We start from the raw sequence: 57,488 nt of genomic DNA, 5'->3' as shown, positions 1-57,488 counted from the left end.
TGAATGTGCCCTACCGCAATGAGCCGGGCGGCACCATCATGGTCCCGGCCAGCCAGGTGTATGACCTGCGCATGAAGCTGGCGTCGCAAGGGCTGCCCAAGGGCGGCATCGTCGGTTTCGAGCTGATGGACAAGCAGTCCATCGGCCAGACCCAGTTCAATGAACGGCTGAACTTCCAGCGCGGCCTGGAGGGCGAGCTCACCCGCACCATCACCGCCATGGCCGACGTGGCCGATGCCCGCGTGCATCTGGCCATTCCGCAGCAGAACGGCTTCTTCCGTGAACAGCAAAAGCCCAGCGCTTCGGTGATGCTCACCCTGCGCGGCGGCCGCAGCCTGGACCGCAACCAGATCGCCGGCATCGTGCACCTGGTGTCCTCGTCGGTGCCGGAGCTCAACCCGAAGGCGGTCAGCGTGCTGGACAGCACCGGCACCCTGCTCTCCAACAACACCGACAACAACGGCACTGGCCTGGACAGCCAGCAACTGCTCTACAAGCAGCAGGTCGAGAACAACCTCAACAAGCGCATCGCCGAGCTGCTGGAGCCGGTGGTAGGCCGCGACAACCTGCGCTCCACCGTCACCGCCGACGTGGACTTCAACCAGGTCGAATCCACCGCCGAGGAATTCAAGCCCAACCAGGGCCCGAACACCCAGAGCTCGGTGCGCCGCATGAATTCCGAGGAGCAGATCGGCAGCACGCCGCCCGTGCCCACCGGCGTGCCGGGTGCCACCACCAACCAGGTGCCGCCGCAAGCCACCGCCCCGATCAACGGCCAGGCCCAGCAACTGCAGCCGGCCGGCACCTCCGGTGGCAGCCAGAACACCCGCCGGGTCAATGGCACCGAATTCGAAGTCGATCGCACCGTGCGGGTCACCCGCAATGCCATCGGCCAGGTGCGTCGCCTGAATGCCGCGGTGGTCGTCAACCAGAAGACGGTGACCGATGCCAAGGGCAAGACGACCAGCCAACCGCTGTCGGACGCCGAACTGCAGAAGCTCGACGGCCTGGTCAAGGAAGCGCTGGGCTTCTCGCAGGACCGCGGCGATTCGGTCAAGGTCATCAGCGCGCCGTTTGTCACCGACAAGAACGAGCCGGCCGACCTGCCGCTGTGGCGCCAGCCCTGGCTGCGCGACGTGGCCCGTGACGCCGCCATTCCCGCCGCCCTGGTGCTGGTGGCCCTGATCGCGGTGTTCGGCCTGGTCCGTCCGGCGCTGAAGGCGGCCTTCCCGCCGCCGCCGGCGAAGGATGACGCTGCAGCCGCTGCGGCCACCGACCTGAACGTCGTCGAGAATGAACAACTGGCCCTGGCGGTCGGCCCTGGCGGCCTGCCGGCCCTGGAAGCCCCCATCTCTAACGACAAACTCGAACGCGCCCGCCAGTTGGCGAGAGAGAATCCGGTGGCAGTGGCCAACATCATGCGTGCCTGGGTGAATGGCGAAGAGCTGGAAACGGCCAAGCGCTGATCCGGCGCCCGTTCCTCTGCACAGCACAGCCCCCCAATCCGGCAAGAATTCAGGCAACCAGCCAGCCAGGAAAAGAGACCCGACATGGACGACAAAGGCGTAGAAGACGCAGCCATCCTGCTCATGTCCCTGGGCGAGGAAGAGGCCTCCGAGGTGTTCAAGCATCTGGCTCCCAAGGAAGTCCAGAAGCTGGGTGAGACCATCGCCAAGATGAAGGTGGTGCCGCGCGACCGCGTGGAATCGGTGCTGGACCGTTTCGACAAGGTCGCCGAGACCCAGAGCACCCTGGTGTCCGACACCGACGAATATGTGCGCTCCGTGCTGCGCAAGGCACTGGGCGAGGACAAGGCCAACCTGCTGCTGGACCGCATCCTGCAGGGCTCGGACGTGTCGTCCATCGAAAGCCTGAAGTGGATGGACCCGGGCTCGGTGGCCGAGCTGCTGCGCAACGAGCACCCACAGATCGTGGCGGCCATCCTGTCCCACCTGGACTTCGACCAGAGCAGCTCGGTGCTGCGGGTCTTCACCGAACGTCAGCGCAATGAAGTGCTGATCCGCATCGCCACGCTGGACGGCATCCAGCCGATGGCCTTGAAGGACCTCAACGAGGTCATGGGCCAGATCCTGGCCGGCGGCGAGCGGATGAAGAAATCCAACCTGGGCGGTGTGAAGACGGCGGCGGAAATCATCAACATGATGGGCTCCAGCGTCGAGGCCTCGGTGCTGGACTACATCCGCGAGGCCGATTCCGACCTGGCCCAGAAGATCATGGACAACATGTTCACCTTCGACGATCTGGACAAGATCGACGACCGGGGCATCCAGGCCGTGCTCAAGGAAGTGCAGTCCGAATCGCTCATCGTCGCCCTCAAGGGGGCTGGCCCGGAGCTGCGCGAGAAGATCTTCCGGAACATGTCCAGCCGCGCGGCCGAGACGCTGCGCGAAGACCTGGAGTCCCGCGGTCCGGTGCGCCTGTCCGAAGTGGAAGCCGAGCAGAAGGAAATCCTCAAGGTCGTACGGCGTCTGGTGGACGAAGGACAAATCGTGCTGGCCGGCGGCGGCGACGACCAATTCCTGTAATAGTCTTGCAGGTCGTCTGGACAGCTTCTACCCATGGTCAACCGCCCGCCCCGTCAAGTGCCCCCGCCCACCCGCCCGGAGGGCGAGCAGCCGCGTGGCAACAGCTACAGCCGCATCATTCCGCGGGAAGAGCTGTCGGGCTTTGCCGCGTGGAATCCGGGCTCGCTGGACGGTGGCCAGGCCCCGCGACGGCCCCCGGTCAGCGCACCGCCGCCGGTGGAGCCGCCCGCCCCACCGCCGCCCCCGCCACCCAGCATCGACGAATTGCTGCACAGCGCCCGGCAGTCGGGCTACCAGGACGGTTATCGCGACGGCATGGCCGCGCTGGACGCCTTCAAGCAGAGCTTTGCCAAGCAGATCAGCGCCCAGGTGGGTGCCTTGGTGACCAGCTTCGATGCGGACCTTCAAAGCATCGAACGGGACATGGCGGAATCGCTGGCCCGCACGGCCGTGGAGCTGGCCCGGCAGGTCGTGCGCAATGAGCTCACCACGCATCCGGAGCTGATCGCCAAGGTGGCGCACGATGCGGTGGAGGCGCTGCTCATCAGTGCCCGCCATGTGCGCATGCGGGTGCATCCGGACGACCTTCCCCTGGTGCTGGAAGGCGCTGGCGAGGAACTTCGGGCCCGCGAAACCCAGGTCATTCCGGACTTCAGCATTGCCCGCGGCGGCTGCAAGGTGGATGCGGACATCTGCAGCGTGGACGCCACGCTGCCGGCGCGCTGGCAGGCGGCGGTGTCCACCATCGGGCAGGCCTCGGTGTGGGAAGACCGGCGCACGGGATCGGAGAGCGACACCATGCGGCCGCGCCAGCCGGACGGCGGCCGGGACGCGCGCCCCGAGGGGCGTACGGACGGTCGTGCCGATTATCGTCCGGAGGGTCGTCCGGAGGGTCGTCCAGAGGCTCGTGCGGAGGAGCCCCGCTTCGAGCCCAGCCGTTTTGACCACAGCCGCTTCGGCGACGACACCCCGGCCTGAGCAGGCGCGCCATGAGCACCCGCACCGATCGCTGGCAGCAGTATTTCCGCGACCTGCAGAATTTCTCCAGCAACGCGCCCACCCTGGAGCCGCAAGGCAAGCTGGTGCGTGTGGCCGGTCTCGTGCTGGAGGCCACTGGCGTGAAAGTGCCGGTGGGCTCGGTGTGCGAGATCCACATGCCCTCCTCGGCCGCCCAGCCGCGCCGCGGCCAGCGGCCGGTGCAGGCGGAGGTCGTCGGCTTTTCCGGCGACCGGGCCTACCTGATGCCCACCGACGAGATCCACGGACTGGCCAGCGGCGCCATGGTGCTGCCGCGGCCGGCTGCCCTTCACGGGCCGGTGCTGGGCGAGGAACGCCACCCCTGGCGGCGAGACGAGGACCGCGGCCTGCACCTGCCCATGGGCGACGGCCTGCTGGGCCGGGTGGTCGATCCGCAGGGCCATCCGCTGGACCGGGGCGGCCCGCTGCAGCAGGTGCGGGACGAACCGATGGTCCGCCGCGCCATCAATGCCATGGACCGCGACCCGGTGCGCCGCCCGCTGGATACCGGCGTGCGCGCCATCAATTCCCTGCTCACCGTGGGCCGGGGCCAGCGTCTGGGCCTGTTTGCCGGCACGGGCGTGGGCAAGTCGGTGCTGCTGGGCATGATGGCCCGCTACACGCAGGCGGACGTGATCGTGGTGGGGCTCATCGGCGAGCGCGGCCGGGAAGTGAAGGAATTCATCGAGGACATCCTGGGCGAGGAAGGGCTGCGCCGCTCGGTGGTGGTGGCCGCACCGGCCGATGCACCGCCGCTGCTGCGCATGCAGGGCGCCAGCTATGCGACGGCGATTGCCGAGCATTTCCGGGACCGCGGTCAACATGTGCTGCTGCTGATGGACTCGCTCACCCGCTACGCCATGGCGCAGCGGGAGATTGCCTTAGCCATTGGCGAACCGCCGGCCACCAAGGGCTATCCGCCTTCGTGTTTTGCCAAGCTTCCGCAGCTGGTGGAGCGCAGCGGCAACGGTTTGGCGGGTGAAGGCTCGATCACCGCCTTCTACACCGTCCTCTCGGAAGGGGATGACCAGCAGGACCCGATCGCCGATGCTGCACGCGGGATTTTGGACGGCCACATCGTGCTGAGCCGGGAGCTGGCCGAGAGCGGGCATTACCCCGCCATCGACGTGGAGAAATCGATCTCCCGGGTGATGACCAGCGTGGCGGACCGCCGTCATGTGGAACTCGCCCGGCGATTCCGGCAATTGCTCGCGAAATTCAACAAAGCGCGCGATCTGATTCAGCTCGGCGCCTATCAGGCAGGGCACGATCCGGAACTGGATGCCGCCGTTCGCTTGCATGCCGACATGGTCCGATTGCTTCAACAAGACATGCATTCACCCGCTTCTTTGGCGGATTGCCTGAACCAATTGGCGGCCACACTTCATTCCACGTGACAGACGTGGAAATCCGTGGACGAGGTATGCCAATGAGTAGTTCCAACCTGCAAGCGCTGACCGTGCTGCTGGAGCGCGCGGAAGCCGAGCGCGACGAAGCCCTTCGCTTCCTCCAGGATGCGGAGCGACGGGCCCAGGCGGCCCGGCTGCAGCATGACCAGCTCAGCCAGTACCGCAGCGACTACCAGTCCCGCTGGAAACAGGAATTTGCCCAGCGCACCACCATCCAGATTCTGGGTTGCTACCAGAACTTCGGCGGGCGGCTGGACCAGGCCATCGGCCAGCAGGCCGGTGTGGCCGATTTTGCGGATCAACGTCTGGACGCGGCTCGCCGGGTGCTGCAGGAGCGTGAGCTCCGTGTGGCGTCCGTGCGCAAGCTGATCGAACGCCGCCGTGCCGAGGCCCTGCGCACCGAGATGCGCCAGGAGCAGCGGGCCACTGACGAGCAGGCGGCCCGTGCCGCTGCACGGGGCGGCAATCCTTTGAACCGTCTGGTTGCCTGAGGTCCGTCCATGTCCCAGATCCCCCTGCATCACTCCGGCTCCACCGCCAGCAGCGCCCTCACCGGCCTGGGCGGGCCGTCCGCGGGCACCCGCAAGGACAGCGGCCGTGCCCAGCCCCTGCCCTCCACCAACGCGCCGGCGGCCGCCCCGTCGTTCTCGCAGTTGCTGAACCAGAGCGCGCAGCATCTGCAGACCCGAGCACCGCAGGCGCAGCCGTTTGCCGCGAATGCAGCGCCCTCGGCGACGCAGACGCAAAGCGCAGCCCCGCAGACGGCGGCTGCCCAGCGCTCGGCGCAGAACCGTCCGGCCAACGGTGCTGGAAACGGCAATGGCGCGCGCAATGCCAACGGCACCAGCAGCACGGCGCAGGAAGAAAACAAGCTCAACGCCCGCAATGCCCTGAACCGCAACGCTGCCAACAAGCAGGCGGACGCGCCCAAGGCACCGGCCCCGTCCGCCCAGGCCCAGGCCCAGGCCCAGGCGCAGGCCAGGGCGGATGCGTCGGACGCATCGGCCAAAGGCACGGGGGCGAAGAACAGCGCCACTGATGCATCGACGAAGTCCGATGCATCGACCTCGGCCGACAAGACCGACAAGGCCGCTTCGGAGGACGATGCCGGCGCAGCCGACAAGACGGCCACGACCGATCCCACCGCTGCGGCCCAGCAGATGCTGGCGATGCTGCGCGGCGATGCGCCGGCCGAGACGCGGCCGCAGGCCAAGGGTGAGGCGCTGACTGAAGGCGCCGGCGACGATCAGGCGCCGCTGACCGGCCACGCCAAGGGCGGCCATGCGGCCGGCGGCGCGTCCGCGCGCGACGCCTTGCAACAGGAGCTGCAACAGGACCTGCAACGCGCCGGCCTGTCGGCCGATGGCAAGGGTCACGCGGGTGAAGCGGTCGATGGTCTTCAGGCCCTGGCCGGTGGCGCCAAGGAGATCGCGCTGGGCGACAAGGCTGCCGCAGGTGGCCCGGGCCAGAGCTTTGAAGCGCTGCTGGCTGCGGCGCAGCAGGCGGACGGTACCGGGGCAGCCGGGGGCCCGGAGGCGCCACGCGCCGCCGACGTGCCCTCGGTCCCGCTGTCGCAACCGCTGGACAGCCCGGACTTCGCGCCGGAGCTGTCGGCCAGCGTCAGCCTGCTGATCCAGGACGGCGTGCACGAAGCGCAGCTGCAGCTCAACCCGGCGGACATGGGACCGGTGGCCATCCAGATCCAGCTGGACGGCCAGCAGGCGCAGGTCAACTTCCATGCGGCGCAGGCGGACACCCGTGAGGTGCTGATGCGCAGCATGCCGGAGCTGGCGGCGGCGCTGCAGAACCAGGGCATCACGCTCAGCGGCGGCGGTGTCTTTGCACAGACGCAGTCCGGCAACGGCCAGGGCGGGCGCGACGCGGACGGTGACGGCCGCGGCGACGGTCGCCGGGGCGGCACCCGTGGCGGCGCTGGCGATGACGGCCTGACTTCCGTCGCTCGCAGCGAACGCCGCACGGCGCCGCGCGGCCTGGTGGACCTGTACGCCTGACGCAAGGGCCTCTGGCAGAGGCTCGGCGCAGGGGACTGCACCGACGGCGTCTTTCGGCGGGTGGTCTTCTTGCTAAATCCCGTTTTTCCTGTCTTTTCCAGTTTTGGCGCTGACGCCGTCGCCGCACAATGGATGGTGTAGAGGGCTTCTTGCGAGCCCGCGTGTCCGACTGATTACAGGAGCCCACCCATGGCCACTGCAGCTGCAGGGAATGAGGTCGCCGCCAAGGGCGGCGGCAAGAAGAAGCTGATCATCATCATCGCCATTGTTCTGGTGCTGGTGCTGGCTGGCGTGGGCGCCCTGCTGATGATGAAGAAGAAGGCTGCCAACGCGGACGAGGAAGGCGGCGCGGCGGAGGAGACTCACGCGCCGGCGGCCCATGCCAAGCCTGGCACGCCGCCGACGTTTGTCCCGCTGGATCCCTTCACCGTCAACCTGGCGGACAAGGAAGTGGACCGGTTTGCCCAGGTGGGTGTCACGCTCGAGGTGGCGGACCCGAAGTTTGCCGACCAGCTCAAGGCCTACATGCCGGCCATCCGCAACAACGTGCTGCTGGTGCTCTCGCACAAGACCTCGGCTGAATTGCTGACGGTGGAAGGCAAGGAGAAGCTGGCGAGGGAGATCCGGCGCGAGGCGGTGCGTCCGATGGGCATCGAGCTGGACGACGAAGAGGAAGAAGACAGCGACGCGCCGAAAAAGAAGAAGCGCAAGAAGAAGCAAGTGGAAAGCCCGGTCACGCAAGTGCTGTTTTCCACCTTCATCGTGCAATAAGCGCGAGCCCGTGCAAAGGTTGATGCCATGAATCAGCAGATCCTCTCCCAGGACGAAGTGGATGCCCTGTTGCAGGGCATCACGGGCGAGAGCCAGAAGCTGGAGGCCGAAGAGGTCCAGAGCGGCGGCATTCGCGAATACAACCTGGCCAGCCAGGAGCGGATTGTTCGTGGGCGCATGCCCACGATGGAAATCATCAACGAGCGTTTTGCGCGCAATATCCGCATTGGGCTGTTCAACTTCATTCGCAAGAGCCCGGAAGTGGCCATTGGCGGCATCAAGGTGCAGAAGTACAGCGCCTTCCTGCGAGAGATCGTGGTGCCGACCAACTTCAACATTGTGTCGGTCAAGCCGCTGCGGGGGTCGGGGCTGATCGTCTGCGACCCGACGCTGGTGTTTGCGGTCATTGATTCGCTCTTTGGCGGCATCGGGAAGTTTCACACCCGCATCGAGGGCCGGGACTTCTCTGCCACGGAGCAGCGGGTGATTCTGCGCTTGGTGGAAGTCATCACGCAGGAATACCAGAAGGCCTGGAAGGGCATCTATCCGCTGGAGCTGGAATATCAGCGTTCCGAGATGCAGCCGCAGTTTGCCAACATTGCCACGCCGAGCGAGATCATTGTCTCGACCAGCTTCACGCTGGAGATTGGCGAGACGAGTGGCACGGTGTACTTCTGCATTCCGTATTCCACGCTGGAGCCCATTCGGGACGTGCTCTACAGCACGACGCAGGGGGATTCCAGCGAGCCGGACCGGCGCTGGGTGAATTTGCTCAAGCACCAGATCCAGTCGGCGGAAGTGGAGCTGGTGGCGGAGCTGGCGAAGGCGCCGGCGACGGTGGAGCAGTTGCTGGCGTTCAAGCCGGGCGACTTCATTGAGCTGGACCTGGAGCAGATCATCCAGGCCAAGGTGGACGGTGTGCCGGTCTTTGATTGCCATTACGGCACCTCGAACGGCAAATACTCGATCAAGATTGAAAAACTGCTGACTGGCCCGGATGCGGGCTGGCTGGGAGCCCGCAATGGCTGACACTCCGAACCCGATGGACGAACAGGACGCAATGGCCGCTGAATGGGCGGCGGCGCTGGCCGAGGCTGGCGGCGGTGGTGGTGGTGGCCAGGCGGTGGAGGAAGTGCAGTCGGTGGCCGAGCAGGTCGCGCCGGCCACTTTCACGAATTTCACGCCGACGCCGGGCAACATGCCGGGCAGCGACATCAACATGATTCTGGACATTCCGGTCCAGTTGACTGTTGAGCTGGGCCGCACCCGCATCCCGATCAAGAACATTCTGCAACTGGCCCAAGGCTCCGTTGTGGAACTGGATGCTTTGGCGGGTGAGCCGATGGATGTGCTGGTGAATGGCTACCTGATTGCGCAAGGTGAAGTCGTGGTGGTGAACGACAAATTCGGTATCCGCCTGACTGACATCGTGACGCCTTCGGAGCGCATGCGCCGCCTGAGCAAGGCCTGACGCCAAGCGTTCACCACTCCCATCCCATCCGCACAAAGGCTCCCCTCGGTCCTGACTGCCCCGCCCCCGCCTCACCCGCCGCACCGCTCCCTCCTTTCTCCCTAAGTCCTGGGTGGGAGAAACAACCGGGCCGGGGCTGTTTGCGGAAGTCAAGGAAGGAATGGCCCGCGAAGCGGGACAGGAGGGACATGGAGCAAACAGCCCCGGCCCGGTTGTTTCGATCGAAGGACCGCTCCCCCCCCCCGGCTTGGTTGTTTCGATCGAAGGACCGCTCCCCCAATCCCCGGGGTCATAATCTGACCGCATGAACACCTCCCTCGCACCTTTCCTGTGGTTTCTGGCGATTCTGGCGCTCATTCCTGTGGTGCTGTGGTTGCTCAAGCGAACGCCTTTAGGCGGTGCTGCGCTGGGGGGTCATTTGCGCACGGTGGCGCAACTGGTGATTGCGCCGAGCCAGCGGATTGTGATTGTGGAGGTGGGCCAGGGCGAGGACCGTCGGTGGTTGGTGCTGGGCATTACGGGCCAGCAGATTCGGACCTTGCATGAGATGCCGCCGCAGCCGGATGTGGGGGTGGCATTGCAGGCGGCGCAGCCGAGCTTTGCGAATCTTCTCAAGCGCAGTTTGGGGGGTCGCAATGCAGACGGAACGGGTGTCTGAGGTGCGCGGAATCACATCGCGCCGCGTGGCCAAAACGCTGAGCCTGCTGGGCGTGCTCGCCTTGGGTGGGCTCAGCATGACCGCTTTCGCCCAGCAAACCGGCACCTCCCCCGCGTCTGTGCCGCTGATCATCAGCCAGGGCGCTGGCGGCAACAGCTATTCGGTGCCCATCCAGACCCTGCTGTTTTTCACCGCACTGGGTTTCCTGCCCGCGGTGCTGCTGATGATGACGGGCTTCACCCGCATTGTCATCGTGCTCTCGCTCATGCGTCAGGCGCTGGGCACCCAGGCGGCGCCGCCCAACCAGGTCATCGTGGGTCTCTCGCTCTTCCTGACCTTCTTTGTCATGAGCCCGACCCTGGACCGTGTCTACGCGGACGCCTACCAGCCTTACTCGACCGGCCAGATCAGCTTTGAGGTGGCGCTGGAGCGGGCGCAGGTGCCGATGCGCGCCTTCATGCTCAAGCAGACCCGGCAGTCCGACGTGGCGCTCTTCTCGCGCCTGGCCAAGCTCGATGCGGCCACGACGCCGGAGAACGTTCCCTTCCGCGTTCTCGTGCCGGCCTTCGTGACCAGCGAACTGAAGTCGGCCTTCCAGATTGCCTTCCTTATTTTTATCCCCTTCCTGGTCATCGACATGATCGTGTCCAGCGTACTCATGAGCCTGGGCATGATGATGCTGTCGCCGGTGCTGGTGTCGCTGCCCTTCAAGCTGATGCTGTTCGTGCTGGCCGATGGCTGGAACCTGCTGCTGGGGTCGCTGGCGGCGTCCTTCGCCCAGTAGCGGCGCCACGCTGGCCCCCACACTCTTCCGCCTCCTCTGTCTTCCATCAAGATCGACACACCATGGACGCCCAACAAGTCTTCACCATCGGCCAGCAAGGCCTGTATGTGCTGCTGATGGTCGCGGCGCCGCTGCTGCTGACGGTGCTGGCGGTCGGGGTGCTGGTGTCTGTCTTCCAGGCGGCTACCCAGATCAACGAATCCACCCTATCCTTCGTCCCCAAGATTTTGGCGGCCGTGCTGGTGCTGGCCATCGCCGGCCCGTGGATGATCACCACCTTGGTGGAGTACATCCAGCGCACCTTGCAGAGCATTCCGCAGGCGCTGGGCTGACCGACGCACGCGCATGACGATGCCGGGCCGAAGCTGATCCCATGCTGACCCCATGCTGACCTTCAGCGAAGCCCAGGTCATGGCCTGGCTCAACCCCATCCTGTGGCCGTTCATCCGCACGCTGGCGCTGTTCGCCGGCATGCCGGTGTTCAGCCAGCGGGCAGTGCCGCAGCGGGTCAAGATCGGCCTGGCGCTGTTCATTGCAGTGGCCGCGCAGCCCTCGCTCCCCGCCATGCCGGTGGTGCCGCTGGACTCCCTGCCGCAACTGCTGGTGGTGGTGGCACAGCAACTGCTCATCGGCCTGTCCATGGGCTTCGCTGTGCGGCTGGTCTTTGCCTCACTGGAGTTTGCCGGTGAGCTCATCGGCCTGCAGATGGGGCTGAACTTCGCCGGCTTCTTCGATCCTTCCACCGGTTCGCAAGGCACTTCGTCCTCGCGGTTCCTTGGGTCGATGGTGGCATTCCTGTTCATCGCCATCAACGGACATCTGATGCTCATCCAGTCCCTGGTGGCGAGCTTCCAGGCTTTCCCGGTGGGCGAAGAGCCGTTCCGCTTCCTGCGGGTGGCGCAGCCGCAGGTGTGGGGGGCGGAAGTCTTCCGCATGGGCCTGTGGATCGCCCTGCCCCTGGTGACGATGCTGCTGTTCGTGAACCTGGTGCTGGGCATCATCTCGCGGGTGGCGCCGCAGCTCAATGTCTTCTCGGTCGGTTTCCCGCTGACGGTCAGCATCGGGCTGGTCGGCCTGGTGGCCACGCTGCCGCTCATGCATCAGCCCTTCATGATTGCGCTGGAGCGGCTGCTGGCGGCCTTCACCTAACGTCAGAGGTTCACAAGCGAGCGGAAGTCTCGTGGGATGGTTTGACGGAATCGGGGTGGAACGACTTGAACGAGTCGTTGGCAAGCGGCCGGCAAATTCCCAGAATGGACTCATCACAGCCCATTCCCGAGGACTGCCGTCTCATGCCACTGACCGCCCGATCCACCCCCACCCAGCAACGCCCAGGCCACCATGCCGTGGCGACTACCGTGCCCAACGCCGCAGTCCCGTCCCTGGACATCGGCACCCTGCGCCATATCCGACGACTTCAGCGCCGGTTCGAAATTGGCTTTTGCGCACACGGCCGAGAGGACCAGCCGCCTCGCGTGGAGGTCCTCACCGGCACGCGGGATTACCACCGGCTGGCCCAATGGTTCCTTCGCCGCAAGCCCTTTTTCGATCCTGAGGTGCTGAACACCTATCACCGACTGCTGCGCCAGCACATGGGCCACAAGATCATCACGGCTTTCCTGAGCGTGGATCCCGAAGACGGATGGATCTCCATGGAGTTCTCGGTCTATGGGTGCCGTCCCCTGCGCAAGGGCCAATACATCCATCCCATGCATGCGCAATTTCTGGCGGCGGTCTACCACGAGGGCCTTCAGTACCGCCAGATGGACGACCACATCGGCCTGCGCTTGTTGGATCACCACTACCGCCCTGCCCTTGCAGTTTCAGGAGGTCGCGATGTCCCGGTTCCACCCCAAACAGTTCGTCCACCTCGCAGAAAAGCTGGTCGCGCAACGCGATGAAGCCTGCTTGCGGTCAGCGGTGTCCAGGGCTTACTACGGCGTGTTCCTGCAGACTCGCGAGCTGCTGCAGGTCACGCTGACGTCGGCAACGGTGCATGCGGAAACGCAGCGGCTGCTCAAGCGGCGCGGGCTGCCTCGCCTGGCGCAGGACATGGAGAGGCTCCGCAAGCTGCGCAATCAGTCGGACTATCAGCTGGACGATTCGCTCGACCTGCGCATGATTCGAGAGAGCGCCCAGCGGGCAGTCCAGACCGCCCGCCTCATCGCGAGAGAGCTTGAGGCCCCCGCTTTGCTGCACCTGTTCAAAGCTCGCGCAGCGCCGTCGTCACCGGCACACTCGCGGCCCGGACCGCCGGGAAGAGGCCGCCGATGAAGACTGCTGCTGGCGGCCTTTGCCTAGCGTCAGAGGTTCACAAGCGAGCGGAAGTCTCGTGGCATGGTTTGACGGAATCGGGGTGGAACGACTTGAACGAGTCGTTGGCAAGCCGGTGGCGCATTCTCACAATGGAGACATCCCATTCCATTCGCCACCGCGCCTACGCCATGGCGCGGCTCACTGCTTCAGCCGACTCCACCATGCCGACACCTCTCCATGCCCCCACACCTCGGCCACGGCCGACACGACATCCCGCTGGCGGCCCTGCCCTTTCAGCGTCTCCAGACCCCTGGAAGTTCCGCCAACTCCGTCGAATTCAGCAGCGGCTGGAATCCGGCTTCTGGCGAGGGACTCACGACGACCAGTGGGTTCAGGACACAGAGGTTCTACTGAAGAGCCCGGAGTTCCAGACACTCAGCCGTTGGTACCTCAAGCGCAAACCGTTTCTGCACCCTAAGGCACTTGCTGACTATTGCCGGCTGCTCAGTCACCATATGAAAGGCTGCACGCTGACAGCCCATGTGAGCATCGACCCGGAAGACGGCTGGCTCTGCCTGTGGTTCACGGTGTACGGGCTCCCCGCCCTGAAACGGCGCGGCGCCATCCATGAGGAGCACCGGGCCTTCCTGGATGCGCTTTTCGCTGAAGGGCTGCATGTGCGCCATACCTCAGGGCACATCGGCCTGATGGTGGCCCGAGGCCCCTACCGACCCAGGCACTGAAGGGGCAGGTTCACATGGCACGCTTCCTACCCAGCGCCTTCGCCAAACTGGCCGAGAGACTCTCCCGAGAGCCCGACGAGGCCAGTCATCGAAGCGCCATGTCCCGCGCCTACTACGCAACCTTCCTGGTCACACGGGAGCTTCTGGACATCCAGGACAGCACGGCTGACGTCCATGGGCGTGCCTGTCAGGAGCTCAAGGCTGTGGGCCTGGAAGACCTTGCCGAAGACCTGGAAGGACTGCGCCGGCTGCGCAACACGGCGGACTACAACACCACCCTGCGCTTCCGGCAACGCGAGGCTTGCCAGGGCGTGCGCACTGCCGCGCAGCTCCTCGAAGCGCTGCGCGTGCCAGCCACACTGCGAAGAATCCGGCTGCACGTCCGCCGGCGAAACGTCAAAGCTCGCGCAGCGCCGTCGTCACCGGCACGCTCGCGGCCCGGACCGCCGGGAAGAGGCCGCCGATGAAGCCAATGGCCAGCGCCCACTTCAGCCCTTCCCACAGCAATTGGCCCGACACCTTCAGCTCAAAGCTCAGCTTGCCGACCGACCCCGCCGCCATCGTCGAGGCCGCGTGCCCATTGAACAGCAGGTAGGCCACCACCCCGCCGATCAGCCCGCCCAGCGCCGCCAGCAGCATCGTCTCCAGCATCACCGCCACCACCACCGGCAAGCCCGGGAAGCCGATGGCGCGTAAGGTGGCGATCTCCCGCGCACGGGTCGCCACCGCGGCAAACATCGTGTTGAGCGCCCCGAACACCGCGCCCACCGCCATGATGGCGCCCACCACCGTCCCGATGATGCGCAGCGTCTTGCTGGTGGCCTCCGACTGCTTGGCGAAAAAGTCCAGCGTGGTGCTCGCATCCACCTTGAGCTGAGGATTGCTGGTCAGGCTCTCCTTGAAAGCCGCCATGGCCTCCGGCCCGGTCAGCCGCACCGTCACCGAATTGCGGCTGCTGCCCCGCCTGAATGCATCGGCCAGCACGGTGGCATCCGCCCACAGCTCCGATTCCATCGCATCGCCGGAGGCAAAGATGCCCACCACCGTCCACACCTGGTTGCCCAGGCGGATGTCCTTGCCCACCACCAGGCCGTCAAACTGACGTGCGGCGCCCTTGCCCACCATCAGTTCCCGCAGCCCCGGCTGGAACCGTCGGCCCTCGATCACCTTCACCTGGGGTCGCACCAGGAAGGCTTCATCGCCCACACCGCGGAACTGCACGCTGCCCTCCTCGTCCTTGCCCCCGCCCTTGACCGGCAGGTTGGCCGCCACCACCGTCTCGGCCGAGACCAGCGGCTCGCCCTTGTCCGTGCGGGCCACGCCCGGTGCCTGGCTGATCAGCGTGATGTCATTGCGGCTGAGCTGCGAGGAGACCTCCGCCGCCGATGCGCCGCGCAGCACGATGGCCGTGTCCAGGCTGCCTGACCGGGTGAGCGTCTCGGCATACCCTTCCGCCATCGCCAGCAAGGCCACCAGCACCCCCACCACCCCGGCAATGCCCACCACGATGACGGCGGAGGAGCCCAGCCGCTGCGGCAGCGTGCTGATGCCGACGCCTGCCACCGAACGGGCCTGTCCACCGCGGCGGCTCAGCAGCAACCACAAGGTGATCAGCACGGCAAGACCCAGCGCGCCGGTCCAGGGCAGAAAGACCCAGCCCACCACCGCCAGGATCAGGAAGATCACCAGTCCGAATCGTTTCAGAAACGTCATCATCCGCTCCTCAGCGCAGCGCATCCACGATCTTCAGCCGCATCGCATTCCAGGCCGGCAAGGCCCCGACGATGGCACCGAAGGCCAGCGCCAGGCCGACGCCCGTCGCCCAGCTTCCCAGACCTGCGGCCGGCAGCCGCAGCGCCCCTCCACTGCCGGCGCTCACCGCCGGCCCCACCACGCTGGCCAGCCCCAGTCCGATGACCCCGCCGATCAGCAGCAGCAACATCGACTCGGCCAGCACCATGGCCATGACGCTGCGGCTTGAAAAACCAATGGTCTTGAGCACCGCGATCTCGTTGGTGCGCTCCCGCACCGCCTGCATCATGGTGTTGCCCGCCAGCAGCAGCAGGGTGAAGAACACCGCCCCCATGATGGAACTGACGATCAGCCCAATGTCCGCCAGTTGCTTCACCCAGGACGACATCGCGGCCTGCTCGGTCTGCGTGCGGGTTTCATGGTCGGAATTGGCCGACAGGGCGTCGATGGCCTTGGCCACCTGGTCCGCGCGGTTCACGTCCGTCACCTTGGTCACGTACCAGCCCACCGTGCCCTGGTTCAGCGGCGTCGTGTCGTCGAAGTACTTCCAGTTCAGCAGGAAGATCGAGTCGTACCAGCCCCCGGTCTTCTTGTCGGTGGCCTGGATCAGGCCGACGACCTCGAATTCCCAGTTCTTGTTGCCATTGCGGTCCGGGAAGATGGTGGACTGCAGCGGAATGCGGTCCCCCACCTTCCAGTTGAATCGCTGGGCCAGCCGCTCCCCGACCAAGGCGCCGGTGCGGGTGCTGGCGAAGGCCTTGCGCGCCTCGTCGGTCACCCGCATCTCGGGGTACATGTCCACATAGTTGGGCGCCACCGCGAAGCTGAACACCGCATTGCGAGGGTCCTGGTAGGCGCCGCCAAACCAGTTGGCGTACGTCACCTTCTGAACGCCATCGACCTGACCGATGCGGGCCTCCAGCGCCTTGGGCAAGGTCTGGATGAAAGACAGCCGGGCCCCCGTCTGAAGCCGGGACGCTCCGTTGGCGCTCTGCCCCGCCTGGTTGAACGAGATCCGCACGGCATCCAGCAGCCCGAACAGCAGGAAGGCGGTGATGATGGACACCAGGGTGAGAATGGTCCGGAGCTTGCGCCGGAACAGCGCCGCCCAGACCAGATGAAGGTATTTCATGGCTGGCTCCTCAGGCGCTGACCTGCTCGACCAGGCTGCCCTTGTCCAGATGCAGCACCTGCCCGGCCCGCTCGGCGGCGCGCGGGTCGTGGGTGACCATGACGATGGTCTTGCCATGATCCCGGTTCAGCGCCTGCAGCAGGCTCAGCACGTCTTCGGCGGATTGACGGTCCAGGTCACCGGTGGGTTCGTCGCAGACCAGCAGCGTCGGGTCCGAGACGATGGCCCGCGCGATCGACACCCGCTGCTGCTGGCCGCCGGACAGCTCGGTCGGCTTGTGGCTGGCACGGTCCGACAGGCCCACCAGCGCCAGCGCGATCGAGGCCCGCTTGCGCCGCTCCGCCGCCGACAGCTTGGTCAGCAGCAGCGGCAATTCCACATTGCGCTGCGCCGACAGCATCGGCATGAGGTTGTAGAACTGGAACACGAAGCCCACCTTGGCCGCCCGCCAGCGCGACAGCGCCGCCGAGCTGAGCTGGTCGATGCGCTCCCCGCCGATGGTGATGCTGCCGGAGGTCGGCCGGTCCAGGCCCCCGATCAGGTTGAGCAGGGTGGTCTTGCCGGAGCCCGACGGGCCCATCAGCGCCAGGAAGTCGCCCTGTTGGACCTCCAGGTCGATGCGGTGAAGCACCTCGACCTGCTGCTTGCCTCGCACATAGACCTTGGACAGGTTCTGGATCTCGATCAGTTTGCTCACGGTAACTCCTCGCCTGGGGTCGGATGGGTGACCCGATGAATCGACTGCTTTGAAAGGACGTCCGGCGGTGCCGGGGGTCAACGCGCCGCCGCTGGCGTCACGCGCACTTCATCGCCGCTCTTGAGGGTGTCGGGCGGGCTCAGCACGACGGTCTCTCCGGCCTTCAGGCCCTCCAGCACCACCGCCTGCTCCCCGACCGGCGTGCCGGCGCGCAGCCGACGCTGCTCCACCCGCTGGCCGTTCAGCACAAAGGCCACCGAGGCCTCCCCCCGGCTGACCACCGCCACACGGGGCACCAGCACCCCAGGCGGCGGCGCGGAGGCGGTGTCCGTCCGGGCGGCGAGGAAGGACACCCGCACGCCCATGTCCGGCACCAGCCGCTGGTCCTTCTGCTCCAGGGCCACCCGCACCTTGACCGTGGCCTTGCCGCGGTCCGCCGCCGGCACCACCGCAATCACATGGGACGGAATGCGCCAGTCCGGGTAGGCATCCAGCACCGCTTCGGCCGGCATGTCCGCCTTGACCTGGCCGATGTAGGCCTCGTTCACATCGACATCGACTTCCAGCGACTCCATGTCCACGATGGTGCCGACGCCGGTCCGGGTGAAGCCCCCACCCGCCGACAGCGGCGAGACGATTTCGCCGACCTGCGCCGCCTTGGCGGTGATGACGCCGGAGAACGGCGCACGCACCACCGTGTAGTCGAAGTTCACCTGGGTCTGGGCGGCCTGGGCCGCGGCGGTTTCCACTTCTCGGCGGCGAGCTTCCAACTGGGCGGCATAGCTGTTGACGGCGGTGCGGGCCTGCTCGGCGGCCTGGCGGGTGGTCATGCCACTGGCGGCCAGTTCCTCCTGCCGGCGCAGGTCGGACTGGGCTTGCAGCCACTGGGCCTGCACCGCGCCCACATTGGCCTGCGCGCTCTTGACCGACGCCCGCGCGGCATCGAGGGCGGCGCGCAGGGCATGGTCCTCCAGCCGCGCCAGCACCTGACCCTTGGTGACCCGGTCGCCTTCTTCAAACAGGACCTCGGTCAGCGTACCGGTGATCTGGGTGGAGACGGTGGCGGACCGGCGGGCGGTCACATAGCCGGTGGCCTGCAGGACGGCGTTGCCGGTAGCAAAGGTGCGGGCCTGCACCGTGCCGGTCTGGACCTCCGGAACCTGGGCACTGCGCCACCACCACCACGCCCCGGCCGCCCCCAGCCCCAGCACCAGCAGCACCACGGCGCTGATCCAGGCCCAGGCCGGCAGGCCGGTGCGGACGTCCTCTCGCTGCCCTCCGTCGATGCGCAGCTCTTTCAACAATGCGGTATCGATGACAACCCCCTCGTGCGTTGGCGTGTTTGCCGGGCATTCTGCGAAGGCCCGGGTCGATCCGGCTACGGCATGCGACGAACGGAGGCCAGGCGTCGCGAAACGACGCCTGCGGGGGGTGACCAGCCAGGCTGATCCACGAACACTACTTCAAGGACATCACTCCATGATCCATGAGGACCCGTGGGCCCGCGGACCGCTCAGCTTTCCACCAGCCCATTCCGTATGGCGTACACCGTCAGTTCCGAATTGTTGGACAGGCCCAGCTTTTCCAGCACCCGTGCGCGGTACACGCTGACGGTCTTGGGGCTGAGCATCAGCTCTTCTGCAATATCCGACAGCCGCTTGCCCGATGCAATCATCACCAGGGTCTGCAATTCGCGATCGGACAATTTCTGGTGGGCTTGTTCCGGCGCCGGTGCGGTCAGGCTTTCGACCAGCATCTGCGCAATCTCGGGCGTGACGTACTTGCGTCCCTGGGCCACCGTGCGCACCGCCTGCACCAGCAGTTGCGGGTCACCGCCCTTGTTGACGTAGCCGTAGGCCCCGGCGCGCAGGGCGCGGATGGCGTACTGGTCCTCCGGATACATGGACACGATCAGCACCCGCGTCGCCGTGCCTTCATCCTTGAGCACATGCAGCACATCCAGGCCGCTGCGGCCCGGCATGTTGATGTCCAGCACCAGCACGTCGCACTGCTTGTCCACCGGCAGTGCGCGCATGAGGCTGCGCAGCTCGCCGTAGTCGCCCGCCTCGCCCACCACCTCGATGTCCGGCGCATCGGCCAGGGTGTCGCGGATGCCCCGGCGGATCAGGGCATGGTCGTCGCACAGAATCACTTTGATCATAGTTGGCCCCATGCGGACGGGTCGTGCTCCGACTGGGAGCCGGCGCCGGAAGCGCCGTGCCCGTCCTCATCCGCAAAATCATCCTCAAAGGGATGGATCACGCCCCGCAGCGGCACCGTCAGAATCAGACTGGTGCCATGCACGCCGGAACTCATATCCACCCAGCCCCCCACCGTCGCCGCCCGTTCGCGCAGCCCGCGGATGCCGAAGCTGCGCGCCTTGCTCAGGTCGCCGGGGGCCAGTCCCTGGCCGTTGTCCTTGACCTCCAGGGTCAGGACCCCGCCGTCCATGCTGAGCTCCACGTCCACCCGGGTGGCATTGGCATGCTTGGACACATTGGTCAGCGCCTCCTGGGCCGTCCGGTAGGCCACCAGCGGAACCCCGGCGGGCAAGGGCGTGCGGTCTTCCCCGCTGCGCACCGCGGTGGGAATGCCCGTGCGCCGCTCAAATCGGGCGGCCAGCCATTGAACGGCGGCCAGCAAACCCTGTTCCAGGATGGCCGGACGCAGGTTGTGCATGATCCGCTGGCTGGATTCAATCGCGCTGCTCACGGTTTCCAGGGCCGATTGCACCCGCTGCTGGACCGCGGCATCATTGGTATGTCGAGCAATCCAGGCCAGGTCGAATTTGATGGCGGTCAACGAGCCGCCCACATCGTCATGGATTTCCCGGGCAATGGCAGCACGTTCCATTTCCACGCTGGTCTGCAGATGGCCCGCCAGCTCGTGCAATTGCTGCTTGGATTTGATCAGCTCCCGGTCCGATTCATGCCGGGCGCGCTGGGCTTCGCAGGATTCAATCGCATGCAGCAGCGCCGGCGCCAGACGGGCCAGGTTGTTCTTGAGCAGGTAGTCCGACGCCCCATTTCGCATGGCCGCCACGGCCGTGTCTTCCCCGATTTCCCCCGAAACCAGGATGAAGGGCATGATCAGCTGGCGCTGTTTGATGAGGTCCAGCACCACCAGCCCCGAAAACCCGGGCAGGTTGTAGTCGGAAATGATGGCGTCCCAGCTCTGGGACAGGGCCGCTTCCACGGCCGGCAGGCTGTCCAGCCGGCTGATCTCGAAGGACAGGCCGGCCCGTTGCAACTGGGCCAGGATGAGTTGATGGTCCAGGTCGGAGTCTTCGATGTGCAGCAAACGCAGGCGACGTTCGCCCTGAGGCAAGGCAGGCATGCCGCGAGTATGCCAAGTTTGTCGCGACTCCCCGGGATGCGCGCATCCAACTCGCCGTCATTCACATCTGGAAACCTTAGAGTTCTGGGCTTACCCTGGAGAGGAACTTCACGGCCCCCGCAGTTCTCGTGGTGTGCAAAGTTGGACGAAGCAAGATATTGGACCCACTTTGGCCAATTACTTCCGTCGACAGATGCCTGCTAAAAGCCGAAGATTCCTGTAGCCAAGAAGAGTCTCGCCGCACACCGAGTTGGGTCGGTGTGAGCACGAAGTGTGGACATCGCATGTGGAGCCAAGATGCAAATCGATGAGACAGCGGTCGAGCAGGACAGTGGCCTGATGCCGTTGCTGGCCGCCGCCGAGCTGCAGGACCATCTCATGACGGTCAACAATGACCTCGAGCGCCTGCAGCGGCTGCTGGACGACACGGGAGAGACCCTGTCCAGCCACTTTTTCGGGGCGTCGGGCCTGATCGACCAGTTGCTGACACGCGCCAGCAGCGAGCAGGACCGGGACGCGCTCCAGCAGGTGATGCTGCACCTGGCCGGCGCGGTCACGGCGCTGCAGTTTCACGACATGTCCACGCAGCTGATCAACCATACCAGCCAGCGTTTGCGCAATTGTTCCGATCAACTCGCCCGAGATGCCTTCGGGGACGACGAAGATGGGGCTGCTGTAGTGGAAACTGCCCCTCTGAGACCGAATCCGGTCACCCAGGACGAAATGGATGCTGGCTCGATTGAGCTGTTCTGACATTCGTCAGCAACCACGAGTCCTCAAGAAATACAACCGCTGCTGTAGCCTAAAGAATCTCAAGCTGCAACCGAAAACCGCTTGTCATCCGGAGAACCAAAAATGCCCTCGATCCTCGCCGTAGACGATTCGGCCTCCATGCGCCAGATGGTCTCGTTCACCCTCAAGAATGCGGGTTTCAATGTCGTGGAGGCGGTGGACGGGCAGGATGCCTGGGAGAAATCCACCCAGCGCGACTTTGATCTGGTGCTGACCGACCAGAACATGCCCCGGATGGACGGCATCAGCCTGACCAAGAAGCTGCGGGACAACCCGAAGTTCAAAACCACCCCCATCCTGATCCTGACCACCGAGTCCAGCGACCAGATGAAGCAGGCCGGCCGCGCCGCCGGTGCCACCGGCTGGCTGGTCAAGCCTTTTGACCCGGCCAAGCTGATCGAAGTGATCGGCAAGGTGATCCGCTGAACCCGCGCGGGAGACACAGATGGGAGATATGACCTCCGAAGGCGCCAACCTTGGCGCCGGCATCGACCTGAGTCAGTTCTACCAGGTCTTCTTTGAAGAAGCCGGGGAGAACCTCGACAACATGGAGCAGCTGCTGCTCAACCTGGATATCGAGAATCCGGACGATGAGCAGATGAATGCGATTTTCCGCTGCGCCCACTCGATCAAGGGTGGCGCGGCGACGTTCGGTTTCAACGACGTGGCCGAGCTGACCCACCAGATGGAGACGCTGCTGGACAAGCTGCGGCGTCACGAACTGGCCCCGACCTCGCCGATGGTGGACGTGCTGCTGCAGTCTGGCGACGCGCTGCGCGCGCAACTGGCCCGCCACCAAGGCTCCGGCGCCGACGCCGTGGACACCAGCGCGCTGCTGGTGGACATCCGCACCCTGGTGGAAGGCGGCACGCTGGATGGCAACCGCCCTGCCCCGGCGCCCGTGGCTGCGCCCGCGCCAGCCCCCGCCGCCGCCGCGGCGGCTTCGCCGTCTCCGCTGACCTCCTCGGTGCGACAGCTGGAGCTGCTGGTCGGCCCGCTGAGCAATCCGGCGCAGGCCGACAACCTGGTCGACCTGTTCAAGGAAATCACCGACCTGGGCACCATCGAGCCGCTGGACGGTGGCATCTCCGCCGACGGCATGCGCCGCTTCAAGGTGCTCACCAGCAGCAGCGACAACGACCTGCTGGACCTGTTCACCTTCCACGTCTCCCGCGAGCAGGTCAAGATCCTGCCGATCGGCCCGGGCTTTGGGTTCCATGAAGGCGCTCCGGGCGCCCCCAAGGAAGAAGCCAAGAAGGACGAAGACCCCGGCTACGGCTTCTTCGAGGATTCGCCCGGCCTGCCGGCTGCGACCAACTCGGAGCAGAAGGCCGCCGCCGAGGCGCCCAAGTCCGCCGTGCCGGTGCCGGTCAAGCCGGCCGTGCCGGCCAAGGCCGAGGCGCCTGCCCGTGCCGCCGGTGCCAACATGGACCAGTCCACCCTGCGCGTCTCGGTGGAAAAGGTGGACCAGCTGATCAACCTGGTGGGCGAGCTCGTCATCACCCAGGCCATGCTGGCCCAGAACAGCCGCAATCTCGACCCAGCGCTTTATCAGCAGCTGGCCTCGGGCCTGGCCGACCTGGAACGCAACACCCGGGACCTGCAGGAATCGGTGATGTCGATCCGCATGATTCCCATGTCGGTCGTGTTCAACCGCTTCCCGCGCATGCTGCGCGACCTGGCCGCCAAGCTGGGCAAGAAGGTCGAGCTGGTCACCCAGGGTGAAGCCACCGAACTGGACAAGGGCCTGGTCGAGAAGATCACCGACCCGCTGACCCACCTGGTGCGCAACAGCTGCGACCACGGCATCGAGACCCCGGCCGAGCGCGTGGCCAAGGGCAAGCCGGAACAGGGCACGATCACGCTGGTGGCCTCGCACCAGGGCGGCTCCATCGTCATCGAAGTGCGCGACGACGGCCGCGGCCTGAACCGCGAGAAGCTGATCCGCAAGGCCCGTGAAAAGGGCATCGATGCGCCGGACTCGATGAGCGACCAGGAAGTCTGGGGCCTGATCTTCGCGCCGGGCTTCTCCACCGCCGACCAGGTCACCGACGTGTCCGGACGCGGCGTGGGCATGGACGTGGTGAAGAAGAACATCACCTCGCTGGGCGGTACGGTGGAGATCGACTCTGCCGAAGGCTACGGCATGAAGGTCTCGGTGCGGCTGCCGCTGACGCTGGCCATCATGGACGGCATGAGCGTGGGCGTGGGCGAAGAGGTCTACATCCTGCCGCTGTCGTCGGTGGTGGAGTCCTTCCAGGTCCAGTCCGACACCATCAAGACCGTCGGCGGCTCCGGCCGCGTGGTCGAAGTGCGTGACGAGTTCATGCCGGTGGTGGAGCTGGAACAGGTCTTCAATGTGCCGCGCTTCGATTTCGAGCATGTCAGCTCCATCATGGTGGTCGTGGAAGCCGAAGGCGGACGCGTGGCCATGCTGGTGGACGAGTTGCTCGGACAGCAGCAGGTGGTGGTGAAGAACCTCGAGGCCAATTACCGCAAGGTGCCAGATGTCTCCGGCGCCACCATCATGGGCGACGGGCGTGTGGCCCTGATCCTGGATGTGGGCAGCCTCGTTCGCCGGTCGCGTCATTGAAACGACACGCCGCTATCTACGTTGAGGTAGAGCTATGAATTTCAGTGCACTGCTTCGGCAGTTCAGCATCAGGACCCGCATGATCGGCGCCATCGCCATCGTGCTGGTGCTGCTGCTGGTGGTCGGAAGCGTCGGTCTGTTCGGCATGCAATCCATGCGCGGACAGACGCAGGAGTTTCTGGATAAATCCTCGGAGCGCGGGCGCCTGGTCAGCAATCTGGTCGGCGCGATGGGGCTGGTGCGTGTCCATGAAAAGGACATGATCATCAACTACGAGAAGCCCGACGTGGTGAAGGAGCGGCATGCCAAGTGGGATGCCGCCCGCAGCCAGGCTGCGGGCTTCGTGGCCGATCTGGCCAAGCTCAGCGACGATGAGGACAAGGCGCTGCTGGACAAGGTCAAGACCGCCCTGGACACCTACGCCAGCAAGGCGTCCAACGTCGTGAACCAGCTCGAAGCCGGTGCCTACGACCACGCGGCCGTGGCCGACCGCCTGCTGCAGCCGGCCAAGGACCAGGTGAAGGAAGCGGAAGGCCAGATCGCCGAATATTCCAAGCGGCTGGAAGCCGAGTCGCTCACCATGCGGGCCGGCATGGAAAGCACGCAGTCCAAGGTGTTGTGGACCTTCGTGCTGGTGCTGGTGTTTGCCGCCGTCGTGGTGGTGCCGCTGACGCTGCTGAACATGCACAGCATCTGCGGTCCCCTGGTGGAAGCCGAAGCCCTGGCGGGCGCCATCGCCGAGGGCGACCTCTCCCGCGTCATGACCCGCGTGGAAGGCAAGGACGAAGCGTCCAAGCTGATGCAGTCGCTGCACCGCATGCAGGAGGCCCTGCAGACCATGGTGGGTCAGCTGCGCACGGCGGCGGATTCCATCCGCACCGCCTCGGTGGAGATCGCCACCGGCAACCAGGACCTGTCCAGCCGGACCGAACAGACCGCGTCCAACCTGCAGGAAGCCGCTTCCTCGCTGGTGCAACTGACCGGTACCGTCAAGCAGACCGCCGATTCGGCCCGCACTGCCAACCAGTTGGCCTCCTCCGCCTCCGGCGCAGCGGCCAAGGGCGGCGAGGTGGTGAGCCAGGTGGTCTCGACGATGGACGAGATCAACACCAGCTCCAAGCGCATCAGCGACATCATCGGCACCATCGATGGCATCGCCTTCCAGACCAACATCCTGGCCCTGAATGCGGCGGTGGAAGCCGCACGGGCCGGTGAACAGGGCCGCGGCTTTGCGGTGGTCGCGGGTGAAGTCCGCTCGCTGGCACAGCGCAGCGCGGAAGCAGCGCGTGAGATCAAGACGCTGATCGGCGCCAGCGTCGAGCGCGTGGAAACCGGTGCCCGCCTGGTGCAGGAAGCCGGCACCACGATGAGCGACATCGTCTCCAGCGTGCAGCGCGTCACCGACATCATCGGCGAGATCACCGCAGCCTCCAGCGAGCAGAGCGACGGCATCAGCCAGGTCAACCAGGGCGTGAGCCAGCTGGACCAGATGACCCAGCAGAACGCCGCGCTGGTCGAGCAAAGCGCCGCAGCAGCGGAAAGCCTCAAGGACCAGGCTGAACGCCTGGGTTCGGTGGTGGACCGCTTCCGCGTCAATGCGAATGCGGCCACGTCGAGCTCGTCGCTCTTCAGCCCGGTGAGCAAGCCGGTGGCCAAGGCGCCGGTGGAGCCCAGCTTCAAGCCGTCCGCCTCATCGAGCCACGCACCGAGCCACTCGTCAAGCCACGCATCGCACAAGCCGGCCTCGCCGACCCCGGTGTCCGCATCGACGTCGACGGCCAAGGTCTCCGCGCCCGCCAGTCGCCCGACCGCTGCCAAGCCTGCGGTCACGTCGGCTGCCAAGCCTGCGGTGAAGGCCCCTGCAAAGGCCACGTCCACCGCGACGGCCAAGACGCCCGTCAAGGTCGCTGCCAAGGCCAGCGCCGCTCCCAAACCCAAGGCGACCGCCCCCAAGGCAGCCGCAGCACCGTTCACTCCCGCACCGGCCCAGCCGGTCACCACCGCCGCCGATGACGGCGACTGGGAAACCTTTTAATCAGCCGCACGAGGTCAACTCATGGAAATCGTCCAACAAACCGGCACGCAAGTCGTGCAAGCAGGCTCCGGCGCGCTGGCTCTCCAGTCCGGCTCGGGCAACGTCGCACCGTCCAACGGTGAGTACCTGACCTTCCGGCTCGGCCAGGAAGAGTACGGCATCGACATCCTGAAGGTGCAGGAAATCCGCTCCTACGAGCAGCCGACCCGCATCGCCAACGCCCCCGACTTCATCAAGGGCGTGGTCAACCTGCGCGGCGTGATCGTCCCCATCGTGGACCTGCGCCTGAAGCTGGGATGCGCCACCGCTGAATACAACAGCTTCACCGTGGTCATCGTGCTGAACGTGAAGAACCGCGTGGTGGGTGCGGTGGTGGACTCGGTGTCCGACGTGCTGGAACTGAGCCGCGAGGCCATCCGTCCAGCGCCGGAACTCAGCGCCAGCGCGGTAAACACCAGCTTCATCATGGGCATCGGCGCGGTCAGCGAGCGCATGCTGATCCTGATCGACATCGAAGGCCTGATGAGCAGCGCCGACATGGGCCTGATGGATTCCATCACCGCCTGAGTGTCTGAGTGCCCGGGCGGGACTCGCGTCCTGCCCTGCCAGCGCCCCGGAGCCTTGCGGCTTGCGGGGCGTTTTATCTGTCGGCGGACGGCGATCATCCTAGCCGCCCAGCCTCCCCTGCACCATGCAACGACTTGCTGCCGCTTCCCTCCTATTGGCACCAAAGGCACCAAAGGCACTAACGGCACTAATGTCGCTGACAGCCCTGGCAGTCCTGACGGCGCTGAGCCCTTTGGCACAAGCGGGTACTGCACAGACCGATGCCCGGACGGGCGCCCGCACCGCTGTCGCTCCCGTGCCCCAGACCGCTCTCTCTTCAGGCGCGCCTTCCAACGCCCATACCGAAGACCACGCCGACATCCGCCCGGCGGCATCGCTCAAGTTCGAGAGCGGCTTCGCAGGCCCACCGGCCAGCACCTGGCCGGCCGATGCGCCGCCGGTGCGTTTCTATTTCGCGCCCGGCGCCTCGGCGCCTTCCTGCGGGCTGCTGGTCGCATCTAACCGGCAGGTGCTCCCGCTCTTGGAGCCGGACGAGGGCAGCTCCTTCCCGCAGTGCGTGGGGGTACCGGCCGCGATGGTGCTGCAACAAGGCAGCGAGCGCTTCCTGCTGCTTCGGATCCAGCAGCAGGACACGCGCGAGGACCGCAGCCTGAACGACCTGCTCTTGCTGGAGCGCGGCGGGGTGCCGCAACTGCGAGACGACCTCGCAACGACGTCCGCGCCGGACAGCAGCAAGCCCCTCACCCAGGTCGCGGCCTGGCTGCGCGCGCGATGGGCGCTGCAGACAGATGCGGACCAGGGTGCGCGCCCGTTGCCGGAACATACAGTGACCACTCCAAGCGCTTACTTGGCGGTGTCGCAGAAGCCCGGCGGGTCGTGCCAGTTTTCGGCAGGGACGCCGGACCGGCCGGCACCGTTGCTGCAGGTGACCCATCCCTGTGAACGGGTGGCGGCCACGTCGGGGTTCCAGCAAGGCGCGGAGTCGTGGTTCGTGGTGCTGCTCGGAGGCGGCACCGGCGTCGGGAGCGTTGGGAGGGGTCAGGCCCTGGTGTTTGTGGTCGATGCCAAAGGCGGCCGTGAGCAGCCCGAACTCGCCGCGGAACTACAGCCGAAAGCGGCCGAGGGAAAAATTCTGCCGCTGCGGCAGGCGCTGCAGAAGCGGGTGACCAAACCCAAAAGCTGATGGCGGCTGTGTCCGCCGGACTGCGGATGGCGATCCACGCTTGCAAGGTGTTGGAACGCCCCTTGGCCGCGATGGCCGCTGTTGGGGTTGTGTCGCCTCTGTGTGCCGGCCACATCGACGCTGCTTGGCAGCCGACGGGATCGCGGCCACCTCACATCCGTATCACAGCCGTCCAGGAACCACCCAGCATCCGGCTGCTGCGCAAAACGGTCTCAGTCCTGCGCGTCGCGCAGCGTCTGCACCACCGGTCGCTGCAGCACCCCGCGCAGGGCCCACCAGCCCGCCAGTTGAGCCAGCAGCGCCCCACCCACCGTCGTGCCCAGCAGCACCCAGGGTTTGAACTGCCATTCGAAGTCGAAGGCATACCGGGTCAGCGCCCAGCCCATGGCCTGGGCCGCCAGCCCCGCCAGCAGCCCAGCCAGCGCCCCCAGCCCCAGCAGCTCGGCCCGCTGCACGGCCGCCATCAGCGCACTGGAAGCCCCCATGGCGCGCATCAGCGCAAATTCGCGGGTACGCGCCTCACGCGACCCCACGGCCGCCACCAGCAGCACCACCACACCCAGCGCCAGCGCCACAGCAAACAGCAGTTGCACCGCCATGCTCACCTGCTCCAGCACCGACTGGATCTGCTTGAGCTCTGCCGACACGTCCACCAGCGTCAGGTTGGGGAAGGCGCGCACCAGGGTGCGATCCAGCGCCTGGGCCTGACCGGCGGGCGCATGGAACGCAGAGATGTAGCTCATCGGCAGGTCCGGCATGTCGGCCTGCGGGAACAGCACGAAGAAGTTGACCCGCATCGAGCCCCAGTCCACCTTGCGCAGGCTGGAGATGCGGGACTCCACCGTCGTGCCGGCAATGTCGAAGGCCAGGCGGTCGCCGAGCTTGAGGCCCAGTTGATCGGCCAGGCCCTGCTCCACGCTCACGCCGCCCTTCTCATCCGGCGTCCAGCGCCCCTGCGACAGCTGGTTGTGGCTGGGCAGTTCCGCGCTGTGGCTCAGGTTGAATTCCCGCTCCACCAGACGCTGCGCCCGCTCCTCCTGGAACTGGCCGGCCCGCACCGGCTGGCCGTTGATGCTGACCAGCCGGCCGCGGATCATCGGGTACCAGTCGTAGTCCTTGACGCCCGCCTTGTCCAGTTCCGACCGAAAGGCCGCCCCTTGATCCGGCTGGATGTTGATGATGAAGCGGTCCGGCGCGTTGGCCGGTGTGGCGGCTCGCCAGCTGTCGATCAGGTCGGTGCGCAGCAGCACCAGCAGTGCCAGTGCCAGCAGGCCCAGCGACAAGGCGCCCACCTGCAGCACCGCAAAGGCCGGACGCGCCGCCACCTGACGGGTGGCCAGCAGCAGCCAGCGCGGCGCCCCCGCCTGCGGCACCAGCCGGCGCAGCGCCAGCACCGCCAGCCAGGCCAGCAAGGCAAACAGCGCCAGCGCCACCACGAAGCCCCCGGTGGCGATCAAGCCCAGGCGCCAGTCGGCCGACAAGGCGGTGAGCACCGCCACGAAGCCCAGCACGCCAGCGCCCAGCACCAGCACGGAGGTGGCCTTGGGCCGCCCCACATCACGGCGAATGACCCGCAGCGGGGGCACCGAGGCCAGTTGCAGCACCGGCGGCAAGCCGAAGCCCAGCAGCAGGCTCATGCCCATGCCCAGGCCCAGCAACACCGGCCAGACGCCGGCGGCGGGCAGGTCCACCGCAATCAGGCCGGCCAGCAGACCGATGAAGACGTAATGCAGCAGGAAGCCCAGCAGGATGCCGACCGCACTGCCCACCCCGCCCACCAGGGCGAACTCCAGGGTGAACACCCAGGACAGACGCCGCTGCGGCTGGCCCAGCACCCGCAGCATGGCGCAGTCGTTCAGATGGCGGTTGGCGAATTCACGCGCGGCCAAAGCCACCGCGATGGCCGCCAGCAGCGCCGCCAGCAAGGCGACCAGGTTGAGGAACTTGGTGGCGCGGTCCAGCGTCTGGCGCATCTCCGGACGGCCCGACTCCAGCGATTCGAGCCGGATGCCGCGCCAGTTGTTGCTGCGCACAGCCTGCTGCGTGTCCGCGGTGAAAGTGCGCACCGCCGCTTCGTTGCCCACCACGCCGTAGCGGTAGGTCACGCGGCTGGCGGGCTGGATCAGGCCCGTGGCTGGCAGGTCCGCCTGCGCCACCATGACCCGCGGCATCAGGTTCATGAAGCCGGCGCCGCGGTCCGGCTCATTGCCGATCTGGCCGGCGATGCGCAGGGAAGCGTCGCCCAGCAGCACCGTGTCCCCCACCTTCACGTTCAGTGCGGTGAGCACCCCTGGATCGACCCACACGCTGCCGGGTGCCGGTGCGCCCGCCTTGCGGCCGTCCGACAGGGTGAGCGCGCCGCGCAGCGGATAACTGGGGCTGACCGCCTTGACCGACACCAGCCGGCTGCCGCCGCCCAGCGTGTCCGGCGCGCGGGCCATGCTGGGGAAGCTCAGCGTCTCCACCGTCTGCATGCCCAGGCGCTTGGCCAGTTCCCGTACGCCGGCGGGCGTGGGCTGGTCGCTGGCCAGGACCACGTCGCCGCCCAGCAACTGGGCCGCATCCCGGCGCAGGCCACGGTCCAGGCGGTCGGACAGGAAAGCCACGGCGCACACCGCCGCCACCGCCAGGATCAGGGCCAGCACCAGCAGGTACAGCTCCCCGGCCCGGGCATCGCGCCAGGTCTGCAGGGCGGTCTGGCGCCACAGCGAGGGAGGACGTCGAGTGGAGGAGGCTGAACCGGTGGCCGGCCAGGCACCGGTGGGCGGAACGGACTGGGACGGAGATTGCGCGCTCATGGCCGCACTGTAGCGAATGACGCGCCTGCCCGTGCTCGGACGTGCAAGCGGATTGAACAGAGCATGCAAGGGGTTTTGATCCTCGACGCCTGGGCGCGCGCTGCAATGAGGGCATGAACATGCACTTCCCTGCCCTCTTTGTGTCGCACGGCTCCCCGATGATCGCGCTGGAACCCGGTGCGACGGGGGCATTCCTGTGCCGTCTGGGCCAGACCCTGGACCGAGACTGGGGCCGGCCCCGGGCGATCCTGGCGATCTCCGCCCACACCACGGCGCGCACACCGGTGCTGCTGGGAGGGGCCCGTCATGAGGCGATTTACGATTTCGGGGGCTTTCCGCAGCCGCTCTATGAACTGCGTTATGACGCGCCGGGGGCGCCCGAGCTGGCGGCCACCGTGGCCCAACAGCTGCAAGCGCCGGTGCTGGACCGCGGCGGCCTGGACCACGGCATCTGGACCGCCCTGCGCTACCTGTATCCGGACGCGGACGTCCCGGTGCTGCCGCTGGCCCTGACGCCGATGGCCACCCCCGCTGAACTGTTTCAGCTGGGCGACCGTCTGCAGGCGCTGTCGCAAGATGGCGTGCTGGTGCTGGCCACGGGCAGCATCACCCACAATCTCCGGCTGTTGATGGCGCAGCGTCCCTGGGGCGGCACACCCTCTGAAGACGATCCGGAAATGCCGGAATCCGGCGCTTTTCGGTCCTGGTTCGCGGATCGGAGTGGGGACAGGGACTGGGAGGCGCTGATGGATTACCGCGTCCAGGCCCCGAATGCAGTGATGATGCATCCCACCGACGAACATCTGTTGCCGTGGTTCGTGGCGGCCGGCGCTGGCGGTCGGGACGTCGCGCCTCGGAGGATCTTCGAGGCGGTGACCTTCGGCTGCCTGGGGATGGATGCTTATGCCTTCGGGCCGCAGGCCGCCGCGCTGGCGGATGCGGTGAAGTGAGGCCCGAATCCACGACGCTGCGCAGCGCATGAATCCGCGCGTGGCATGAGCCTGCGCAGCGCATGGAGCGTCAACGCATGACGCTCCGCCTCTCCAGCATCAAATGAAGATCGCGGCGAGGATGCCCAGGATCAGCGCCCACTTGACGATGTAGTAGCCCAGCCGCGTGCGCTGCTTGAAGGCCTTGAAGAAGATCCGCACCTTGTAGGCGTGGAAGAAGAACTTGTTGAGTCCGCCGATCGGTTCGGACTCCAGGTTCTGTGTGGCCGCGGCGGTCATCACCACCTTGCCGAACCAGCGGTTGAGCCAGCGCATCGGCGCGAAGTGCAGCGGACGCTCCACGTCGCAGAACAAAATCACGCGCTGATGCTGGGTGCTGTTCTCGGCGTAGTGGATGAAGGTCTCGTCGAACATCACCGCTTCGCCGTCCCGCCAGTGGTAACGCTCACCATCGACCTCGATGAAGCAGTCCGGGTGGTTGGGCGTGGTCAGGCCCAGGTGGTAGCGCAGCGAGCCGGCGTACGGGTCGCGGTGACGCACCAGGCGCGCGCCCGGCGGCAGCGACGCAAACATGGCGGCCTTGATGGTGGGAATGCGCTTGAGCAGTTCCACCGTCTTGGGGCACAGCGCCTGGGCGGACTCCATGTCGCGGTCATACCACTTCAGGTAGAACCGCTTCCAGCCGGTGCGGAAGAAGGAGTTGAAGCCGATGTCGTTGTAGCCGGACGCAGCCTTGATATAGCCCTCGTCGTTCAGCCGCAGGGCTTCATCGCGGATCAGCTGCCAGTTGTCGCGCAGCAGGTCCAGTTCCTTGAAGTCGTCGGTCTTGAGATAGGGCGTCGCGGGCGGCCGCGAAAACAGGTACATGGCCGCATTGATGGGCGCCAGCAGCACCGTGAAGTCGGTCAGGGCGCGGGCCAGCTTGAAGCGCACACGGCCGCGGAAATGGGCATACAGCGCGGAGGCGATGAAGATCGCCAGCACCCAATAGCGCAAGGGCGGCAGCCATTCAGCCATGTGGACAGGCATGGAATTTCTCTCTAGCTTTGAATTGGTGGCTCAGGGTCCGGCGCCCAGCGGCACGGGCCAGCGGCGCAAGCGCCCTTTTGCATGCGGATCCGCCCCCCGCGGGGAGCCGTCCGGTTGCGGGGCGGGACCGCTCAGCAAGGCTGGGATTATCGCTGGTCCTGCTGGATGTCGCGTGGGGGCGCGGCCACGGGACGCGCATCGTGCGCCTCGTCGTTTGATCAAAGTCCAGTGCTTTCGCTCCGCGGATGTCGTTCCCCGGCGTTACGGACCCAGCATGGCGCACGGGCATTCCGCGACGGGTGTCAGCCCCGGGCCGGTGCGGCGCCTGCCGCCCCGCGAGCGCGAGAGGTGCGGCGATCATCCGCCAGGGACAGCAGCCACACCAGCAGCCCGCCCAGGGCCAGCGCCAGGCCGACCCAGCCGGTGGACGTCCAGCCGTATCCGGCCGCAATCGCCATGCCCCCCAGCCACGGCCCCAGCGCATTGGCGGCGTTGAAGGCCGAATGGTTGAGCGCGGCTGCCAGTGTCTGCGCCTCGCCGGCCACGTCCATCAAGCGGGTCTGCAGAACGGCGCCCAGGCCGCCGCCACAGCCGATCATGAACACCACCGGCAGCAGTGTCCAGAGATGTCCGGCAGCGAACGGGAACAGCGCCAGCGACACCGCGCTCCAGAGCAGGATGCCGCCCACGGTGGGCATGAGCGCGCGGTCGGCCGCCCAGGCGCAGGCCAGCGTGCCGACCGTCATGCCCAGGCCAAAGACGCTGAAGACCACCGGCAGCAGCGACGGGCTGGCGCCGGTCACCTCCAGCAGGGTGGACGCCAGGTAGGTGTAGACGGCAAACATGCCACCAAAGCCGATGGCGCCGATGCCCAGGGTGAGCCAGACCTGCCGCTTGGCCAGGGCGCCCAGTTCCCGCATGGCGCTGGCGCCGGGCTGGACCTTGTCCCGGGGCACATGGGCGGCCACCAGGGCCGCCGTGGCGAGGGACAGCAGCGCCACGATGCCAAAGCCCCAGCGCCAGCCCACCCACTGGCCCAAGGCGTTGGCCAGGGGCACGCCGATGATGGTGGCCACGGTCAGGCCCAGCATCATCATGCTGACGGCCTGGGCCCTGCGCTCGGGCGCGACCAGCGACGCCGCCACCAGCGCGCCAACGCCGAAATAGGCGCCATGCGGCAACCCACTCAGGAAGCGGAACAGCAGCATCGAGTGGTAGCCGGGCGCGACCGCGCTCAGGCCGTTGCCAACGGCGAAGGCCATCATCAGCAGGATGAGCAGTGTGCGACGCGGCAGCCGTGCGCCGAGCGTGGCCAGCACCGGGGCGCCGACCACCACCCCCAGCGCATAGGCACTGATCACCCGCCCGGCTGTGGGGACGTCGATGCCCAGGTCCGGGGAGAAAAACGGAACCAGCGTCATCGCCGCGAACTCGGTCGTGCCGATCGAGAAGCCGCCCAGCGCCAGGGCCAGCAGGGCCCAGAGCAGGTGCGGGTTTCGGGAGTCCGCAGCAGCGGCGGTGGCGGAGGTCGGGACGGCCGGAGAGTTCATGGGCAAGGCAAGCTGACATTCAGGATTCGTTCAGCATTGCAACACGAATGGGCCGAACTGCGTCGGTGTGGGGTCGAAGCCGATGGGAGGCGGGCGAGGGAAGATCGTTCGGGACCGCATTCTCCTCAGCTACAATGGCCAGCAATGCGGGTGTAGTTCAATGGTAGAACGCTAGCTTCCCAAGCTCGATACGTGGGTTCGATTCCCATCACCCGCTCCAGTCGCCTGGTGCCCTTTCCAGCGCGCACTTCTCCAGCGCATCTCCTAAGCGCATCTCCTAAGCGCATCTCCTACGCGCACCTCCTGCACCCCTCCCTGGCGCAGCTCTCCCCTCGTTACCCGACCGCTCGGCTCCAGCGTTCCTTGTCGCGTTGCCGCGCCTGAGCGCCTCGCGCGCTCGCGCCCCAGCCCTCTCACGCTTTCAAAAAAAATTTCTCAACCGGTGTAACCCAATCCGGCAACGGCACGAACTACCCCTCGTGTCCGCTGGGGACGCATTCCCTCTCAACGATTGGAGATCACCATGAGCACCAAGGTCACTGTCACTTCCGCCCTGCTTGCCACCGCTGTCGCCGGTGTGCTGTCCACCGTCGCCCACGCCGGTCCGCTGACCAAGGCCGAGGCCGAAGCCGCCGTCGCCGCCAAGAAGGAGAAGTGCTACGGCGTCGCCCTCAAGGGCCAGAACGACTGCGCTGGCGGCGCCGGCACCAGTTGCCAGGGCAGCTCCACCGAAGACTTCCAGGGCAACGCCTGGAAGTTCGTCCAAGGCGGCACCTGCACCTCCATCAAGGTGCCGGGCGGCGGCCAGGGCTCGCTGACCCCGATCACCAAGCGCTGAGTCCTCCCCCGCTGATCACGCGCTCGTCGGTCCCTGGGCCCGCCTGTCCGCAGGCCCTCCGCTGACGAGTGCGTCGATCTCATGCCCTCCTCCCGCAGGACCCGGAGATCCCGATGGCAGATTCCCTCCAGGCCGGTGCCGGTTTCAAGCCAGCCTTCCTCGACACCCTGCTCCACGACCGCGATCTGCAGCCGGGCACCTTCTTCGAAGTCCACGCCGAAAACTACATGGGGGCCGGTGGGCCGCCGCACCGCGCACTGTCTGCGCTGCGGTCCGCATTCCCGCTGTCCGTGCACGGCGTGGGCATGTCCATCGGCGCACCTGCGCCCCTGGATGCCGCGCACCTTGCCCGTTTCGTCGCAGTCGTGCGGCGCTATGAGCCTGCGCTGGTGTCCGAGCATCTGGCCTGGTCCTCCCACGGCGGGACCTACTTCAATGACCTGCTGCCGCTGCCCTACAACCGCCAGACCCTCGATCAGGTCTGCGCCCATGTGGATCAGGTGCAGACCGCATTGGGCCGGCCCTTGCTGCTGGAGAACCCGTCCACCTATCTGCAGTTCAGCACGTCCGACATGAGCGAGCCGCAATTCCTCCGCGAGGTGATTCGCCGCACCGGCTGTGGGCTGCTGCTCGATGTGAACAACGTGGTGGTCAGTGCCACGAATCATGGCTTCGATGCGCAGGCTTGCCTGCTCGAACTTCCGCTGCAAGCCGTCGGTCAGATCCATCTGGCCGGGCACTCGGAACAGCAGGATGAGCAGGGTCAGCGGCTGTTGATCGACAGCCACGACCGCTGCGTCGCCCCGGAAGTCTGGGCCTTGTATGAGACGTTGGTGTCCCTCACCGGCCCGCTGCCAACCCTCATTGAATGGGACAGCGACCTCCCGGCCTGGGCGGTCTTGAAGGATCAGATGCAACAGGCACGGTCGCGCATGGAAGCCGTCGCGCACGGCGATCGGCAGCCTCGCGCGCATGCAGCTGGATATGCAGCCGGATATGCAGGCTTAGCGCCCTCATCGGAGAGCGCCCATGTCGCCTGACTACGCCGCGCAGTTTGCGCCGGGTCTGCTCCAGCCGGAGCGCACGACCCCTGCCCTCGCGAGGACGGCCAATGGCGCTTCGCTCGTCAAGCGCTACAACGTCTATCGCAACAACGTCACCGTCAGCCTGATCGAGGCACTCGCCGCGACCTTTCCGGCGGTGCAACGCATCACCGGCACCGACTTCTTCCGGGCGATGGCGCGCTTTCACATCCGTGCCACGCCGCCGACCTCGCCGATGCTGTTCGACTATGGACGGGACTTTCCCGCCTTCATCGAGGCCTATCCCTACGCCCAGGAGATGCCGTGGCTGGCCGATGTGGCGCGGATCGAGCGGGCCTGGCTGGACGCCTATCACGCCGCAGATGCCCCCGCGCTCACCGCGCAGGCGCTCGCCGCCCTGCCCGAATCCGCCTTGCCGGATCTGGTGCTGCAGGCCCACCCGGCCACGCGCATGGTGCGCTCGCCCTACCCGGCGGTGTCGATCTTCGCGATGAATCGGCAGCCCGGTCCGGTCACACCGCTGATCCGCAGCGACGCGCAGAACGCCCTGGTGACACGGCCCGACATGGACGTGGAAGTGGCCCATCTGCCGGACGATGCGGCCCACTTCCTCGACCTGTTGCTGCAGGGGCAGCCCCTGGGCAGCGCCGCCGCCGACACCTTCGCCCCCTTTCCCGACTTCGACCTGTCCGCCCATCTGGCCGCGCTGATCAGCGCAGGCACGTTTGCAGCCCTTCCGATGGAGACCCAGCCATGACTTCGCTGAACTCACCCGCCTCGCCCCCCCGCGCATCGATCACCCCCACCTCGACCGGGCCCGGTTCGGGCGTGCTGGCGGCGCTGCCGCGCCTGCTGGACCGGATCGCCCCCACCGGACTGGCAGCACTGCTGCTGCGTCTGGCGGTGGCGGTTCCCTTTCTCAAGTCCGGCCTGCTGAAGTGGGACGGGTTCCTGCATCTGAGCGATGTGGCGGTGACCTTGTTCACCGACGAGTTCCAGCTTCACCTGCCCGGCGGTCCGTATCCCTTCCCGGCCCCGACCGTCATGGCGCTACTGTCGGCCTGCGGCGAGGTGCTGCTGCCGCTGCTGCTGATCGCGGGCCTGGGCTCGCGACTGGCCGCCTGGGCGTTGATGGGCATGATCGTCATCATCCAGCTCACCGTCCCGGACGGGTGGCCGGTGCACCTGACGTGGTTGGCCATGGCGTTCGGCATTGCAGCGTTCGGGCCTGGGCCGGTGTCGGCGGATCATCTGATCCAGCGGCGCTGGTTCCCGGCAGCGGGACACACGCCGAAGCGGGCTTGACCCCCGGGAGCCCCCCATGGACTCGGTCGCACCTTTTGCTGCGTGGCCCCTTGGGATGAACGATGTTGCCTCCATGCCAGCGGCGCCGCCTGCCGCTCCCCCGACGCGCCGCCGCACGGTGGAGAATGCGCCGATGAACGACCGCACGGCCCCCCTCGCCACCGAACAGCATCTGAGGACGCTGTTCCTGGCGGGCATGGACGGCGACGCCCAGGCCTACCGGTCCTTCCTGCAAGCCCTGGGCGGCGTGCTGCGCGCCTTCCTGCGAAAGCGCCTGCACGACAAGCCGCATGACGTGGAGGACCTGGTGCAGGAGATCCTGATCGCGGTGCACAACGGTCGCCACACCTACCTGCCGGAGCAGCCGCTCACGGCCTGGATGTATGCGATTGCCCGCTACAAGATGGCCGACTTCCTGCGCAGCCGCTACCGTCATGAAGCCTGGACCGAGCCGCTGGATGAAGACGCCCACGATCTCTTTGCAGCCTCCGACGACGAGGCCTCCCACGCCCGCCGGGATGTGGACCAATTGCTGGCCCAATTGCCGGACCGGCACCGGCTGCCCATCCTGCATGTGAAACTGCAGGGGCTGTCGGTGGCGGAAACCGCCCAGCTCACCGGTCTGTCGGAATCGGCGATCAAGGTGGGCATCCACCGCGGGCTCAAGGCCCTGGCCCTGATGATTCGAGGAATGACATGAAGACCGATGACCTGGTCGCGATGCTGGCCGCTCAGGCCGGTCCGACCGACCGTTCCGAGCCGCCCCGGCGGTACGCCGCAGCGCTGCTGGTCAGTCTGCTGGGCGCCACCGTGCTGATGCTGATCCTGCTGGGGCTGCGATCCGACCTGGGCGCAGTGGCCGCCACGCCGATCTTCTGGCTGAAGGTGGCCTTCCCGGCCCTGCTGGCGCTGGGCGCGGGTCAGATGATGCTGCGGCTGGCGCGCCCCGGGCTGCCGCTGGGACGCGGCTGGCTGCTGATCGTGTTGCCCCTGGCCGCGTTGTGGCTGGGGGCCCTGGGGTCGCTGGCTGTCGCGCCCTCCACCGAGTGGAAGGCGCTGGTGCTGGGCATGTCCTGGCGCAGTTGCCCGATCAACATCGCGGTGCTGTCGGTGCCCGGTTTCCTGGCGCTGTTTTGGGCGGTGCGTGCGATGGCCCCGACCCGCCTGCGCCTAACCGGCGCCGTGATCGGATTGCTGTCGGGCGCCTGCGCCACCACGGTGTATTGCCTGCACTGCCCGGAGATGCAGCTGGCGTTCTGGTCCGTCTGGTATGTGGCCGGCCTGCTGATTCCCACCGTCCTCGGTGCCCTGCTGGGCCCGCGGTGGCTGCGCTGGTGAGGCGCAGTCAGCAGACGGCGCCAGCGGTCGGCGCCAGCGGTCGGCACCAGTAGCCGCCATCACCATCCGCCAGCGGCCTTCCGCAGATCTCAGCGTTGCAGGTCCCCCAGGCAGAGGTACTTGGTCTCCACGTATTCGTCGATGCCTTGATGCCCGCCCTCGCGGCCGAGACCCGACTGCTTGACCCCGCCGAACGGCACCTCCGCCGTCGAGATCAAGCCGGTGTTGACGCCCACCATGCCCGACTCCAGCGCCTCCCCCACCCGGAAGATCCGGCCGATGTCGCGGCTGTAGAAGTAGCTGGCCAGGCCGAACTCGGTGGCATTGGCCATCTGGATGGCCTCGGCTTCGGTCTGGAAGCGGAAGACCGGCGCCACCGGCCCGAAGGTTTCCTCGCGGGCGCAGAGCATGTCGTCGGTGACGTCGGCCAGCACCGTGGGCTGGAAGAATCGGTCGTGCAACCGGCTGCCGCCGGTGATGACACGGGCGCCCTTGCTGGTGGCATCGGCCACGTGGCGCTCCACCTTGTCGATGGCGGCATCGTCGATCAACGGGCCCTGCGTGACCCCGGCTTCGAAGCCGTTGCCCACTTTCAGCGCCTCGACCTTGGCGGCCAGCTTGGCCACGAAGCTGTCGTAGACGCTGTCCTGCACATACAGGCGATTGGCGCAGACGCAGGTCTGGCCGGCGTTGCGGTATTTGCTGGCAATGGCGCCTTCCACCGCGCTGTCCAGGTCTGCATCATCGAACACCAGGAAGGGGGCGTTGCCGCCCAGCTCCAGCGACAGCTTCTTGATGCTGGGTGCGCACTGCGCCATCAGGATGCGCCCCACTTCGGTGGAGCCGGTGAAGGACAGGTGCCGCACGGCGTCCCGCTCGCACAGCACCTTGCCGATGGCCACCGAATGCTCGCCGTCGCCAGTCACCACATTGAGCACACCGGCCGGCATGCCAGCCCGCTGGGCCAGCTCCGCGGCCGCCAGGGCGGTCAGCGGGGTCTGCTCGGCCGGCTTGATGACCACCGGGCAGCCGGCCGCCAGGGCGGGCGCCACCTTGCGGGTGATCATCGCCAGCGGGAAATTCCAGGGCGTGATGGCGGCGCACACCCCCACCGGCTGGCGCAGCACCAGGTAGCGCTTGGTCGGGTCGGTGGTGGGAATGCTTTCCCCATAGACCCGCTTGGCCTCCTCCGCGAACCATTCGAGGAAGCTGGCGCCATAAACGATCTCGCCCCGCGCCTCGGCCAGCGGCTTGCCCTGCTCGGCGGTAAGAATGCGGGACAGGTCGTCCGCATGCTGGATCAAGAGGTGGTACCAACGCATCAGGATGGCAGCCCGCTCCTTGGCGGTCTTGGCCCGCCAGGCCGGCCAGGCGGCCTGCGCGGCGGTCACGGCGGCGTCCGCCTCGGAAGCGCCCAGGTTCGCGACATGGGTGAGGAGTTCGCCGGTGGCGGGGTCCTCCACATCAAAGCGGCCGGCGCCGCCGACCCATTCGCCATTGATCAGGGCATCGGTCTTGAGAAGGCTGGGGTCCTTGAGCTGGGCCAGCGGGGAAACGGGGGTGTCCATCGTCGTTGCTCCGGCGGAAGTGTTCGAGAGTGGCTCTCTGTGTGCGGCTGATCCTATCGGGTTTGGCATGGGCGCCACGTCACAGAGATGCCAGGCCGGCGACAGAGCAAGGCCCGCTCCTATAATGGAAAGCTTCGCGAAAACGACGCTGAATCAAGCATTTGAAGGGCGCGCGGGTGGGTGAACCGCTTGTGACGTGCTGCAGACAATTGCTTGCAAAGCCGCTTCGCCGAGAATTCTTGACCGTCTGTGCCGTCGCCCGCCGAGGCCCGGATCGCACGCATTGCGCGCAGTCCGGCCCCCACGCGGCGGCAAAGATGCAAACCGCTGGGTGCAACAGCAAAAGGACTGGCATGAAAGCCGCTGAGATCCGCAATACGTTTTTGAAGTTCTTCGAATCCAAGGGCCACCAGATCGTCGCCTCCAGCCCGGTGGTGCCCGGTGACGACCCCACGCTGCTGTTCACCAACGCGGGCATGAACCAGTTCAAGGACGTGTTCCTGGGCTTTGACAAGCGCGCCTACACCCGCGCCACCACCGCCCAGAAGTGCATCCGCGCCGGCGGCAAGCACAACGACCTGGACAACGTCGGCTACACCGCCCGCCATCACACCTTCTTCGAGATGCTGGGCAACTTCAGCTTCGGCGACTACTTCAAGAAGGACGCCATCAGCTACGCCTGGGAACTTCTGACCGAGCATTTCAAGCTGCCCAAGGACAAGCTCTGGGTCACCGTCTACCAGGAAGACGACGAGGCCTACGAGATCTGGAACCAGGTGGTCGGCGTGCCCGCCGAGCGCATCGTGCGCATCGGTGACAACAAGGGCGGCCGCTACATGTCCGACAACTTCTGGATGATGGGCGACACCGGCCCCTGCGGCCCGTGCACCGAGATCTTCTACGACCACGGTCCGGACGTGGCCGGCGGCCCTCCCGGCAGCCCGAATGAAGACGGCGACCGCTACATCGAGATCTGGAACAACGTCTTCATGCAGTTCAACCGGACTGAAGACGGCGTGATGCACAAGCTGCCCAAGCCCAGCGTCGACACCGGCATGGGCCTGGAGCGCCTGGCGGCCGTGCTGCAGCATGTGCACAGCAACTACGAGATCGACCTGTTCGTGAACCTGCTGGCCGCGGCCAAGCGCGAGGTGGACGCCGCCACGCCCGGCGGCGGCGACTGCGACAAGGCATCGCCGTCCCTCAAGGTCATCGCCGACCACATCCGCGCCTGCTCGTTCACCGTCGTGGACGGCGTCATCCCCGGCAACGCCGGCCGTGGCTACGTGCTGCGCCGCATTGCCCGCCGCGCCATCCGTCACGGCTACAAGCTGGGCGCCCGCACGCCCTTCTTCCACAAGCTGGTGGCCGCGCTGGCCAAGGAAATGGGCGACGCCTATCCGGAACTGCGCCGCGACGAGGCCCGCGTCACCGAAGTCCTGAAGCAGGAAGAAGAGCGCTTCTTCAAGACCATCGCCACCGGCATGGAACTGCTGGAATCGGCCCTGGCCGGCGGCGCCACGCAGGTGGACGGCGAGACCGCCTTCAAGCTGCACGACACCTACGGTTTCCCGGTGGACCTGACCGCCGACGTCTGCCGCGAGCGCGGCGTGACGGTGGACGAAGCCGGCTTCAACCGCCTGCTGGAAGAGCAGAAGCAGCGGGGCCGCCAGGCCGGCAAGTTCAAGATGGCGCAGGGGCTGGAGTACACCGGCTCGGCGACCACCTTCCACGGCTACGACCTGCTGTCCCGCGAGGACGTGAAGGTGGTGGCGCTGTATGTGGATGGCAGCGCCGTCCAGACCGCTGACGCCGGCGACGACGTCGTGGTGGTGCTGGACCACACGCCCTTCTACGCCGAAAGCGGCGGCCAGGTCGGCGATGCCGGTGAACTGCGCAATGCCACCACCCGTCTGGTGGTGGACGACACGCTGAAGATCCAGGCAGACGTGTTCGGCCACCATGCGCAAGTGGTGGAAGGCTCGATCAAGGTCGGTGACGCCTTCATCGCCCGCGTCGACGCCGAGCGCCGCGGCCGCACCGTGCGCAACCACAGCGCCACCCACCTGATGCACAAGGCCCTGCGCGAAGTGCTGGGCGCACATGTGCAGCAGAAGGGCTCGCTGGTCAATGCCGAGCGCACCCGCTTCGACTTCGCCCACACCGCCCCGATGACGCAGGACGAGATCCGCCGCGTCGAGGCCATCGTGAACGCGGAAATCCTGGCCAATGAAGACACCAATGCCCAGGTGATGGCCCTGGACGACGCGCAGAAGAGCGGCGCCATGATGCTGTTCGGTGAGAAGTACGGCGACACCGTCCGCGTGCTGAGCATCGGCACCTCCAAGGAACTGTGCGGCGGCACGCACGTGCATCGCACCGGGGACATCGGCCTGTTCAAGATCGTCTCCGAAAGCGGCGTGGCCGCGGGCATCCGCCGCGTGGAAGCCGTGACCGGCGACAACGCCCTGCACTACCTGCAGTCGCTGGAATCGACCGTCGCTGCCGTGGCCGGCACCCTCAAGGCCGCCCCGGCCGAGCTGGAGCCGCGTGTGCAGGCCGTGCTGGACCAGGTCCGCGCGCTGGAGAAGGAACTGGCGGCCGCCAAGAGCAAGCTGGCGTCCGCCCAGGGCGATGAGCTGCTGGGCCAGGCCGTGGACGTGAAGGGCATCAAGGTGCTGGCCGCGACGCTGGCCGGCGCCGATGCCAAGACCCTGCGCGAAACCATGGACAAGCTCAAGGACAAGCTCAAGACCGCCGCCATCGTGCTGGCCGCGGTGGACGGCGACAAGGTCCAGATCGCAGCCGGCGTGACCGCCGACAGCATCGGCAAGGTCAAGGCCGGTGAGCTGGTGAACTTCGTGGCCCAGCAGGTGGGCGGCAAGGGCGGCGGCAAGCCGGACATGGCCATGGCCGGCGGCACCGACGCCAAGGGCCTGCCGGCGGCGCTGGCCAGCGTCCAGGGCTGGGTGGGCGAACGGGTCTGAGGATTGCCCCTGAACCTGCCACCACCCCGTCACACCGCTTGATGCATGATGACCGGTTGCTGCCCTGGCGGCACCGGTCGATTCTCTCGAAGGGCCCGGTCCGGGCCCTTTGTTTTTTCCAGACTTTTCCAGACGTTTCCAGTCTCTTCCAGTCATCCGGCTTGTGGCAGCGACTGCCACGGCCCTCACGGAGTCTCTTCATGACCGACCACGACGATCAACCCATCGACATCGAAAACGCCCAGCAACTCGGCGAATTCATCGCCCAGCTGGCCGGCGCGGCCGACCCGGATGCCCCGGCCATCACGCTGGACACCCTGGACGGCTACATGACGGCCCTGCTGGTGGGCCCGCCGCCCGCTGCCCCCATCCAGGCGATGGACGCCCTGTTCGGGGACGACTGGCCGGCGACCTTCGAATCGCAGGAGCAGACCGACGCCTTCATGGACGTGCTGCACCTGCGCTGGAACGAAATCGCCGACAGCCTGGACCCGCAGGCGCTGGTCGAGTCGCCGGAGCAGATGCAACTGGTGCCGCTGATCTCCGAATTCGACGACGAGACCAAGGCCCGTCTGATGGCCGACGGCTCGCTGTCGGAAGATCTGCTGGACCGGCTGCCCGCCGCTGGCGCGCTGTGGGCCCAGGGCTTCCTGCAGGCCGTTGAAGATGCCGGCACCTGGGAGCTGCCGGAGGGTGACGCCGCGCGTGACCTGTCCCTGATGCTGGAAGCCATCGAGGCCGTGACGCTGGCCACCGATTCCAGCGAACGCGACAGCTACATCCAGGAAGCGTATGAAGAGCCGGAAGGCGTGGACCAGGACGCGCTGATCGACGACATGCTGTTCACCGTGCAGGACATGCGCCTGTTCTGGCTGCAGCAGGCCGCCTTGAAGGCTGCCTTCAGCGAAGTCGGCGAGTCCTCTTCGGAGCACTGAGTCCGGATGACCCGGGAAGGGCGCCTCTTACAGGCGCCCTTTGCAATTGGGCGCCCCACAGCGGCAGCGCAGCCGTCCTTCGTGGTGGCTCTCACCGTAATCACAGCAGAGCTCTTCGCCGGGTTCGATGTCGCGGATGGCGTAGAACTCGGCGCGGCCCTGCCGGATGCGCAGCACCGCATTCGGTGCGCAGCTGTGGTTGATGTGGCGCATGACGCCTTTGTCGTGCGTGGCATCGATGGCGGTGCGGTCCGAGACCTCCACCACATGGATGCGTCGCTTTCCCTCGATGCGGCGCCGCGCTTCCCGCACCGACACCACCTCGCCGCGCATCTCGCCAATCTTGCGGCGCGCCGGGATCGGCTCGTCGGCAAACACCCCCAGCCCATCGATGCTGCTGGGCCCGACCCGCAGCGCAAACTTCTCCGCCGGCAGGGGCTCACCGCGCACGCCAGCGGCGCGCACCTGGGCCTCCGGGAGGGGGGCGGGAGCGGGAGGCAGGGAACTCAGGCGCGGCATGGCAGAGACATCGGCGAATGGGAAGGGAAGCCGTCATTGTCGCCTGAGCTTTCCCGGGCTGTGAGGCGAGCGCGACACCCAAGCGTGCCCACTGACGGGTGGTTGACGAAGCCCCCCAGGCACCAACATACTGGTTCGCATGAAGACCCTCATCGCCCTCACGATCCGTACGCGCGCCACTGTCGCCGCTGGGCGCGTGCAGTGCGTTCAGTGCGTGCAGCGCGTGCAACCTGTGAGCGGCGTCTTCCATCAGGGCCTAGTCCAGATGCTGGGGGGCGTCGTCGCCCCTCCCTCAGCGCTGGAAGGTCGAACGCGGTAGCCCTTCCTCCGCAGCCGCCGGTCTCAGACCCCGGCCCCATCCCGAGCAGTTTCCTCACAAGGCCCGCGAATCGCGGGCCTTGTTGTTTCCGGCACTCCATCCACACACACAGGGAGAACTTGATGGATTTGATCCTGCGACGCCCCACCCCCGATGACGGCCCCGCTCATGCGGCCCTGATGAGCCATCCGGAGGTGCAACCCTGGCTGTTGGGGCTGCCGTATGTCTCGCCCGAGTCCTGGCGGCAGCGCTTCAGTGCGACACCGGAGGTGCAGTCGACGGAGCTGGTGCTGTTGGCAATGGTCGATGGGCAACTGGTGGGGTCCGCGGGGCTTCACCCTGTGGGACCGCAAGCGCGTCGTCGGCATGCGATGTCGCTGGGCATCAGCGTGCTGCCGCAGGTGCAGGGTCAGGGGGTGGCCAGCGCCTTGATGTCGGCACTGCTGCGGCAGGCCGATGACTGGCTGGGCGTGCTGCGGGTGGAGCTGAGCGTGTTCGTGGACAACCACCGCGCGATTCGCTTGTATGAGCGCTTCGATTTCGCAGTCGAGGGACGTATGCGCGGCTATGCGCTGCGACATGGGCAGTATGTGGACTGCTTGTCCATGGCTCGGCTGCGTCCCTCGCTGCCGGTGTGGCCGCCGGGTGAATCCGACGTTGCGGGCGCGAGCCTCCGTCAATGAGCCCAGAAGGCAGCGGCAGGCGCCAGGTGCCGGCGCCTGCCGCAGCAGTGCTTCCGCTTTCGAGAGCCTCGGCGCCGCGACTAATCTGCGGCCAGCAGCGGCAGGTCGCCAGCCGGCTCCTGCGGCGCGGCACCGCTGACCAGTCGCCACAGATCGTCGCAGTCCAACAGCGTCAGCATCTCCGCGCCCTTCCCCTTCAGCAGCCGTACCTGGGCCTGCGCGGCCCACCCAGGTCGCGTGGGGCTGGGTTGCAACTGGTCGGTGCCGGCCTGGAAGACCTGCCCCAATTGCTGCACAGCCAGCACCAGCCGCTGGCCGGCGCTGGTGCGGCAGACCAGCAGCGAACATTCATCGCCAGTCGGACGGTGGAACAGCAACTGTCCCAGATCCAGCACCGGCAGCATGCGGCCCTCAAAGCCCAGCATGCCGCGGACCGCCGCCGGCGCCTGCGGCCAGGCGGTGATGCGCTGACGCTCAAGCGCTGCCAGCACCTGCGCGGCGGGCAGGCCCAGCCACTGGTGATCGACCAGGACACTCGCGATGTCGAGCGTCCGTGCGCCCCCCGGCGCCAGCGGCACGAAGCTGGCCTGCCCTTGCGACTGCGCCGTCTCGTCCAGGCGCGGCCCCAAGGGCAGCAGCACCAGAGCCGCCAGGTCCTGCGGATGCGGCGGGGTCCGGCGACGGTATTCGCGATAACCGCCGGACATGGCCAGCCCGAAAGCCTGGACCCGCCCCTGCCACTCCACCTCCCCCGTCACCACCTGGTCCGGCGCCAGGGTGGACAGCGCTGGCAGCGGCACCGGCAGCATCGCGCCCACGGCCCAGCGTTCATCGCTGCTCGCAACGATCTCGCCGGAGCGGGTGACCAGCAACGCCGCTGACCCCGGCTGGCTGGGCAGTGCCGCCCGCAGCATCGCGCGGAACTGGGGCTGGCCGTCAAACACAATGGCGATGCCGCCCACCGGCGCGACTGGCCCGTCCGGATGCGGCACGGCCGCCGCATACACCAGGCAGGGCGAGCGGCCGTCCTCCCCGTACAGACCACAGGGCTCGTGCGACGACACGGCGTACTGGCTGCTGTCGCGCAGCGCGAGGGCGGCACGCACCCACTCCCCTTGCAGGCTGCGGCCGACGTGATGGGCCTGGGCCGGGTCGGACACCGCCACCACGCGGCCCTGCGCGTCGAACACCAGCAGCAGCGAATAGACGGTGTAGAGCGCATGGATGCTGCTCAGCACCTCGGCCGCGGCGTCGGCGTGGCCCTGCGCTAGGGCCTGCTGCAAGCGGCCGTCCTGGGCCCACCAGCGGCAGTCGTTGGCCCGCTCGTAGAGGTTGCGGTTGACGATGGAGATGGCGAGTTCGGACTGGAAGCCCACCGTGTCGAACACGGCGCCCAGGGCGCTCTCCTCCAGCTGGGTGATGGCCCGCTCGAACACCTGGCGCAACTGGTCGCCGGTGCGTTCCACTTCATTGAGCAGGGTGACCGCGAAGTCGGCGTTGCTTGGGGTGCGGCCCTGAGAGGTGCTGGTCGAGGCGCTCGTCAGGGCACCAGCCGCCGGGAAGGCCGTATCGGGCGGGGCCGCGCCGTGGGAGGCATGGGGCGCATGAAGCGCATGACTGCGGCTCTTGAGCTTGCCGTTCCACAACGAGCGCGACAGCTCACGCTGGATACGACGCGCCTCCAGCGGAATGCTGCGCAGTTCCTCGTCAAACAACTCGCGCGTATCGACGCCCCGTGCGCGCGCTTCCTGGCGCTGCGGCGGAGCCTCGGCAAACGCATGCTGCAAGGGCTGCAGCATCTGCGCCGACCAGCCCGGCCCGAAATACCCTTCGTAGCCGCTTGCCGTGGCGGTGCAGGCCAGGTAGTCCCGACCGGCGAAGTCCATGCGGAAGCCCTGCTCCCGCCCGGAGGTCGCCAGCGGCGCTCCCAGCGGAATCTGCCACGGGTCAGAGGTCAGCAGCACGCGGCCCTGCTCGTCCTTGAGCACCAGGACCGAGCGCGGCACCCCCGCGCACAGGGCCCGGAAGAGGCCCAGCATTTCATCTTCCAGCTTGAAGGACAGGCACAGCACGCCCATCGTGCCGTTGTCAGCCTTCACAGCGGCGGCATAGATCAGGCCGCTGGCGCCGCCCAGCAGCGCGCTGGGGCCATGCACCTCCACGAAGGCCTGGCCCGGGTCCAGAGCGCGCAGCAGACGCTCGTCCTGCACCACCGGCGCACAGCGGTCGGGATGCAGGGCCACCAGGCAGCGACCGTCGGCGGCCAGCAAGGCGACCTGGTCGTAGACGGAATACTTGGCGACGTAGTCGGCGAGACGTTGGCGGACGGACTCCCGGAAGGCGTCGAGCTCAAGGGCGCGGTCTGGACGGGCGCTTTCGGCCAGCAAGTCCTTCAGCGGACCATCCGCCGCCAGGAAGCCCACGTCCGCGGTGCGCTCGAAGAGGTTGCGCACCAGGATGTCGATCGCCACCTGTGCCCGCCCCTGCAGTTGCTGCACGGCATTCGCGAACTGGCGTCGGGCCAGGCTGTCGAGCAGGCGTCCGGTCAGCGCTTCGAAGGCACTCCGGGTATCGGCCATGTCGGTGGCGGCGCCGCTCATCTGGCCCAGCAGCGCCAGACTGTCCCAGGCGCCCTGCAGGCGCATCAGCGGTTCGCGATATTCATCCAGCAGCGGCATGGCTGCCAGCAAGGGTGCCACTTCCGTACTGAAGGGCAGGCCTTTTCTCCAGACCTTGGTCATTCCCGGATCCTCAACAGGCCCTTGTGGGGCGAAAGCAGCGCAGTGTGACGTTGCAATCTGTTGCTGTCAGGAGGGGAACACCGGTGAATTCGGCGCGCTCAGCGACTTACCGCACAGTGACAACGGCGAGGGCACCGGGTCCGTGCGGAAATGATGGGAGCTGGGGCAGAACGCCCGCGGATGGTGCGATGAAGCTTCGTGCGATGAGGGGTTCGCGATGGCGGAATCAGTCCGTCATCGAAAACGTGGCCGTGGTGTCGGAGGTGCCGCGCCTCTCCGTCCCTGCATGCGCCTGCTGCACCGGGGTGTCGGGTTCGCTGTATTTGCTCTGCGGACCGGGCGCATCGGTGGCGCCGCCTCGATCGGCGGTTCCGGTCTGGGGGGCCACCGGCGGCTTGCTCGGCTGGCGCTTGCCCGTGATGAGCAGGCGAGCCAGCTTGACCACCTCGCTGGCCTGCGCCGGCCCCATCGGCAGCAACAGCGACAGGCCCAGCAGGGCTGGACCCAGCAGGCGGACTGTGGTCAATCGGGGCAGGCAGTGATGGCGACTCATGAGTGTCCTCGTGCCAATGGTAGCGGCGGAGGGGAGTATCGAAAGTCAGGGAATGACATGCTAGCCATGCGCGACGAAATGCGTCTTCAAAGGCCTGACCTGCGGCCTGCACGGATGGAGGCCCCACGGACCTCGAATCTGACCCGCTGCAGCTCCCGCCCCTTGGCATCCACCAGTTGGAGTTCATGGTGGCCGGGCATGGGCATCCAGTCCACCTGGGGCCCCTGCCCGACCGGACGACCGTCCAGCCGCCAGCGGGCGGGCCCGGCAGCCCCCAGTTGCCCCTGGTGCTGGAAACGCAGGCGCTGGTGGGCCGGCGGAATGTCCGGGTCCAGGGCATAGATGGCCCCGGGCGCGGGGTTGCTGATCAGCACCTCGGTCCCGGCGGTTCGCAGCACCGACTGCTCGGTGCCTGCCAGGAAGTACTCCTGGCGGGCAGGTTCCTGGACGGTCTCGAAGCGCACCGGCTGATGCACCAGGCCCGGCGGCGGCACAAAGGCCTGGCCGGGCGCGCCGGCATGCAAGGCCAGCATCACGTCGCGCCACACCGGCGCCGCACCGCTGACGCCGGAGACCTGCTGCATGGCGGAACCATTCGAATTGCCGACCCAGACCCCCACGGTGTAGCGGGAGGACCAGCCGACGCACCAGTTGTCTCGCATGTCCTTGCTGGTGCCCGTCTTGACGGCGGCGGGGAATGGCAAGGCCAGCGCACTGGTCAGGCCGAAGGTGATGGCACGGGCGTTGTTGTCGGACAGGATGTCCGCAATGATGAAACTGGCGCGGGGATCGGCGACGAGCCGTGGGCTTGCGGTCCGTTGGGTGGGGGGCGGGGTGCGGTTCTGCGTGGCCGTGGGGGCACGTGTGGCTGCGGCACGTGTGGCTGCGGCACTTGTCGGGGCGGCACTTGTCGGGGCGGCACTTGCGGGGGCGTTTGCGATTGGCGCCGTCGGGGTCGGTGCGGCGGAAAGGCTCTTTGCGAGCGGCACCTCGCTGTAGCGTCCGCCGTTGGCCAGCGCCCTGTAGGCATTGGTCAGCGCCAGCAAGGTCACATCCGCACTGCCGAGGGCCAGGGAGGGGCCATAGAACCCGCCCGTCTCCGGCAACTGCAGGCCCAGGGCGTTGAGCCGTTCGAACACGGCCTCGGGCGTCAGCATCAGTCCCAGGCGCACCGCGGGAACGTTCATGCTGTTGCCCAGTGCGGCGCGAGCGCTCACCCAGCCGCGATAGTGCTTGTCGTAGTTCTGCGGCAGGTAGACACCGGCCGCGGTCGGGATCTGGGCCGGTGTGTCGTCCAGCAGGCTGGCAGCGGTGATCAGACGACGCTCCAGCGCCAGTTCATAGACAAAGGGCTTGAGGGCCGAGCCGGGCTGCCGGCGCGACAGCACATGGTCCACCTGCGCGGCTTCCGAGCGTTGTCCGCTCGATCCCACCCACGCGCGGACCTCGCCCGTGGCGTTGTCCAGCACCACGACCGCCCCGTCTTCCACCGCGCGTTCCTGCAATTCTCCGAGCTGTCGGCTCAGCGACTCCACCGCCAGGCGCTGGACGCGCCCGTCCAGGCTGCTGCGCTGGGCAGCTGGGCCGTCCGGACGCAGCACCAGCCGGGCATAGTGCGGCGCCCATTGCGGCGCATCCGCCCACTGCAAGGGCTTGCGGGCCAGGATGGCGCCCAGTTCATCCTCCAGGCCGGTGCAGCGTTCCTGCATGGCCTTGAGCAGACCGCAGGCGCGCTCGGTGAGGCGCGCGGGGCTCGCGTTGGGCGCGCGCAGCATGGCGGCCAGCAACGCCGATTCACGATGGTCCAGCCCGGACGCACGCTTGCCAAACAGGGTCTGTGCGGCGGCCGGCACCCCCACCAATTCGCCGCGCAGCGGGACCAGGTTGAGATACGCCTCCAGGATCTGCGCCTTGGTCCAGCGCTTCTCCAGTCGTCCCGCCGTCCAGGCCTGGCCGAGTTTCTGCGTCATGCTGCGGCCGCCACGCTGGGCCAGGTCCTCATCCAGCAGACCCGCGAGCTGCATGGTCACCGTCGAGGCGCCCCGGGTGCGGCTGTTCCAGAGATTGCCCCAGGCACTGCTGGCGACGGCGGACCAGTCCACACCGCTGTGCTCGTAGAAGCGCTGGTCTTCGGACAGCAGCATGGCCCGCAGCAGTGCCGGCGACATGTCCTGCAGTGGCACCCAGCCCAGGGCCCGACGGCGGGGATCCAGGCGCAGGCCCTGCAGGGGCTGGCCCTGTCGGTCCAGCAGGATGAAGTCGGAGACGCGGTGCTGATCGCGGACCTGCTGGAAGCCGGGAATCTCCGCAGCCTGCGCGCCAAGCGCGCCGCACAGGAGTGCGGTGCAAAGGAGCGCGCTGGCTTTCAAGGGGCGACCTCCATCGTGGCGTTCGGGCTTTCGCCAAACCGGTCTGGTGCGTACATGGCCTCGACCCGGGTGGACGGCATCTGGAAGCGTCCGGCATTGTTCAGGCGCACCGTGTACTCGAAGACATGGTGGCCCTGCGGCAGGTAAGCGAAATACGCGCGCCAGGCGGCAAAGCTGCGTTCGATGTAGCTGGGCCAGGCCTGCCCTTCCGCCCGTTCGCCGTCGGCATCGATGGTGCCGGTCACCACCGCCGCGCCGGTGGGCAGCGGGTCGCTGAGCACCACCCAGGACATGTCCGCCGTGGCGTCCACTTCCAGGCGGATCCGCAGCACGTCGCCGCGTGTCCACGCGGGCGCGGCTTTTTGGGTGACCGGGATGATGCTGCGCTTGACGCTATAGCCGGCGGACAGCGGGGATCGCAGGGGGACGGCCGCCAGCGCCTGCACGGTGACCCAGGGGCGCCCCTCACCGGACTGCGTGACCGTCACCGGACCGCTTCCACCGCTGGGCCATGGCAGCGAGAGGTTGCCGCCCTTGGGCTGGGCCGTCCAGTCCAGCGACGCCCGTTGCCCGCCCAGCGCGGCTTCGGTCTTGCCCGCCACCGCCTTGGACTCGAACACGGCGCCAAAGCGCTCCAGCGCCAGCGCGCCCCAGAGGTTGGCGGTGGTGTTGTACCAGGCACCCCGCTCCTGGCGGGCCAGGGCCCCGGTCACGATGCGAGGCACTTCGTCCTTCCAGGACGGATCGTTGATGACGGCCAGCAGCAGGCGGGAGGCATTGCTGTCCCCGCTGTCCATGAGCCACCACCAGGCGTCGGTGTCCTCATTGACGAAGCGCAGCGTGCTGCCCGCATAGCTCATACGGGCACGCAACTGGTTCTGGGCGGCGGCCAGCTGCGCGTCCCGCTGCGGCGACGCGGGCTGACGCTGCTGGATCACCAGCCAGTCGATGACCGCTGCCGTGGGCCAGGTGGGCAGACGGGCGGCATCCACCGTGGACAGCTGCCGTGCGGTCACGCGGCCGTAGCGCGACAAGGCAGCGAGGGCGGCGATACGCCGGGGCTCGTCGTCCGGGCGCGGCGACCATTGGTTGCGGGCGATTCGGCCCTCCACGAAGGCGGCCAGGCCGTCCAGTGCGCGGGTCTGGGCGCTGTCGGGCAGGCCGCGGCCGGACTCCTTGGCCACGCTGAGGATGTAGGCCGTCAGCACGTCGCTGCCCTGGTTGTAGGTACTCGACAGCGGGTAGTAGCCCAGCAGTCCGTCGCGATCCTGGTAGGTCGACAGCTGGCCCATCAGGGTGGTCCAGGCGGCGTCGTCATGAAGCGCGATGATTTTGCTGGTCTGCTGCTCCAGGCAGTTGTAGGGATAGGTCGCAAAGAAGCGCCGAATGCCGGGCAAGGCGCTGGACAGCCGCGGCTGCAGGCCGAGCTGGATGCCACCGCGTTTGACGCCCTGGGGCGGCAGCGCATCCGCGGGTGCGCTGACCGGGAGCGACAGCGACCCGTCGATCTGACGCAGTGTGGCCTGCAGCACTCTCAGCGGCACCGCAGGCTGGACCTGTTGCACCACCTTCATTGCATCCTTGGCGCCTGCGCCGCCCTGCTCCAGCGCCTGGGCCTCCCAGCTGATTCGCTGGGCACCATCCGGAATCACCACGGGCCAGCTCACCACCTCGGCGCCCCCTGCGGCCAGGGCCAGTTGGCGGGTCTGGGGTGGAATGGGCTGCTCACCGGTCTCCAGCGTCGCCACGCCTTTGAGCGAGAGATTCAGGGTCATCGCGCGGCTGGTGGTGTTGCGCACCGTCAGCATCGCTTCCATCTTGTCGTTCTCGCGGGCCAGTGGGGGCAAGCCCGACAGCAACTGGAGATCCTGTCCCACCGTGAGGCTGTTTTCACCGGTCCCAAACCGCTGTCCGGGCGCGTCGGCAATCGCCACCAGACGGAAACGGGTCAGGGAATCGTTCAGGGGGACCTGGATGACGGCTTCGCCCTGGGCATTGAGCGTCACCGCGGGTTGCCAGGTCAGCAGGGTGTCGAACAGCTCGCGGGTGGCAAAACCCCCGCCGCCGCCCGCCGCCACCGCCTTGCGTCCGTAGTGACGGCGACCAATGATTTCACTGTGGGCGGTGGACGTGGACACCATCCAGGGACGCTGCTGAAGCAGATGGTCCAGCAGCTTCCAACTCCCATTGGGCGACAGCGTCAGCAGGCCTTCATCGACGGCGGCGAAGGCGAGTTGGGCATCGGGCACCGGGCGCCCATCCTGGGTCACGCGGACGCGGACCTGGGCAGACTGGCGCACCCCATACTGGGCCTGCTGCGGCAGCACTTCCACCTTCAGCTCATGCTTGGAGCGACCGACCTCGATGCCGGCCATGCCCATCTTGAAAGAGGGCTTGGCCAGATCCACCATCGCGGTAGGCGGCTGGTAGTCGCCGGACGCACGCCAGGCACGCCACCACTGACCGGGATCGCGCCACCCCCAGGTAAAGAAGGAGTACCAGGGCACGTCGCGCAGCCGGCCGCGCACGACGGTGACCCCGACAAAAGCGTTGGGGGCCCAGTCCTTGTCGATCTTGACGTCCACCCAGGGATCGCGGCCGGACAGGCGTCTGACCTCGCTGTAGAGCAGGCCTTCGCGCTCCACCGTGATCAGGGCGGTGGCGTCTCGATAAGGCATGCGGACCTGGAAGCGGGCCGTCTCGCCCGGTTCCCAACGACGGCGGTCAGCGATGACGTCGATGCGGTCATCATTCTCCTGATCGAACCACAGTTCGCCGGCGCGGGTCACCCAGACCGGGCGCGCAGACTGGGACTTGCGACTGCTGCTGTCCGTGGCGGTGGCGATCAGTTCCACCTGGCCGGACTGCTCGATGCGGATCTCACACCGGGCCAGGCCCTGGGCATCGGAGGTGGCCTTGCAGAGTTCGCCCAGGTCCTTCACGGTGCGCTTCTGCTCGTAGGCATAGAAGCCGCCCACCAGGCGCTTGCGGGTACTGACTGTGTTGATCTGGCGGGCCGTGATGCTCACCGAGCGGCCGGCAACGGGCTTGCCGTCAGTGTCCAGCACGATCGTTTGAATGGGCAGCGCCTGGCCGTTGGCGATCCAGGTGGGCGCCCGCAGGCCCACCTGCACATCGGCGGGCCACAGCACCTGGGAGGCGGAGCGGGTGTGGGACTGGCCGTCGGGGTCCTGATAGGTCAGCTCCACCCGCAGCTCGGACGGCCGGGTGATGGGCGAGCCGAGCGGAACCCGGAACTGCGCCGCGCCCTGCTTGTCCGTCTTCAGGGCGAGTTTGTCCAGCAGCAACTGACGGTTGCCGAGGTCGGTGCCCTCGGTTTCGCCGTCGGGCCCGTCCTCATTGCCGCTGTCGCGCGAGGACACCGCGGCGTCGGCATTGCGATTCTCGGGGGGTTCGAAGGCGAAGTCATCGTAGCCGGGATAGGACATCCAGCGAGGCTGCAGCACCGCGCTGATCTGCACCGGTGCCTGGGCCATCGGGCCACCGGCCATGTAGTTCAACTGGGCACCCCAGTTCGCTTCTTTGGCGCCGGCAGTGGAGGACTTGGGCGGCAGTAGCCGCGCGTCGACCAGAGGAATGCGGATTTCATCGACCTTGATGCCACCACTGTCCCACTGGCGCATGCTGCGCTGGCCGTCGGCGCCGCGCTGGAGCACCAGCCGGTAGCTGCCCAGCTTCGCGCCGGGCGGCACCTGCCAGGTGCTGAGGGCGTAACGGGGCGATGTCCACTTCAGCGGCAGCTTGGAAACCTCTTCACCGGTGGCGGCGAAGATGATGCGCAGTTGGTCGGGCAGTTGGTCCGGCGTGGCGTCACTGAGGCCTTGAAGCGTCTCCAGGCGGAAAAAATGCTTCATCGAAAGCTGCTCGCCAGGGCGCAGCAGCGGACGGTCGGTGATGGTGTGCGCGCGGGCGGTTGTCTCGGCGCTTCCATAGCTGATGGGCAGGTTGAAGCGCCAGGTCTCGATGCCGCGCGTCCAGCTGGTGAAGAGGAAGCTGAAGTCCTCCGCCTGTCCGGCGGGTGTCTGGCGCGCCGTCACGTACAGGCCGGATTCGCCCAGGCAGTCGCCGCGGGTGTCCTGCTGGAGATTGGGGCGGTCGATGCGTGCGATGCCGTTGTCATCGGTCTTGCCAGACCAGAGGGCTTGGCCCGTGCAGCTGTAGACGCTGACTTTGGCGCCGGGAACCGGGCGTCCGCCGTCCAGGGAAGTGACCCAGGCGATGCTGTTGTCGCGACCGAGCTTGAAATGGATCCCCAGGTTGGTCACCAGCACGCCTGTGCGCACATACATCGTTGCCGGCGGTTCCAGCAGACTCTTGCCCAGGCGCGGGGATGCGACCTCGAGCACGTGGTAGCCCGGCTGACGCAGCGGCACGCCCACGACTTCCATGTCGGCCTTGGGGTTGTCCGACTTGGGCAGCTCCAGGGGCAGCGCGGTGGAGTCGCCCTTCAGCATCGGCGCTTCACGCGAGGTCCATTCCTCGAAGCCAGCCTTCCGCAGCTTGGAGAACCAGCGCAGAACTTCCAGGTCATCGGTGACGCGCTTGACCAGCACTTTGCCAGGACCGCCTGTTTGCAGTTCAGGCTGCACGTGGCGCAGGGTCAGCGGCACCAGGCTGGGTTCGCGGGTATCCCATTCCACGATGCCGAAGGGCGACGCTGCAAACTTGGCCAGTGGCGGCGCGGCGCCGGTCTGGACCGTCATCGGGAAGCTGGCGGCGTTGGACAGCGGGCGACCGCTCACATCCTTGATGCCTTTGGGCAGCTCCAGTTGCAGCGAGGTCGACTCGGGCAGTGGAAACGGAAACACAACGCGGCGCAGCGTGGCGCCATCGTCCCCGTTGTTGGTGGACTTCTCCTTGGATGGACTGTAGAGCTTGTTGTCCGGGCCGCGCAGGCGAACGGCCATGGCCAGATCCTTGGCGATCGGCTCGGAGAAACTGACCTCGACCGGACGGATCGGAATGCAGGGCGAATTGGCGCGCTCACGCTCGCAACTGAATTCGGCCGTCAGCGGCTTGCGCACGGTGAAGTTCAAGCGCTGTTCGCCACGGGTGGTGACGGTGCTGTCGACGGCTGAGGCAATGCCTGGCCCCCAGATCAAACCCAGACGGCTGCCCGGCGGCAAGGGACGCTGACAGCCCACCATCACCCAGGTGTCGTTGCCGGGGGGAATGCGCTGGGATTTCATCGCAGCCACGCGGTCGGCGTCCGGTGCCATCACAACGGGAATCCGCTCGCCGGTCGATGACGTCTCACACCACATGCCGGCTGCGATGCTGCTGGCCTTCGCGGTGGCCGACAGCTTCAGCAGGAAGCGCTGCTCCTCTTCCACCTCACTCCCCTCCCAGGGATTGGTGCGTTCCACAAAAGGTGCAGAGACGAAGAACTTGACCTCTCTCTTGCCCACCCAGGTGCGAGAGACGCCAGGCGCGGTGGGAGTGAAGGAGTCACTGGCCTGGATGCTGCATCGGGCCCCGGAGGGAAGGGGGCGCTTGAATTCGAAGACCCATTCCTTGTCATTGGTCCAACGGCCCTCGCCGGCGGCCACGCCCTCGGGCGTGCAGCGGACGGACACCGGTGCCTCCCCCCTCAGATCACCGATCGGTTTGACCGACTCGGTGAATTGGACGACGACATTGGCAACGGTTCTGACCTCTCCCTCAGGCACCATCTTGCTCAGTTGCATGGCCTGAAGCGGAAGAGACGCTGAGCCGAGAAACGCAGCCACAGCGACGACGGGGAGCCGGTCCAGCTTGTGAATGTTCTGCAGGAGTGTCGCGACGCAGGCGGCGCCGGAGCGAATCAGCGAATGGATCAGGTCCCGCATGACAGAACTGGCCGAAGTTTTTGTTCTCCGCAGTCTAGCCTTGTGCCCGTTGCTCGAAGGGCCCATTCAACAGGGCTTTAGTCATATTGAGCCATCAGTCGGGGGCATTTGATGGGAGATTGCGGGGTCATTTGAACCCCCTGCCCTGCGCAATTCCCGTTGCGTTGCCAGTTTTGAATCCGCGGGACTTTGAATCCGCGGAAGTTGGAATTCCCAAAAGCAAAACCCCCTGAACTGCTGGAGTTCAGGGGGTTTGCAGGGTTAATAGCCTGACGATGACCTACTTTCACACGGGAATCCGCACTATCATCGGCGCTGAGTCGTTTCACGGTCCTGTTCGGGATGGGAAGGGGTGGGACC

48 protein-coding genes, 1 tRNA gene and 1 rRNA gene (1 of these 50 running past the window's edge) are annotated in these 57,488 nt (G+C 66.9%); 33 read left to right on the top strand and 17 right to left on the bottom strand.

From position 1 onward, the window contains the following. The 13 genes from fliF to fliR form a co-directional block, all read left to right on the top strand. Positions 1-1,466, top strand: partial view of a flagellar basal-body MS-ring/collar protein FliF gene (gene fliF, locus DES44_RS08275; RefSeq protein ID WP_058934535.1) — the 3' portion only. The gene continues 247 nt to the left of window position 1, outside the view; only the last 1,466 of its 1,713 coding nucleotides appear in the window; the start codon falls outside the window, past its left edge; the stop codon is at positions 1,464-1,466. A gap of 84 nt (positions 1,467-1,550) precedes the next feature. After that, positions 1,551-2,546, top strand: coding sequence for a flagellar motor switch protein FliG (fliG, locus tag DES44_RS08270; protein ID WP_058934534.1), 996 nt, complete (start codon positions 1,551-1,553; stop codon positions 2,544-2,546). 33 nt (positions 2,547-2,579) lie between these two features. Next, complete coding sequence (locus tag DES44_RS08265) at positions 2,580-3,524, top strand: FliH/SctL family protein (RefSeq protein WP_083525471.1); 945 nt, start codon at positions 2,580-2,582, stop codon at positions 3,522-3,524. An 11-nt stretch (positions 3,525-3,535) separates the two neighbouring features. Then, positions 3,536-4,960 carry a flagellar protein export ATPase FliI gene (fliI, locus tag DES44_RS08260; protein ID WP_058934533.1) on the top strand — a complete coding sequence of 475 codons (1,425 nt, stop codon included), beginning with the start codon at positions 3,536-3,538 and terminating at the stop codon, positions 4,958-4,960. Between the two features lie 32 nt (positions 4,961-4,992). After that, positions 4,993-5,463: a flagellar export protein FliJ gene (fliJ, locus tag DES44_RS08255; RefSeq protein ID WP_058934532.1), complete on the top strand. Its 471-nt coding sequence runs from the start codon at positions 4,993-4,995 to the stop codon at positions 5,461-5,463. 9 nt (positions 5,464-5,472) lie between these two features. Then, the gene (locus DES44_RS08250) at positions 5,473-6,984 is read left to right on the top strand and encodes a flagellar hook-length control protein FliK (protein WP_058934531.1); all 1,512 of its coding nucleotides are present in this window, start codon (positions 5,473-5,475) and stop codon (positions 6,982-6,984) included. Positions 6,985-7,173: 189 nt separating this feature from the next. Beyond that, entirely contained in the window at positions 7,174-7,755 is a 582-nt protein-coding gene (locus DES44_RS08245; RefSeq protein ID WP_058934530.1) for a flagellar basal body-associated FliL family protein, read from the top strand. Between the two features lie 27 nt (positions 7,756-7,782). Continuing rightward, on the top strand, positions 7,783-8,784 hold the full coding sequence (gene fliM / locus DES44_RS08240) for a flagellar motor switch protein FliM (protein WP_058934529.1): 1,002 nt from the start codon (positions 7,783-7,785) through the stop codon (positions 8,782-8,784). Continuing rightward, positions 8,777-9,226 carry a flagellar motor switch protein FliN gene (gene fliN, locus DES44_RS08235; protein WP_058937309.1) on the top strand — a complete coding sequence of 150 codons (450 nt, stop codon included), beginning with the start codon at positions 8,777-8,779 and terminating at the stop codon, positions 9,224-9,226. The genes fliM and fliN overlap by 8 nt, the downstream gene beginning before the upstream one ends. A gap of 304 nt (positions 9,227-9,530) precedes the next feature. Further along, positions 9,531-9,884 carry a FliO/MopB family protein gene (locus DES44_RS08230; protein ID WP_058934528.1) on the top strand — a complete coding sequence of 118 codons (354 nt, stop codon included), beginning with the start codon at positions 9,531-9,533 and terminating at the stop codon, positions 9,882-9,884. Then, positions 9,862-10,668, top strand: coding sequence for a flagellar type III secretion system pore protein FliP (gene fliP, locus DES44_RS08225; protein WP_058934527.1), 807 nt, complete (start codon positions 9,862-9,864; stop codon positions 10,666-10,668). Before DES44_RS08230 ends, fliP begins: the two co-directional genes overlap by 23 nt. 62 nt (positions 10,669-10,730) lie before the next feature. After that, positions 10,731-11,000 (top strand): flagellar biosynthesis protein FliQ, encoded by a 270-nt coding sequence (fliQ, locus tag DES44_RS08220; RefSeq protein ID WP_058934526.1) that lies wholly within the window; start codon positions 10,731-10,733, stop codon positions 10,998-11,000. Positions 11,001-11,052: 52 nt separating this feature from the next. Further along, a complete protein-coding gene (gene fliR, locus DES44_RS08215) occupies positions 11,053-11,817 on the top strand; it encodes a flagellar biosynthetic protein FliR (RefSeq protein ID WP_058934525.1) in 765 nt (254 codons plus the stop codon). A gap of 113 nt (positions 11,818-11,930) precedes the next feature. Here the strand turns inward: fliR and DES44_RS08210 are convergent, their stop codons facing one another. Continuing rightward, the gene (locus DES44_RS08210) at positions 11,931-12,470 is read right to left on the bottom strand and encodes a hypothetical protein (RefSeq protein WP_058934524.1); all 540 of its coding nucleotides are present in this window, start codon (positions 12,468-12,470) and stop codon (positions 11,931-11,933) included. A gap of 13 nt (positions 12,471-12,483) precedes the next feature. Between DES44_RS08210 and DES44_RS08205 the strand changes: the two genes are divergently transcribed. The 3 genes from DES44_RS08205 (at position 12,484) to DES44_RS24605 (ending at position 14,134) form a co-directional block, all read left to right on the top strand. After that, positions 12,484-12,942: a HEPN domain-containing protein gene (locus DES44_RS08205; protein ID WP_058934523.1), complete on the top strand. Its 459-nt coding sequence runs from the start codon at positions 12,484-12,486 to the stop codon at positions 12,940-12,942. A gap of 497 nt (positions 12,943-13,439) precedes the next feature. Further along, positions 13,440-13,667 carry a hypothetical protein gene (locus tag DES44_RS08200; RefSeq protein WP_058934522.1) on the top strand — a complete coding sequence of 76 codons (228 nt, stop codon included), beginning with the start codon at positions 13,440-13,442 and terminating at the stop codon, positions 13,665-13,667. A 14-nt stretch (positions 13,668-13,681) separates the two neighbouring features. Next, positions 13,682-14,134 (top strand): hypothetical protein, encoded by a 453-nt coding sequence (locus DES44_RS24605; RefSeq protein WP_147307021.1) that lies wholly within the window; start codon positions 13,682-13,684, stop codon positions 14,132-14,134. Here DES44_RS24605 and DES44_RS08190 read toward each other — a convergent pair. The 6 genes from DES44_RS08190 to DES44_RS08165 form a co-directional block, all read right to left on the bottom strand. Continuing rightward, positions 14,064-15,380, bottom strand: coding sequence for an ABC transporter permease (locus DES44_RS08190; RefSeq protein ID WP_198164922.1), 1,317 nt, complete (start codon positions 15,378-15,380; stop codon positions 14,064-14,066). The two genes, DES44_RS24605 and DES44_RS08190, sit on opposite strands and share 71 nt — an antisense overlap. 10 nt (positions 15,381-15,390) lie before the next feature. Beyond that, entirely contained in the window at positions 15,391-16,551 is a 1,161-nt protein-coding gene (locus tag DES44_RS08185; RefSeq protein ID WP_058934520.1) for an ABC transporter permease, read from the bottom strand. A gap of 10 nt (positions 16,552-16,561) precedes the next feature. Beyond that, complete coding sequence (locus tag DES44_RS08180) at positions 16,562-17,248, bottom strand: ABC transporter ATP-binding protein (protein WP_058934519.1); 687 nt, start codon at positions 17,246-17,248, stop codon at positions 16,562-16,564. 77 nt (positions 17,249-17,325) lie between these two features. Next, complete coding sequence (locus DES44_RS08175) at positions 17,326-18,552, bottom strand: efflux RND transporter periplasmic adaptor subunit (RefSeq protein WP_211326929.1); 1,227 nt, start codon at positions 18,550-18,552, stop codon at positions 17,326-17,328. 209 nt (positions 18,553-18,761) lie between these two features. Next, positions 18,762-19,409: a response regulator gene (locus DES44_RS08170; protein WP_058934517.1), complete on the bottom strand. Its 648-nt coding sequence runs from the start codon at positions 19,407-19,409 to the stop codon at positions 18,762-18,764. Beyond that, positions 19,406-20,584 carry a hybrid sensor histidine kinase/response regulator gene (locus tag DES44_RS08165; protein ID WP_058934516.1) on the bottom strand — a complete coding sequence of 393 codons (1,179 nt, stop codon included), beginning with the start codon at positions 20,582-20,584 and terminating at the stop codon, positions 19,406-19,408. Before DES44_RS08165 ends, DES44_RS08170 begins: the two co-directional genes overlap by 4 nt. Before the next feature lie 297 nt (positions 20,585-20,881). Here DES44_RS08165 and DES44_RS08160 point away from each other — a divergent pair, with 297 nt between their 5' ends. The 6 genes from DES44_RS08160 (at position 20,882) to DES44_RS08130 (ending at position 27,754) form a co-directional block, all read left to right on the top strand. Next, the gene (locus tag DES44_RS08160; protein WP_058934515.1) at positions 20,882-21,337 is read left to right on the top strand and encodes a hypothetical protein; all 456 of its coding nucleotides are present in this window, start codon (positions 20,882-20,884) and stop codon (positions 21,335-21,337) included. A 102-nt stretch (positions 21,338-21,439) separates the two neighbouring features. Further along, a complete protein-coding gene (locus DES44_RS08155; protein WP_058934514.1) occupies positions 21,440-21,802 on the top strand; it encodes a response regulator in 363 nt (120 codons plus the stop codon). Between the two features lie 19 nt (positions 21,803-21,821). Next, positions 21,822-23,969 carry a chemotaxis protein CheA gene (locus DES44_RS08150; RefSeq protein WP_058934513.1) on the top strand — a complete coding sequence of 716 codons (2,148 nt, stop codon included), beginning with the start codon at positions 21,822-21,824 and terminating at the stop codon, positions 23,967-23,969. A gap of 34 nt (positions 23,970-24,003) precedes the next feature. Further along, positions 24,004-26,004, top strand: a complete 2,001-nt coding sequence (locus DES44_RS25940; protein ID WP_269465241.1) for a methyl-accepting chemotaxis protein — start codon at positions 24,004-24,006, stop codon at positions 26,002-26,004. A gap of 21 nt (positions 26,005-26,025) precedes the next feature. Continuing rightward, entirely contained in the window at positions 26,026-26,571 is a 546-nt protein-coding gene (locus tag DES44_RS08135; RefSeq protein WP_083525469.1) for a chemotaxis protein CheW, read from the top strand. Positions 26,572-26,866: 295 nt separating this feature from the next. Then, positions 26,867-27,754, top strand: coding sequence for a hypothetical protein (locus DES44_RS08130; protein WP_211326928.1), 888 nt, complete (start codon positions 26,867-26,869; stop codon positions 27,752-27,754). A gap of 212 nt (positions 27,755-27,966) precedes the next feature. On the opposite strand, the gene DES44_RS08125 is transcribed toward DES44_RS08130, so the two are convergent. After that, entirely contained in the window at positions 27,967-30,552 is a 2,586-nt protein-coding gene (locus tag DES44_RS08125) for an ABC transporter permease (protein WP_083526016.1), read from the bottom strand. A 119-nt stretch (positions 30,553-30,671) separates the two neighbouring features. Between DES44_RS08125 and DES44_RS08120 the strand changes: the two genes are divergently transcribed. Beyond that, on the top strand, positions 30,672-31,502 hold the full coding sequence (locus tag DES44_RS08120) for a dioxygenase family protein (RefSeq protein ID WP_310732350.1): 831 nt from the start codon (positions 30,672-30,674) through the stop codon (positions 31,500-31,502). A 99-nt stretch (positions 31,503-31,601) separates the two neighbouring features. On the opposite strand, the gene DES44_RS08115 is transcribed toward DES44_RS08120, so the two are convergent. Together DES44_RS08115 and DES44_RS08110 are read right to left on the bottom strand one after the other, a co-directional pair. After that, the gene (locus tag DES44_RS08115; protein ID WP_198164994.1) at positions 31,602-32,498 is read right to left on the bottom strand and encodes an aspartyl/asparaginyl beta-hydroxylase domain-containing protein; all 897 of its coding nucleotides are present in this window, start codon (positions 32,496-32,498) and stop codon (positions 31,602-31,604) included. A 335-nt stretch (positions 32,499-32,833) separates the two neighbouring features. Beyond that, positions 32,834-34,081 (bottom strand): MFS transporter, encoded by a 1,248-nt coding sequence (locus tag DES44_RS08110; RefSeq protein WP_058934509.1) that lies wholly within the window; start codon positions 34,079-34,081, stop codon positions 32,834-32,836. 146 nt (positions 34,082-34,227) lie between these two features. Between DES44_RS08110 and DES44_RS08105 the strand changes: the two genes are divergently transcribed. The 7 genes from DES44_RS08105 (at position 34,228) to DES44_RS08075 (ending at position 38,605) form a co-directional block, all read left to right on the top strand. Then, positions 34,228-34,301: transfer RNA gene (locus DES44_RS08105), tRNA-Gly, on the top strand. Between the two features lie 303 nt (positions 34,302-34,604). After that, a complete protein-coding gene (locus tag DES44_RS08100; RefSeq protein WP_058937305.1) occupies positions 34,605-34,919 on the top strand; it encodes a BufA1 family periplasmic bufferin-type metallophore in 315 nt (104 codons plus the stop codon). Between the two features lie 113 nt (positions 34,920-35,032). Continuing rightward, positions 35,033-35,959, top strand: coding sequence for an MNIO family bufferin maturase (gene bufB / locus DES44_RS08095; protein WP_083525468.1), 927 nt, complete (start codon positions 35,033-35,035; stop codon positions 35,957-35,959). Beyond that, positions 35,949-36,719: an HvfC/BufC N-terminal domain-containing protein gene (locus DES44_RS08090; protein WP_058934508.1), complete on the top strand. Its 771-nt coding sequence runs from the start codon at positions 35,949-35,951 to the stop codon at positions 36,717-36,719. The genes bufB and DES44_RS08090 overlap by 11 nt, the downstream gene beginning before the upstream one ends. Beyond that, a complete protein-coding gene (locus tag DES44_RS08085) occupies positions 36,716-37,267 on the top strand; it encodes a DoxX family protein (protein ID WP_083525467.1) in 552 nt (183 codons plus the stop codon). The genes DES44_RS08090 and DES44_RS08085 overlap by 4 nt, the downstream gene beginning before the upstream one ends. A gap of 133 nt (positions 37,268-37,400) precedes the next feature. Further along, complete coding sequence (locus DES44_RS08080) at positions 37,401-37,967, top strand: sigma-70 family RNA polymerase sigma factor (RefSeq protein ID WP_058937302.1); 567 nt, start codon at positions 37,401-37,403, stop codon at positions 37,965-37,967. Beyond that, positions 37,964-38,605 carry a DUF1109 domain-containing protein gene (locus DES44_RS08075; RefSeq protein ID WP_058934507.1) on the top strand — a complete coding sequence of 214 codons (642 nt, stop codon included), beginning with the start codon at positions 37,964-37,966 and terminating at the stop codon, positions 38,603-38,605. The genes DES44_RS08080 and DES44_RS08075 overlap by 4 nt, the downstream gene beginning before the upstream one ends. Before the next feature lie 89 nt (positions 38,606-38,694). Here DES44_RS08075 and DES44_RS08070 read toward each other — a convergent pair whose 3' ends face one another. Beyond that, positions 38,695-40,173, bottom strand: a complete 1,479-nt coding sequence (locus DES44_RS08070; RefSeq protein WP_058934506.1) for an NAD-dependent succinate-semialdehyde dehydrogenase — start codon at positions 40,171-40,173, stop codon at positions 38,695-38,697. A gap of 353 nt (positions 40,174-40,526) precedes the next feature. Here DES44_RS08070 and alaS point away from each other — a divergent pair, with 353 nt between their 5' ends. Both alaS and DES44_RS08060 read left to right on the top strand, forming a co-directional pair. Next, a complete protein-coding gene (gene alaS, locus DES44_RS08065) occupies positions 40,527-43,160 on the top strand; it encodes an alanine--tRNA ligase (protein ID WP_058934505.1) in 2,634 nt (877 codons plus the stop codon). A 200-nt stretch (positions 43,161-43,360) separates the two neighbouring features. Further along, positions 43,361-44,095, top strand: coding sequence for a UPF0149 family protein (locus tag DES44_RS08060; protein WP_058934504.1), 735 nt, complete (start codon positions 43,361-43,363; stop codon positions 44,093-44,095). Between the two features lie 27 nt (positions 44,096-44,122). Here DES44_RS08060 and DES44_RS08055 read toward each other — a convergent pair whose 3' ends face one another. After that, positions 44,123-44,614, bottom strand: coding sequence for an SET domain-containing protein (locus DES44_RS08055; RefSeq protein WP_083525465.1), 492 nt, complete (start codon positions 44,612-44,614; stop codon positions 44,123-44,125). Between the two features lie 441 nt (positions 44,615-45,055). Between DES44_RS08055 and DES44_RS08045 the strand changes: the two genes are divergently transcribed. Then, positions 45,056-45,616 (top strand): GNAT family N-acetyltransferase, encoded by a 561-nt coding sequence (locus DES44_RS08045; protein ID WP_058934502.1) that lies wholly within the window; start codon positions 45,056-45,058, stop codon positions 45,614-45,616. 80 nt (positions 45,617-45,696) lie between these two features. On the opposite strand, the gene DES44_RS08040 is transcribed toward DES44_RS08045, so the two are convergent. From DES44_RS08040 to rrf, 5 genes are all read right to left on the bottom strand, one after another. Then, a complete protein-coding gene (locus DES44_RS08040; RefSeq protein WP_058934501.1) occupies positions 45,697-48,357 on the bottom strand; it encodes a chemotaxis protein CheW in 2,661 nt (886 codons plus the stop codon). A 226-nt stretch (positions 48,358-48,583) separates the two neighbouring features. Beyond that, a complete protein-coding gene (locus DES44_RS08035; RefSeq protein WP_147307019.1) occupies positions 48,584-48,910 on the bottom strand; it encodes a hypothetical protein in 327 nt (108 codons plus the stop codon). 86 nt (positions 48,911-48,996) lie between these two features. Continuing rightward, the gene (locus DES44_RS08030; protein ID WP_058934499.1) at positions 48,997-51,279 is read right to left on the bottom strand and encodes a transglycosylase domain-containing protein; all 2,283 of its coding nucleotides are present in this window, start codon (positions 51,277-51,279) and stop codon (positions 48,997-48,999) included. Further along, positions 51,276-56,876 (bottom strand): alpha-2-macroglobulin family protein, encoded by a 5,601-nt coding sequence (locus DES44_RS08025; RefSeq protein WP_198164919.1) that lies wholly within the window; start codon positions 56,874-56,876, stop codon positions 51,276-51,278. Before DES44_RS08025 ends, DES44_RS08030 begins: the two co-directional genes overlap by 4 nt. Positions 56,877-57,395: 519 nt before the next feature. After that, positions 57,396-57,488: ribosomal RNA gene (rrf, locus tag DES44_RS26125) — 5S ribosomal RNA — on the bottom strand; the annotation flags it as partial.

Origin of the sequence: Roseateles depolymerans, from assembly GCF_003387155.1 — a bacterium.
GTDB lineage: Bacteria > Pseudomonadota > Gammaproteobacteria > Burkholderiales > Burkholderiaceae_C > Roseateles > Roseateles depolymerans.
This window is presented reverse-complemented; position numbering and strand designations above follow the sequence as displayed.

What these genes read in the sequence shown, in the direction of transcription:
- fliR (WP_058934525.1), top strand. Translation starts at nt 11,053, where the DNA reads ATGCTGACCTTCAGCGAAGCCCAGGTCATGGCCTGGCTCAACCCCATC.
- DES44_RS08245 (WP_058934530.1), top strand. Translation starts at nt 7,174, where the DNA reads ATGGCCACTGCAGCTGCAGGGAATGAGGTCGCCGCCAAGGGCGGCGGC.
- DES44_RS24605 (WP_147307021.1), top strand. Translation starts at nt 13,682, where the DNA reads ATGGCACGCTTCCTACCCAGCGCCTTCGCCAAACTGGCCGAGAGACTC.
- DES44_RS08080 (WP_058937302.1), top strand. Translation starts at nt 37,401, where the DNA reads ATGAACGACCGCACGGCCCCCCTCGCCACCGAACAGCATCTGAGGACG.
- fliQ (WP_058934526.1), top strand. Translation starts at nt 10,731, where the DNA reads ATGGACGCCCAACAAGTCTTCACCATCGGCCAGCAAGGCCTGTATGTG.
- DES44_RS25940 (WP_269465241.1), top strand. Translation starts at nt 24,004, where the DNA reads ATGAATTTCAGTGCACTGCTTCGGCAGTTCAGCATCAGGACCCGCATG.
- DES44_RS08040 (WP_058934501.1), bottom strand. Translation starts at nt 48,357, where the DNA reads ATGACCAAGGTCTGGAGAAAAGGCCTGCCCTTCAGTACGGAAGTGGCA.
- DES44_RS08265 (WP_083525471.1), top strand. Translation starts at nt 2,580, where the DNA reads ATGGTCAACCGCCCGCCCCGTCAAGTGCCCCCGCCCACCCGCCCGGAG.
- fliM (WP_058934529.1), top strand. Translation starts at nt 7,783, where the DNA reads ATGAATCAGCAGATCCTCTCCCAGGACGAAGTGGATGCCCTGTTGCAG.
- DES44_RS08200 (WP_058934522.1), top strand. Translation starts at nt 13,440, where the DNA reads ATGAAAGGCTGCACGCTGACAGCCCATGTGAGCATCGACCCGGAAGAC.
- DES44_RS08070 (WP_058934506.1), bottom strand. Translation starts at nt 40,173, where the DNA reads ATGGACACCCCCGTTTCCCCGCTGGCCCAGCTCAAGGACCCCAGCCTT.
- fliJ (WP_058934532.1), top strand. Translation starts at nt 4,993, where the DNA reads ATGAGTAGTTCCAACCTGCAAGCGCTGACCGTGCTGCTGGAGCGCGCG.
- fliP (WP_058934527.1), top strand. Translation starts at nt 9,862, where the DNA reads ATGCAGACGGAACGGGTGTCTGAGGTGCGCGGAATCACATCGCGCCGC.
- DES44_RS08135 (WP_083525469.1), top strand. Translation starts at nt 26,026, where the DNA reads ATGGAAATCGTCCAACAAACCGGCACGCAAGTCGTGCAAGCAGGCTCC.
- DES44_RS08230 (WP_058934528.1), top strand. Translation starts at nt 9,531, where the DNA reads ATGAACACCTCCCTCGCACCTTTCCTGTGGTTTCTGGCGATTCTGGCG.
- DES44_RS08155 (WP_058934514.1), top strand. Translation starts at nt 21,440, where the DNA reads ATGCCCTCGATCCTCGCCGTAGACGATTCGGCCTCCATGCGCCAGATG.
- DES44_RS08150 (WP_058934513.1), top strand. Translation starts at nt 21,822, where the DNA reads ATGGGAGATATGACCTCCGAAGGCGCCAACCTTGGCGCCGGCATCGAC.
- DES44_RS08085 (WP_083525467.1), top strand. Translation starts at nt 36,716, where the DNA reads ATGACTTCGCTGAACTCACCCGCCTCGCCCCCCCGCGCATCGATCACC.
- fliN (WP_058937309.1), top strand. Translation starts at nt 8,777, where the DNA reads ATGGCTGACACTCCGAACCCGATGGACGAACAGGACGCAATGGCCGCT.
- bufB (WP_083525468.1), top strand. Translation starts at nt 35,033, where the DNA reads ATGGCAGATTCCCTCCAGGCCGGTGCCGGTTTCAAGCCAGCCTTCCTC.
- DES44_RS08055 (WP_083525465.1), bottom strand. Translation starts at nt 44,614, where the DNA reads ATGCCGCGCCTGAGTTCCCTGCCTCCCGCTCCCGCCCCCCTCCCGGAG.
- DES44_RS08060 (WP_058934504.1), top strand. Translation starts at nt 43,361, where the DNA reads ATGACCGACCACGACGATCAACCCATCGACATCGAAAACGCCCAGCAA.
- DES44_RS08045 (WP_058934502.1), top strand. Translation starts at nt 45,056, where the DNA reads ATGGATTTGATCCTGCGACGCCCCACCCCCGATGACGGCCCCGCTCAT.
- DES44_RS08160 (WP_058934515.1), top strand. Translation starts at nt 20,882, where the DNA reads ATGCAAATCGATGAGACAGCGGTCGAGCAGGACAGTGGCCTGATGCCG.
- DES44_RS08120 (WP_310732350.1), top strand. Translation starts at nt 30,672, where the DNA reads ATGCACTTCCCTGCCCTCTTTGTGTCGCACGGCTCCCCGATGATCGCG.
- DES44_RS08100 (WP_058937305.1), top strand. Translation starts at nt 34,605, where the DNA reads ATGAGCACCAAGGTCACTGTCACTTCCGCCCTGCTTGCCACCGCTGTC.
- fliG (WP_058934534.1), top strand. Translation starts at nt 1,551, where the DNA reads ATGGACGACAAAGGCGTAGAAGACGCAGCCATCCTGCTCATGTCCCTG.
- DES44_RS08075 (WP_058934507.1), top strand. Translation starts at nt 37,964, where the DNA reads ATGAAGACCGATGACCTGGTCGCGATGCTGGCCGCTCAGGCCGGTCCG.
- DES44_RS08170 (WP_058934517.1), bottom strand. Translation starts at nt 19,409, where the DNA reads ATGATCAAAGTGATTCTGTGCGACGACCATGCCCTGATCCGCCGGGGC.
- DES44_RS08190 (WP_198164922.1), bottom strand. Translation starts at nt 15,380, where the DNA reads ATGACGTTTCTGAAACGATTCGGACTGGTGATCTTCCTGATCCTGGCG.
- DES44_RS08250 (WP_058934531.1), top strand. Translation starts at nt 5,473, where the DNA reads ATGTCCCAGATCCCCCTGCATCACTCCGGCTCCACCGCCAGCAGCGCC.
- DES44_RS08185 (WP_058934520.1), bottom strand. Translation starts at nt 16,551, where the DNA reads ATGAAATACCTTCATCTGGTCTGGGCGGCGCTGTTCCGGCGCAAGCTC.
- DES44_RS08035 (WP_147307019.1), bottom strand. Translation starts at nt 48,910, where the DNA reads ATGAGTCGCCATCACTGCCTGCCCCGATTGACCACAGTCCGCCTGCTG.
- DES44_RS08090 (WP_058934508.1), top strand. Translation starts at nt 35,949, where the DNA reads ATGTCGCCTGACTACGCCGCGCAGTTTGCGCCGGGTCTGCTCCAGCCG.
- DES44_RS08125 (WP_083526016.1), bottom strand. Translation starts at nt 30,552, where the DNA reads ATGAGCGCGCAATCTCCGTCCCAGTCCGTTCCGCCCACCGGTGCCTGG.
- DES44_RS08110 (WP_058934509.1), bottom strand. Translation starts at nt 34,081, where the DNA reads ATGAACTCTCCGGCCGTCCCGACCTCCGCCACCGCCGCTGCTGCGGAC.
- fliI (WP_058934533.1), top strand. Translation starts at nt 3,536, where the DNA reads ATGAGCACCCGCACCGATCGCTGGCAGCAGTATTTCCGCGACCTGCAG.
- DES44_RS08165 (WP_058934516.1), bottom strand. Translation starts at nt 20,584, where the DNA reads ATGCCTGCCTTGCCTCAGGGCGAACGTCGCCTGCGTTTGCTGCACATC.
- alaS (WP_058934505.1), top strand. Translation starts at nt 40,527, where the DNA reads ATGAAAGCCGCTGAGATCCGCAATACGTTTTTGAAGTTCTTCGAATCC.